Annotated in this window: 56 protein-coding genes and 2 pseudogenes (1 of these 58 running past the window's edge); 14 read left to right on the top strand and 44 right to left on the bottom strand. The window is 64.5% G+C overall.

From position 1 onward, the window contains the following. Positions 1 to 1158 carry the start of a TonB-dependent receptor domain-containing protein gene (locus A3E77_RS17205; RefSeq protein WP_293648154.1) on the bottom strand. It extends 2094 nt beyond the left edge of the window, so only the first 1158 of its 3252 coding nucleotides appear in the window; its start codon is at positions 1156 to 1158; its stop codon lies off the left edge, out of view. 292 nt (positions 1159 to 1450) lie between these two features. Here A3E77_RS17205 and A3E77_RS17200 point away from each other — a divergent pair, with 292 nt between their 5' ends. Both A3E77_RS17200 and A3E77_RS17195 read left to right on the top strand, forming a co-directional pair. Continuing rightward, the gene (locus A3E77_RS17200) at positions 1451 to 1993 is read left to right on the top strand and encodes an RNA polymerase sigma factor (RefSeq protein ID WP_293648152.1); all 543 of its coding nucleotides are present in this window, start codon (positions 1451 to 1453) and stop codon (positions 1991 to 1993) included. After that, a complete protein-coding gene (locus A3E77_RS17195; RefSeq protein WP_293648150.1) occupies positions 1990 to 2985 on the top strand; it encodes a FecR family protein in 996 nt (331 codons plus the stop codon). Before A3E77_RS17200 ends, A3E77_RS17195 begins: the two co-directional genes overlap by 4 nt. Before the next feature lie 14 nt (positions 2986 to 2999). On the opposite strand, the gene A3E77_RS17190 is transcribed toward A3E77_RS17195, so the two are convergent. Beyond that, a complete protein-coding gene (locus tag A3E77_RS17190; protein WP_293648148.1) occupies positions 3000 to 3632 on the bottom strand; it encodes a TetR/AcrR family transcriptional regulator in 633 nt (210 codons plus the stop codon). Positions 3633 to 3806: 174 nt separating this feature from the next. Between A3E77_RS17190 and A3E77_RS17185 the strand changes: the two genes are divergently transcribed. Together A3E77_RS17185 and A3E77_RS17180 are read left to right on the top strand one after the other, a co-directional pair. Next, positions 3807 to 4664 (top strand): metal-dependent hydrolase, encoded by an 858-nt coding sequence (locus A3E77_RS17185; RefSeq protein ID WP_293648145.1) that lies wholly within the window; start codon positions 3807 to 3809, stop codon positions 4662 to 4664. Then, positions 4661 to 5083, top strand: coding sequence for a DUF2147 domain-containing protein (locus A3E77_RS17180; protein ID WP_293648142.1), 423 nt, complete (start codon positions 4661 to 4663; stop codon positions 5081 to 5083). The genes A3E77_RS17185 and A3E77_RS17180 overlap by 4 nt, the downstream gene beginning before the upstream one ends. A 16-nt stretch (positions 5084 to 5099) precedes the next feature. Here the strand turns inward: A3E77_RS17180 and A3E77_RS17175 are convergent. Further along, positions 5100 to 5320: pseudogene (locus A3E77_RS17175) on the bottom strand (IS5/IS1182 family transposase); the annotation flags it as partial. A 132-nt stretch (positions 5321 to 5452) separates the two neighbouring features. On the opposite strand from A3E77_RS17175, the gene A3E77_RS17170 reads away from it, so the two are divergent. Continuing rightward, entirely contained in the window at positions 5453 to 5713 is a 261-nt protein-coding gene (locus A3E77_RS17170; RefSeq protein ID WP_293648139.1) for a hypothetical protein, read from the top strand. A 152-nt stretch (positions 5714 to 5865) separates the two neighbouring features. On the opposite strand, the gene A3E77_RS17165 is transcribed toward A3E77_RS17170, so the two are convergent. Further along, entirely contained in the window at positions 5866 to 6564 is a 699-nt protein-coding gene (locus A3E77_RS17165; RefSeq protein WP_293648136.1) for a pirin family protein, read from the bottom strand. Between the two features lie 112 nt (positions 6565 to 6676). On the opposite strand from A3E77_RS17165, the gene A3E77_RS17160 reads away from it, so the two are divergent. Further along, positions 6677 to 7606: a LysR family transcriptional regulator gene (locus tag A3E77_RS17160; protein WP_293648134.1), complete on the top strand. Its 930-nt coding sequence runs from the start codon at positions 6677 to 6679 to the stop codon at positions 7604 to 7606. On the opposite strand, the gene A3E77_RS17155 is transcribed toward A3E77_RS17160, so the two are convergent. From A3E77_RS17155 to rtcR, 8 genes are all read right to left on the bottom strand, one after another. After that, positions 7603 to 8961 (bottom strand): alginate export family protein, encoded by a 1359-nt coding sequence (locus A3E77_RS17155; protein ID WP_293648131.1) that lies wholly within the window; start codon positions 8959 to 8961, stop codon positions 7603 to 7605. The two genes, A3E77_RS17160 and A3E77_RS17155, sit on opposite strands and share 4 nt — an antisense overlap. Then, positions 8961 to 10499 (bottom strand): MFS transporter, encoded by a 1539-nt coding sequence (locus tag A3E77_RS17150; protein ID WP_293648128.1) that lies wholly within the window; start codon positions 10497 to 10499, stop codon positions 8961 to 8963. Before A3E77_RS17150 ends, A3E77_RS17155 begins: the two co-directional genes overlap by 1 nt. A 57-nt stretch (positions 10500 to 10556) precedes the next feature. Beyond that, positions 10557 to 12488, bottom strand: coding sequence for an amidohydrolase (locus A3E77_RS17145; protein ID WP_293648125.1), 1932 nt, complete (start codon positions 12486 to 12488; stop codon positions 10557 to 10559). Next, entirely contained in the window at positions 12485 to 12733 is a 249-nt protein-coding gene (locus tag A3E77_RS17140; RefSeq protein WP_293648122.1) for a DUF1427 family protein, read from the bottom strand. Before A3E77_RS17140 ends, A3E77_RS17145 begins: the two co-directional genes overlap by 4 nt. A 24-nt stretch (positions 12734 to 12757) precedes the next feature. Further along, the gene (locus tag A3E77_RS17135) at positions 12758 to 13594 is read right to left on the bottom strand and encodes an alpha/beta fold hydrolase (RefSeq protein ID WP_293648118.1); all 837 of its coding nucleotides are present in this window, start codon (positions 13592 to 13594) and stop codon (positions 12758 to 12760) included. 74 nt (positions 13595 to 13668) lie between these two features. After that, positions 13669 to 14328: a hydrolase gene (locus tag A3E77_RS17130; RefSeq protein WP_293648115.1), complete on the bottom strand. Its 660-nt coding sequence runs from the start codon at positions 14326 to 14328 to the stop codon at positions 13669 to 13671. A gap of 435 nt (positions 14329 to 14763) precedes the next feature. Further along, a complete protein-coding gene (locus A3E77_RS17125) occupies positions 14764 to 15024 on the bottom strand; it encodes a hypothetical protein (RefSeq protein WP_293648112.1) in 261 nt (86 codons plus the stop codon). 219 nt (positions 15025 to 15243) lie between these two features. Next, on the bottom strand, positions 15244 to 16833 hold the full coding sequence (gene rtcR / locus A3E77_RS17120) for an RNA repair transcriptional activator RtcR (protein ID WP_293648109.1): 1590 nt from the start codon (positions 16831 to 16833) through the stop codon (positions 15244 to 15246). Positions 16834 to 17151: 318 nt separating this feature from the next. Between rtcR and A3E77_RS17115 the strand changes: the two genes are divergently transcribed. Further along, positions 17152 to 18378 carry an RtcB family protein gene (locus A3E77_RS17115; RefSeq protein WP_293648106.1) on the top strand — a complete coding sequence of 409 codons (1227 nt, stop codon included), beginning with the start codon at positions 17152 to 17154 and terminating at the stop codon, positions 18376 to 18378. After that, complete coding sequence (gene rtcA / locus A3E77_RS17110) at positions 18375 to 19448, top strand: RNA 3'-terminal phosphate cyclase (RefSeq protein ID WP_293648103.1); 1074 nt, start codon at positions 18375 to 18377, stop codon at positions 19446 to 19448. Before A3E77_RS17115 ends, rtcA begins: the two co-directional genes overlap by 4 nt. Before the next feature lie 66 nt (positions 19449 to 19514). On the opposite strand, the gene A3E77_RS17105 is transcribed toward rtcA, so the two are convergent. The 19 genes from A3E77_RS17105 to A3E77_RS17015 form a co-directional block, all read right to left on the bottom strand. After that, the gene (locus A3E77_RS17105) at positions 19515 to 20402 is read right to left on the bottom strand and encodes an SDR family NAD(P)-dependent oxidoreductase (protein WP_293648101.1); all 888 of its coding nucleotides are present in this window, start codon (positions 20400 to 20402) and stop codon (positions 19515 to 19517) included. A gap of 74 nt (positions 20403 to 20476) precedes the next feature. Further along, complete coding sequence (locus tag A3E77_RS17100; RefSeq protein WP_293648098.1) at positions 20477 to 21157, bottom strand: TetR/AcrR family transcriptional regulator; 681 nt, start codon at positions 21155 to 21157, stop codon at positions 20477 to 20479. A gap of 58 nt (positions 21158 to 21215) precedes the next feature. After that, entirely contained in the window at positions 21216 to 22802 is a 1587-nt protein-coding gene (locus tag A3E77_RS17095; RefSeq protein WP_293648096.1) for an AMP-binding protein, read from the bottom strand. Beyond that, positions 22799 to 24427: a carboxylesterase/lipase family protein gene (locus A3E77_RS17090; RefSeq protein WP_293648093.1), complete on the bottom strand. Its 1629-nt coding sequence runs from the start codon at positions 24425 to 24427 to the stop codon at positions 22799 to 22801. The genes A3E77_RS17095 and A3E77_RS17090 overlap by 4 nt, the downstream gene beginning before the upstream one ends. Continuing rightward, positions 24424 to 25659: a spinster family MFS transporter gene (locus tag A3E77_RS17085; protein ID WP_293648356.1), complete on the bottom strand. Its 1236-nt coding sequence runs from the start codon at positions 25657 to 25659 to the stop codon at positions 24424 to 24426. The genes A3E77_RS17090 and A3E77_RS17085 overlap by 4 nt, the downstream gene beginning before the upstream one ends. A gap of 81 nt (positions 25660 to 25740) precedes the next feature. Further along, a complete protein-coding gene (locus A3E77_RS17080; RefSeq protein ID WP_293648091.1) occupies positions 25741 to 28026 on the bottom strand; it encodes a TonB-dependent receptor in 2286 nt (761 codons plus the stop codon). A gap of 898 nt (positions 28027 to 28924) precedes the next feature. After that, on the bottom strand, positions 28925 to 29158 hold the full coding sequence (locus A3E77_RS17075) for a helix-turn-helix domain-containing protein (RefSeq protein WP_051035681.1): 234 nt from the start codon (positions 29156 to 29158) through the stop codon (positions 28925 to 28927). A 4-nt stretch (positions 29159 to 29162) separates the two neighbouring features. After that, on the bottom strand, positions 29163 to 29375 hold the full coding sequence (locus tag A3E77_RS17070) for a DUF2274 domain-containing protein (protein ID WP_017499928.1): 213 nt from the start codon (positions 29373 to 29375) through the stop codon (positions 29163 to 29165). Beyond that, positions 29368 to 30606: a TraB/TrbI/VirB10 family type IV secretion system protein gene (locus A3E77_RS17065; protein ID WP_017499929.1), complete on the bottom strand. Its 1239-nt coding sequence runs from the start codon at positions 30604 to 30606 to the stop codon at positions 29368 to 29370. Before A3E77_RS17065 ends, A3E77_RS17070 begins: the two co-directional genes overlap by 8 nt. Next, positions 30603 to 31454, bottom strand: coding sequence for a P-type conjugative transfer protein TrbG (trbG, locus tag A3E77_RS17060; protein WP_006635655.1), 852 nt, complete (start codon positions 31452 to 31454; stop codon positions 30603 to 30605). The genes A3E77_RS17065 and trbG overlap by 4 nt, the downstream gene beginning before the upstream one ends. Then, positions 31451 to 32293 carry a conjugal transfer protein TrbF gene (trbF, locus tag A3E77_RS17055; RefSeq protein ID WP_026108910.1) on the bottom strand — a complete coding sequence of 281 codons (843 nt, stop codon included), beginning with the start codon at positions 32291 to 32293 and terminating at the stop codon, positions 31451 to 31453. Before trbF ends, trbG begins: the two co-directional genes overlap by 4 nt. A 3-nt stretch (positions 32294 to 32296) precedes the next feature. Further along, a complete protein-coding gene (gene trbL / locus A3E77_RS17050) occupies positions 32297 to 33604 on the bottom strand; it encodes a P-type conjugative transfer protein TrbL (RefSeq protein ID WP_017499931.1) in 1308 nt (435 codons plus the stop codon). Positions 33605 to 33739: 135 nt separating this feature from the next. Beyond that, a complete protein-coding gene (trbJ, locus tag A3E77_RS17045) occupies positions 33740 to 34477 on the bottom strand; it encodes a P-type conjugative transfer protein TrbJ (protein WP_136176538.1) in 738 nt (245 codons plus the stop codon). Between the two features lie 21 nt (positions 34478 to 34498). Then, positions 34499 to 36967: a conjugal transfer protein TrbE gene (gene trbE / locus A3E77_RS17040; protein WP_017499933.1), complete on the bottom strand. Its 2469-nt coding sequence runs from the start codon at positions 36965 to 36967 to the stop codon at positions 34499 to 34501. Next, on the bottom strand, positions 36961 to 37191 hold the full coding sequence (locus A3E77_RS17035; RefSeq protein ID WP_051035683.1) for a VirB3 family type IV secretion system protein: 231 nt from the start codon (positions 37189 to 37191) through the stop codon (positions 36961 to 36963). Before A3E77_RS17035 ends, trbE begins: the two co-directional genes overlap by 7 nt. A gap of 50 nt (positions 37192 to 37241) precedes the next feature. Beyond that, the gene (locus tag A3E77_RS17030) at positions 37242 to 37595 is read right to left on the bottom strand and encodes a TrbC/VirB2 family type IV secretion system protein (protein ID WP_017499935.1); all 354 of its coding nucleotides are present in this window, start codon (positions 37593 to 37595) and stop codon (positions 37242 to 37244) included. Next, positions 37592 to 38614 (bottom strand): P-type conjugative transfer ATPase TrbB, encoded by a 1023-nt coding sequence (gene trbB / locus A3E77_RS17025; protein ID WP_293648089.1) that lies wholly within the window; start codon positions 38612 to 38614, stop codon positions 37592 to 37594. Before trbB ends, A3E77_RS17030 begins: the two co-directional genes overlap by 4 nt. Further along, entirely contained in the window at positions 38611 to 39036 is a 426-nt protein-coding gene (locus tag A3E77_RS17020; RefSeq protein WP_017499937.1) for a hypothetical protein, read from the bottom strand. The genes trbB and A3E77_RS17020 overlap by 4 nt, the downstream gene beginning before the upstream one ends. A gap of 2 nt (positions 39037 to 39038) precedes the next feature. Beyond that, entirely contained in the window at positions 39039 to 41066 is a 2028-nt protein-coding gene (locus tag A3E77_RS17015; RefSeq protein WP_038292469.1) for a conjugal transfer protein TraG, read from the bottom strand. Positions 41067 to 41408: 342 nt separating this feature from the next. Between A3E77_RS17015 and A3E77_RS17010 the strand changes: the two genes are divergently transcribed. From A3E77_RS17010 to A3E77_RS16990, 5 genes are all read left to right on the top strand, one after another. Further along, the gene (locus A3E77_RS17010) at positions 41409 to 41747 is read left to right on the top strand and encodes a hypothetical protein (protein WP_017499939.1); all 339 of its coding nucleotides are present in this window, start codon (positions 41409 to 41411) and stop codon (positions 41745 to 41747) included. Next, complete coding sequence (locus tag A3E77_RS17005; protein ID WP_017499940.1) at positions 41744 to 42118, top strand: helix-turn-helix domain-containing protein; 375 nt, start codon at positions 41744 to 41746, stop codon at positions 42116 to 42118. The genes A3E77_RS17010 and A3E77_RS17005 overlap by 4 nt, the downstream gene beginning before the upstream one ends. 3 nt (positions 42119 to 42121) lie before the next feature. Further along, the gene (locus A3E77_RS17000) at positions 42122 to 43132 is read left to right on the top strand and encodes an ImmA/IrrE family metallo-endopeptidase (protein WP_017499941.1); all 1011 of its coding nucleotides are present in this window, start codon (positions 42122 to 42124) and stop codon (positions 43130 to 43132) included. A gap of 6 nt (positions 43133 to 43138) precedes the next feature. Next, a complete protein-coding gene (locus A3E77_RS16995) occupies positions 43139 to 43819 on the top strand; it encodes a C1 family peptidase (protein ID WP_017499942.1) in 681 nt (226 codons plus the stop codon). Positions 43820 to 43940: 121 nt separating this feature from the next. After that, positions 43941 to 44570 carry a thymidylate synthase family protein gene (locus A3E77_RS16990; RefSeq protein WP_293648087.1) on the top strand — a complete coding sequence of 210 codons (630 nt, stop codon included), beginning with the start codon at positions 43941 to 43943 and terminating at the stop codon, positions 44568 to 44570. Here the strand turns inward: A3E77_RS16990 and A3E77_RS16985 are convergent. The 6 genes from A3E77_RS16985 to A3E77_RS16960 all read right to left on the bottom strand — a co-directional run bounded on the left by A3E77_RS16985 (position 44537) and on the right by A3E77_RS16960 (position 49790). Further along, positions 44537 to 45241, bottom strand: a complete 705-nt coding sequence (locus A3E77_RS16985; protein WP_017499944.1) for a uracil-DNA glycosylase — start codon at positions 45239 to 45241, stop codon at positions 44537 to 44539. The two genes, A3E77_RS16990 and A3E77_RS16985, sit on opposite strands and share 34 nt — an antisense overlap. Then, complete coding sequence (locus tag A3E77_RS16980; RefSeq protein WP_017499945.1) at positions 45238 to 46416, bottom strand: nucleoside triphosphate pyrophosphohydrolase family protein; 1179 nt, start codon at positions 46414 to 46416, stop codon at positions 45238 to 45240. Before A3E77_RS16980 ends, A3E77_RS16985 begins: the two co-directional genes overlap by 4 nt. Next, positions 46413 to 46613, bottom strand: a complete 201-nt coding sequence (locus A3E77_RS16975; protein WP_017499946.1) for a hypothetical protein — start codon at positions 46611 to 46613, stop codon at positions 46413 to 46415. The genes A3E77_RS16980 and A3E77_RS16975 overlap by 4 nt, the downstream gene beginning before the upstream one ends. Positions 46614 to 46664: 51 nt before the next feature. Beyond that, positions 46665 to 48629 (bottom strand): relaxase/mobilization nuclease RlxS, encoded by a 1965-nt coding sequence (rlxS, locus tag A3E77_RS16970; protein ID WP_017499947.1) that lies wholly within the window; start codon positions 48627 to 48629, stop codon positions 46665 to 46667. Between the two features lie 346 nt (positions 48630 to 48975). Further along, a complete protein-coding gene (locus A3E77_RS16965) occupies positions 48976 to 49137 on the bottom strand; it encodes a hypothetical protein (protein WP_168196079.1) in 162 nt (53 codons plus the stop codon). 332 nt (positions 49138 to 49469) lie between these two features. Continuing rightward, entirely contained in the window at positions 49470 to 49790 is a 321-nt protein-coding gene (locus A3E77_RS16960; protein ID WP_017499949.1) for a DUF736 domain-containing protein, read from the bottom strand. A gap of 360 nt (positions 49791 to 50150) precedes the next feature. Here A3E77_RS16960 and A3E77_RS16955 point away from each other — a divergent pair, with 360 nt between their 5' ends. Continuing rightward, positions 50151 to 50378: a hypothetical protein gene (locus A3E77_RS16955; RefSeq protein WP_017499950.1), complete on the top strand. Its 228-nt coding sequence runs from the start codon at positions 50151 to 50153 to the stop codon at positions 50376 to 50378. Between the two features lie 53 nt (positions 50379 to 50431). On the opposite strand, the gene A3E77_RS16950 is transcribed toward A3E77_RS16955, so the two are convergent. The 7 genes and pseudogenes from A3E77_RS16950 to A3E77_RS16920 all read right to left on the bottom strand — a co-directional run. After that, a complete protein-coding gene (locus A3E77_RS16950; RefSeq protein ID WP_017499951.1) occupies positions 50432 to 50935 on the bottom strand; it encodes a hypothetical protein in 504 nt (167 codons plus the stop codon). Continuing rightward, complete coding sequence (locus A3E77_RS16945) at positions 50928 to 51395, bottom strand: hypothetical protein (protein ID WP_017499952.1); 468 nt, start codon at positions 51393 to 51395, stop codon at positions 50928 to 50930. Before A3E77_RS16945 ends, A3E77_RS16950 begins: the two co-directional genes overlap by 8 nt. 110 nt (positions 51396 to 51505) lie before the next feature. After that, complete coding sequence (locus A3E77_RS16940; protein WP_017499953.1) at positions 51506 to 53317, bottom strand: ParB/RepB/Spo0J family partition protein; 1812 nt, start codon at positions 53315 to 53317, stop codon at positions 51506 to 51508. Positions 53318 to 53402: 85 nt separating this feature from the next. After that, positions 53403 to 53837: a DUF2958 domain-containing protein gene (locus tag A3E77_RS16935; RefSeq protein ID WP_017499954.1), complete on the bottom strand. Its 435-nt coding sequence runs from the start codon at positions 53835 to 53837 to the stop codon at positions 53403 to 53405. Continuing rightward, entirely contained in the window at positions 53834 to 54805 is a 972-nt protein-coding gene (locus A3E77_RS16930) for an ArdC family protein (RefSeq protein WP_017499955.1), read from the bottom strand. The genes A3E77_RS16935 and A3E77_RS16930 overlap by 4 nt, the downstream gene beginning before the upstream one ends. A gap of 515 nt (positions 54806 to 55320) precedes the next feature. After that, positions 55321 to 55764, bottom strand: a complete 444-nt coding sequence (locus tag A3E77_RS16925) for a hypothetical protein (RefSeq protein ID WP_136175471.1) — start codon at positions 55762 to 55764, stop codon at positions 55321 to 55323. Positions 55765 to 55830: 66 nt separating this feature from the next. Next, positions 55831 to 56388: pseudogene (locus tag A3E77_RS16920) on the bottom strand (lytic transglycosylase domain-containing protein); the annotation flags it as partial. Positions 56389 to 56447: the final 59 nt, after the last annotated feature.

Below are 56447 nucleotides of genomic sequence, written 5' to 3'. Positions count from 1 at the left end.
AGCCGCATCGTCATACAGCGAGGCCGATTGGCATCCCTGGCTGAACCGCGCCTGCAGGAATTCGGGGACGGCGACGTCGCCCACCTGCGTCACGCCCGGATCGCGGGTGCATAATTGTTTGCCCGTGCGCGATCGGTTGTCGTCCTCCTCGAAATGCTGCCAGATGGCGTTGACCTTGAATCGGTCACTGGGTTCCCACTGGATCGAGGCGCGCGTCGACCAGAGGTCGCGACCGTTCACCCGCTGCTGGGTAAAGCTGTTATAATCAAATCCGTCGCGCTTCGTCATCGCGCCGGCAACGCGCACCGCCAATGTGCTGGTGATCGGGACATTGAGCATGCCCGACAGCCGCCGCGTCTCGAAGCTGCCGACCTCGCCCTTGATTTCACCCTCGAAGCGGTCGCTCGGCAGCGCCGGGATCACGTTGACCACCCCCGCGGTCGCGTTGCGGCCATAAAGCGTTCCCTGCGGACCGCGCAGCACCTCGACCCGTTCAAGGTCGAAAAACTCCGCCTCGAACAGGCGGTTGCGGATCAGCGGCGTGTTGTTGAAGCTGACCGCGACCGCCGGGTCGTTTGACGCTGAAATCGCCTTTGTGCCGATCCCGCGGATCGTGAAGTCATAGCCGCTGAAATTGCTTTTCGTGAAATTGACGTTGGGAACACCGCGCACCAGTTCGGCGCCGCCTTCGATCTTCTTTTCGTCGAGCGCGCGCGGCGTAAAGGCCGACATGGCGATCGGGACGTCATTGATTTTTTCTTCGCGCTTCTGCGCCGTCACGACGATTTCGGTGTCGTCCACCGTTTCCGCGCTGGCGGTCGGCGGGTTGGAGTTTCCCACGGGTTGCAGGACGAAAATATTGCCCTCGCGGCGATAGCTCAGTCCCGTCCCGCGCAAAAGCGTTCGCAGCGCGGTCTCCGGGTCGGAACGCAGGGCGAAACCCGCGCTCTGCTTGCCATGGACGATCAGCCCGTCGGCCATGATCGTCATTCCGCTTTGCAGTCCAAAATCGCGCAGCGCGCGGGCCAGCGACTGCGGCGGGATCTGATATTTAACGTTGGCATCGCGCGCCAGCGCCGGCGCGGTCGCAAGGGCCAGGCTGCCGATCGCGACGCCCCCCAGAAAAAGCTTACGCAAATCGGATGCCCAAAGGCGCATGTCCCCTCTCCCTGTCCATCTATTCGCCGGGGTTATCCCCGTTTCTCGACGCCCTGACCGAGCGCAACCTTGTAGACGCGTCGCATCTGGAATCAGGGGGATAGGATATAAATTTTTACCGATGTTAATGTTAATTTGCTGCACGTGCGAAATATTTGTCGTCCGCCGGGCTTTGCCGTCCCCCCTGCCGGCTGTTTCGCGCGTCTGCCAGTGGAGCCTCATTCATAAAGCGAGGACGCGACGGGTTCGGGGATGCTGCCACGATGAAACCAGTATTTTGGAGTCAATGGTCATGCCCGCGCTTTCGGGATATGTCGTGACGATGCCGCAGCCGCACCAGGACCGCGATCTGGAAACATGGATGACGGCCTATGGCCCGGCGCTGCGCCGCTTCTTTCGACGCCGCGTTCAGGAAGCCGACGTCGACGATCTGGTGCAGGACGTATTCCTGCGGTTGCAAACCGCGCATTTCGGTGCCCCGATCGACAATGTCGAACGTTACCTGTTTGCGACCGCGCGCAACGTGCTGATCAGCCGGTATCGCAAACTGGCCTCGCGAACGGCGATGCTGGAGGATGAATGGAAGGACGGCATCGACGTCGCCGACCAGCTGTCGCCCGAACGCATCGCGATCGGCCAACAGGAATATCGGCGCGTCATCAACGCGATCCTCGGCTTGCCGCCGCGGGTGCGCGAGGCGTTTGAACTGCACCGTTTTGAAAATCTGACCTATCAGGCGATCGCACACCGCATGGGAATATCCAAGGAATCCGTAAAAGAACTCATGCACCGTGCACTGGTCCGGCTTGCCGAGCAGATGGAGGACGGCCGATGACCGCCGCCCCTTCCGGCCGTGACACGCTCCGTGCGGAAGCCGCGCAGTGGTTCAACCTGCGACTGTCGGGCGACATGACCGTCGAGGATGATCGTGGCTTTCGCGAATGGCTTGGACGGTCCGATGCCCATCGCGAGGCGTATAACCAGATCGACTGGGCGTGGATCGTCGCCGGCACGGCGGCGGGGGACCCCGCGCTGGCCGCGCGTCCCGCACCCGACGAACCGGTGACGGCACCCCCCGCGCCGCGCGGAAGGCTGCTGGCGCTGGCGGCATCGCTGTTGCTGATGGTAGCCGTCGGCTGGGCGGTCGCGCCGAGCGTGTGGCCCGGCTCCGGCATCGAGCGGCAGCAACAGGCGTTCCAGACGCGGACCGGCCAGCGGACGAGCGTGACGCTGTCCGACGGGTCGACGGTGACGCTCGATTCCGAAACAACGATGCGATTTCGTGATACGCCCGACGAACGGCTCGTCGAGTTGGTCGGCGGACGCGCGTTTTTCCGCGTCGCGCGCGATCCGGCACGCCCGTTCATCGTCAGCGCCGGCGGCAAACGGGTGCGCGCGGTCGGCACCGCCTTTGAAGTCCGCATGGAAAACGGCACTGTCGCCGTCATCCTGACCGAAGGGAAAGTCCGCGTCGATGAAGGCACCACGGGTTCGGGCAACAGCACCGACATGGAGCCCGGCCGTCAGCTGGTGATCGGCGCCGATCGCAATTGGACATTGACCCGCGTCGATGTCCACAAGGAGACCAGCTGGACCGAAGGCCGGCTGATCTTCATGCACGATCCGCTGTCGCGCGCCATCGACGACATGAATCGCTATTCGACAAAGAAGCTGGTTTTTGAAGGACAACGCGTTCCGGACCGCGAGATCGTCGGAGTGTTCCAGGCCGGCGACGTCGATGGCTTCGTCAAGGCGCTCGAACTCAACGGCATCGCCCGCCCCGTTTCGACGACGAGCGAAGAGATTGTGTTGGCCGCCAATCCCTAGAGTCTGACCCTAGCCTAGTCCGATCCCGGCGGCGGGACGAGTCCCGACGGCACCAGGAAAAGCGGCAGGATGTGGGCTACAAGGTCGCGCATCGCGTCGTCGCCCTGGTCGAGCATCGCGCGCAGATGCGGCCCGATGACTGCATCCCCAAATGCGCAAACCGCCATCATCATCACCACCGCGCGCACGCGTTCGGGTGCCGCCTCCAGTTGCGATCGGGCGACCAAGGCATCGACAAGTTCGCGCACCGCCTTGCGCACCGGATCAAGCTGGCCGACGTCGCCCGACAGGACGATCCACGCCGCGAGTTGCCCCGCCCCGCCCTTGCCGAACGCATCGAACACCCGGTCAGCCACCGTCCGCGGCGCCGCCGTATCGGTGCGCAACAGGTCAACCACATCGTCGAGCGCCGTCGTCAGATCGGCGATCATCGACCCCATCAGGCTCGATTGCAGCGCCGCCGCCGATCCAAAATGGTGGAGGACATTGGCGTGCGACATGCCGATTTCCTCGCCAATATTGGCGAGCGTCACCGCTCCGGGGCCGCGATCCAGTAACAGCCGCCGGGCCGCGGCGAGTCCCTCCTCGCGAACCTCGGCGCCCGATCGGTTGCGACGCTTTTCGCGCGGGCGCGCTGGCTTGTACATTCGGCTCATCCTTTTGCCCCCACCGGCCGGTCCAGCGGCGGGTCTTAGCGCATCGCGCGCGATTGTCACAACCTTGCCCCGGTGACGCCCAAAAGAGCCGCATTCCCGGCATTGTGTTTCAAGGCATCTTCATTTATATACATTGATGTCAATGTTGATTCGTGGAGACCTCTTATGCCTTCGCCGACGCAAACCCCCGACAATCTCAAGATCGAAAAGCGCGACCTGAAATTCGGTCGAGAGGCCCCCCCGCCGCGTTGGTGGCATGGCGGCGACCCCGGACGCACAGCCTTTTTCAACGCTCTCTCCTCGACCTTTCCCGTCGGCGAAAAATTCTTCATGACTGCGGTGCGCCATTATCGGAGCGGCACGTCTGAACCCTTGCGCAGCCAGATCGATGATTTTCTCTATCAGGAATCGATGCATTCGCGCGAGCATGTGGTGTTCAACCGCCAGGCCGAGGATGTCGGGTTCGACATTGCGCCGCTGGAGGACCGCGCCCGCCGAACGATCGCCTGGGTAAAACGCCGCCCCCCGCTTCAGCAGCTAGCCGCGACCTGCGCGCTCGAACATTTCACCGCGACATTGGCGCACGACGCGCTCGCCAACCCGCATCATCTGGGCGGGGCCAGCGAGGAAGCAGGCCGCCTGTGGCGATGGCATGCGATCGAGGAAATCGAGCATAAGGCCGTGGCGTTCGACACCTATCTTCACGCCGCCCGCAACCTGTCGCCTTTCCGCCGCTGGCTGAAACGCAGCGTCGTGATGTGCGTGACGACGATCCGTTTCCATTATGTGATCTTTCGCAACACCGCCGACCTGTTGCGCCAGGACGGGCGCAACAACGTCCGGACGTGGCGCGCGCTGCTCGGCTATCTTTACGGACGCGACGGGCTGATGCGCCATCTGCTTTTCGGGGTGTTCGCCTATATGCGGCCGGGGTTTCACCCATGGCATCTCGACGACCGCGGATTGCTCGCCCAAGCACTGGCACTGTTGAACGCAGGCGAAACGAAGGAGCAGGCGGCATGACGCGCACAGCTTTTCTTCTGGTTGCCGCGCTGGCGACAACGATCTCGACCCCCGCAGCCGCGTCCGGGATCGCAGGCATCTGGTCGACCGGGAGCGAAGGCGGCCGCGTCGAAATCTATCGCTGCGGCGCTGCATTTTGCGGCAAGATCGTCGATGCGCGGCGGCTGCGCGGTAATCCTGACTTGCGCGACGTCCGCAATTCGGATCCCAAGTTGCGCCAGCGCCGGATCAAGGGACTGGTGGTCCTGAACGGCTTCAAGGGAGGCCCTCGATCATGGGAGGGCGGTCCGGTCTATGACCCGGAATCCGGCGACGGCGCGCCGCGCGGCCGATTGAAGCTGCTTCCCGACGGCAAGCTGGAACTCAAAGGGTGCGTGGCGTTTTTCTGCCGAACCAAGATCTGGTCGAAGATCGGCTAGGGTCAGGACTCATTGATCAGGTCCAGAAGATGACGGTTGCGGCGAGAGCCACGGCAGAGAAGAAGGCCTTCCGTAACGCGTCGCGACGAGTCTCCAGTACTTCAGGCGGCCGAACATGATCTCGATGCGGTTGTGGCGTTTGTAGCGGCGCTTGTCATATTTGACGGTCTTGATCCGTATTTTCCGGCCCGGGATGCAGGGCGTGATGCCCTTTTCCTGCAAGGCGTCGCGGAACCAGACGGATCGCCTCCCGGCGGAAGCACGCGTGCCCCTGCGCGCCTCATGATATTGGGCACCGAAGAGCCCGATGATGCCGCGTCGGTCGAACCCGACGTTTCCAAGGTTGTGACGATCGCTCCCGGTCAAACGTTGAATGTCTCAATCCCGGTAAACGATGCTAGAAACTTTGGTCTGAGCTTCACGGCGGCTGGCACGGTGTCAGCAACGCTGATCGATGATAAAGGCACGGTGGTGGGCACCAACCTGACCGACAAGCCCGAAGCAAGCCATATCGTCCGATCGATCTTCGTCGATCGGGCCATCACAAAGGGCATTTGGACCGTGCGGCTCCAAAGCAAGGATCGCGCTGACCGCGAGATCATCCTATCGACCTGGTCGAACGCCAACTAGTGGAGCGTGGCTAAGGCTGGCCGATTGGAAACCGTTTTCCTGAAGGAAACAGGCAGAAGCAGCCAGACGCGGCGTTCCCCGACGCAAATCGAAAACTACACTAAGCGATGACGTGATGGAGCGCCGCCGGTCGGGCGGCGCTCCGGTCCGTGTCAGGCCGCGTCGACGAGGACGATTTCGCTGTCCTCGATCGCGGTCACCCGCAGCACGTCGATGTCGCTGATCGCGGCGCCGTCGCGGGCGTTCACCCGGACGTCGTCGATCTGCACCGCACCCTTGGCCGGGACGAGATAGGCCTTGCGGTCCTTGCCCAGCGGATATTCGGCGGTTTCGCCTGCGCGCAGCGTTGCGCCAACCACACGGGCATCGGTACGGATCGGCAGCGCGTCATTGTCATTGTCGTAACCCGAGGCCAGCGTCACGAACTTGCCCGACCGCTCGCCCTTGGGAAAGGGCTTCGCGCCCCATTGCGGCGCCTCGCCGTCACGGGTCGGAATGATCCAGATCTGGAAAATCTTGGTCGTGACGTCCTCCAGATTATATTCCGAATGGCGGATGCCGGTGCCCGCGCTCATCACCTGCACGTCGCCCGCCTCGGTGCGGCCCTTGTTGCCGAGATTATCCTGATGGGTGATCGCGCCTTCCCGAACATAGGTGATGATTTCCATGTCGCGGTGCGGATGCGGGGGAAAGCCGGTCTGCGGCTGGATCGTGTCGTCGTTCCACACGCGCAAATTGCCCCAGCTGGTACGGGCGGGATCGTGATAGCCCGCAAACGAGAAATGATGCTTGGCGTCGAGCCAGCCGTGGTTGGCGCCGCCGAGGGTATCGAAAGGACGAAGTTCGATCATGACAATTCTCCGTGGCGACCCGGGATCGGGCGCCGTTGGGGAGGATTTAGAGATTGCGACCCCGTGGTTTCAGTGGGATAAAATGCACCGAAACGTTCGAGGAAATGGAAAAGTGAGTAATCCGGGTACGCCGACGCTGGACCAGCTTCGGATTTTTCTCGCCATCGTCGATACCGGCAGTTTCGCCGCGGCGGGGCGCCAGCTCAATCGCGCCGTGTCGGTGATCAGCTATGGCATTTCCAATCTCGAAGCCCAGCTCGGGCTGACGCTCTTTATACGCGAAGGGACGCGCAAGCCCCAGCTCACCGTCGCAGGCCGCGCGCTTTTGTCAGAGGCACGCGCGATCTCGGTCGGCATCGACGGGCTGCGCGCCAAGGTGAAGGGCATGCTCGACGGGCTGGAGGCCGAAGTCGATCTTGCGGTCGACGTGATGTTGCCGTCGGAACGGCTGGGCAAGGTGCTGCGCGCCTTCGCCGCCGAATATCCCACGGTGCAGCTTCGGCTGCATGTCGAGGCGTTGGGCGCGATCACCGCGATGGTGCTCGACCGCAAAGCGATCCTTGGAATATCGGGACCGCTCGCGGCCGGGGTCGAGGGGGTCGAATGCGTCGCGACGGGATCGATCGCGATGGTGCCGGTCGCTGCGCCCGACCATCCGCTCGGCCGGATGGACCGCATTCCGCCAGGGGCCGGGCGCGATTATACGCAGCTCGTCCTCACCGACCGTTCGCGCTTTACCGAGGGACGCGACTATTCGGTGATGAGCCCCAAGACGTGGCGGCTTGCCGACCTCGGCGCCAAACATGCGTTGCTGCGCGAAGGGATCGGCTGGGGCAATATGCCGCTGCCGATGATCGAGCCCGACCTTGTCGCGGGGACGCTGGTGCAGCTCGCAATGCCCGACCATCCGGGCGGCACCTATCGTTTTGCCGGCGTTTGGCGCCGTGACACGCCGCCGGGGCCGGCGGCGTCTTGGCTGCTCGAACAATTTGTCGCGCTCGGCGAGAATGACGCCGAGCTGGCCGGCATGATCGATCTTTAAAGCTTCAACATCGCTTCGGCGCCCACCATATGGATCGTGCGCGCTGGCCCAGTGTCACGAATGAAGGCGCCGGGACGGAATGCCGAAAGAGAAGCGGCGAACGACAGCCATGCGCCCGCCTGCCAGTCCGCCGAAATCTCGACCTGGTCGCCGATGTGGCGCGCCGCGCTGCCGCTTGCGGGACGGATCAGCCCGCCGGGAAGGTCGTAAATGCCGTCACCACGGCTTTCGCGCCAGAAGCGCGCGGCAGCCAGTTCGACCGTCACGCCCCTGCCGAGATTGAAATCGACGCTGGGATGGACGTTGACGATGTTACGAGGGCCGATTGGCGACAGTTCGCCGAAATATTTGCCCTTGGGAAAAAGGGCGTTGAAGGTGCCGAGCCGATGGTCGGCGGGATCGTCGTCGCCGCTCGCGATATTGGCGCGCAGCCGCAGCCGCGGTTCGAGCGGCGCGCCGGAAAAGCGCCAGCCGGTCTCGGTCGCGAGCGACCAGGCGCGGACCGGAACGCCGGCGAAATCGCCGCGCTGGAGCATCGCTTCCCAATTCCAGCCAAGATTGCCGCGCTGGCCGAAGACACGGAGGCCGAAGGTGTCCCGTGTCTCGCGGCCAACACGACCGGCAAAGCGGGCCGCCTCATTCTCATAGCCGAGCCAATAAGCGTCAATGCCGAGGTCGCTGGCGGGTGCAACTGTCGCGTAGACGCCGTCCAGTTGCCGCTCCTTGGAGGTTTTGTCATCGAAATCGCCGCCTGCCACCGCGACGGGCCGCAAATGGAATGCGTCTATACGGATCGGCCCGTGATCGACGATCGCACGGACACCGTCGAACGCTTGCGGAATGTTCGGACCATAGCGGATTCCGACGAGCCGTTCCGAGCCCAGCGCAACGAGTTCGCGCCCGCCGCGCACCGTCAGCGTGCCGCTGTCGCCCAGCGGCAGTCGTATGTCGGCAAAGCCCTGGAGCAAGTCGATCCCGCTTTCGTCCGCCGGCCCCTCTCCCGCGCCGACGCCGCGCGCATAGCCTGCGATACCCTGCACAAAGACGCGCGCCGCGCCAGCGTGAAGGTCGGCGTGCGGCATGACGCGAAGCCAGAGATAAGCATCGTCGGGAGCAGGCGGATCGCCCCACAGATTGTCGTCGAACCCCTCGAACCGCCCCCGCGCCTCGCCGCCCAGCGTCAGATAGGCCGCGCCGTCATCGGTCAGCGGGAGATATTTCGCCGCGCGCCACCCCTCGCCCGGCGCATCCGAAAGAAGAGACCAGTCTTCGTCGTAACGGAGATTGGTCTGCTGCACCTCCTGCGCCCACGCCGCGAAAGGAAGCAGCGCGGCGAGGAGAGCGAACGCGCGCATCAGTGGCGCGTGACGAAGTGACGCACAATCGGCGCCGTGTCGCCGAGCTGGAAAGCGCGCATTGCCTCCTGCTGCACCCGGTCGGCATTGGTCACGCGGTCGTGCTGGCGCAGATGTTCGAGCCAGCTTTCGACAGTGAAGCTTTCGATCACCGTCCCCGGTTTGGCGGTATCCTCGTAAAGGCCCCAGTGGATCGCGCCGTCGCGGCGGCGGATACGCTGCATCGTCTGCATTTCGTTGAAAAATGCGGGCACCCGCGCCGGATCGATGCGATATTCGATCGTCACCAGCACCGGGCCGCTGTCATGCTCGACCGGCCCATCGACGATCGGCGTCGGCCAGTGGGCCGAGGGCGCGAGGTCGAGCGTGCTCGCCTTGTCGAACGGGAAGCGCCAGGCCAGCGCCAACCCGGCGACGGCCAGCAGCGCCGCCGCGACGAGCAGGGTTGAGGGCACTCCGATACGCGAGGCAACCGATCCCCAGAGCGCCGATCCCGCCGCCATCGAGCCTTGAAAGACAAGCAGGTAGATGGCGAGCGCGCGCGCCTTGACCCAGCCGGGCGAGGTCGCCTGCGCGCCGCCGTTGAGCGAGGCCATCATGGCGATCCACGCCAGACCGGCGACGAACAGCGCTGCCGACGCGGTCCAAAAGCCACTGACCAGCGCCAGGGCGGCCATCGCCGCGGCGAGCAGGACCGAAGCGGCCAAGGTGATGGCATTTGTGCCCATCCGCCCGCGCAGCTTCGGCATCAGCATTGCGCCGCCGATCGCGCCAAGGCCCATGAAGGTCAGCAGCCCGCCGTAACCGGCGGGGCCAAGCCCCAGGTCGCGCCGCGCAATGATCGGCAGCAGCGCCCACAGTCCGCTGGCAAAAACGAAGAAGCCGACCGAGCGGATCAGCACGACCTGCAATTCGGGCGCACGCATCGCATAGCGCAGCCCCGCGCGCATCGCGCCAATCATATGTTCGGCGGGCAGGTGGCGGCCGGGGGCCGCGCGGCGCCAGCGAAACAGGACGATGATCACCCCGACGACCGACAGGGCGTTGACCGCAAAGACCGCGGCGGGACCCGAAGCAGCGATGATGACGCCGCCCAGCGCCGGGCCGATCGCACGGGCGATATTGACCCCGAGCGAGTTGAGCGCGACCGCCTGTTGCAGCGCCTGCTTATCGACCAGTTCGGGAACGATCGCCTGGAAGGCGGGCGCCGAAAAGGCGGCCCCCACCGCGATCAGCGCCGTGAAGACCAGCAGCACCCAGGCGGTGGTCAAGCCCGACAGCGTGATGGCGGCGAGCCCGGCTGCCCCGACCAGCCCGAACAGCTGCGCGCCGATCAGCAGGCGGCGGCGATCGACGATGTCGGCGAGCGCCCCGGCGGGCAGCGCGAGCGCGAACATCGGAAAGGTCGTCGCGGCCTGCACCAGCGCGACCATCAGCGGGTCGGGCGACAGCGAGGTCATCAGCCAGCCCGCCCCGACATCGTGCATCCAGGTGCCGATGTTCGACACGATCGTGGCGATCCACAGTGCGCGGAACATCGGGCTGGCGAGCGGGCCCTCGCTTGTCCCCGCTGAGGATGCGACGGACTTCATTGCTCAGACCGCCCAGCAGCCACAGCCGAAAGCGCCCCAGAAGCTCTGGACATCGGCGGCGGGGACATTGGCGCCGAGTGCGGCGGCATGGTCGTGGCCGTGGACGTTGCAGGCGCTGGCGCAGCCACAGGCGGCCGCCATCTTCTGCGCGCCTTCGGGGCGCCGATAATGGCCGCCGAAGGTGGCAACGGGCGACCAGTCGGGCATCGGCTTGGGCAGCGCGGGGGCGATGGACCCATAGTCGCCCTCGCCATGCACGACCTTGCCCCCGAGGATGGTCAGCACCGCGCGCAGGTGGACGATCTCGCTTTCGACGACGCCGAAATAATCGTCCGACAGCAACGCCAGATCGGCCAGCTGGCCGGCCTTGATCTGCCCCTTCTTGCCGACCTCGTTCGAGAACCATGTGCTCTTTTCGGTCCACAGGCGCAGCGCGGTTTCGCGGTCGAGGCGGTTGCGGACGGGATAGAGCGTCGTGCCGCCGAGCGTCCTGCCCGTGACGAGCCAGGACAGCGAGACCCAGGGATTGTAGCTCGCGACACGCGTCGCGTCGGTACCGGCACCAACGGGCAGGCCGGCTTCCATCATCCGCTTGATCGGCGGGGTCGCCTCGGCTGCCTTGGCGCCATAGCGTTCAACGAAATATTCGCCCTGGAACATCATACGGTGCTGGACCGCGATGCCACCGCCCAATGCGGCGATCCGGTCGATATTGCGCTCACTGATCGTCTCGGCATGGTCGAAAAACCAGTTGAGGCCCGAGAGCGGTATGTCCCTGTCGACCTTCTCGAACACGTCGAGCGCGCGGCTGATCGTCTGGTCATAGGTGGCGTGCAGCCGCCACGGCCATTTGCGTTCCGCGAGCAGGCGCACGACAGGTTCAAGATCGGCTTCCATGCTCGGCGGCATGTCGGGACGCTCGACGCGGAAATCCTCGAAATCGGCGGCCGAATAGACGAGCATCTCGCCCGCGCCATTGTGACGATAGCTGTCGTCGCCATCGCCGGGCTTGACCTGCGTCGACCAGGTCGCGAAGTCCTTCAGCTCCTCCTTGGGCTTTTGCGTGAACAGATTATACGCGATGCGCAGCGTCAGCTCGCCGTCCTTGTGGAGCTTTTCGATGATCTGATAATCGTCGGGATAATTTTGGAAGCCGCCGCCGGCGTCGATGACGCTGGTTACGCCGAGCGAATTGAGTTCGCGCATGAAATGCTTCGTCGAATTGACCTGATAGTCTTCGGGCAGCTTCGGTCCCTTGGCGAGCGTCGCATAGAGAATCACGGCGTTGGGCTGCGCGAGCAGCAGGCCGGTCGGATTGCCCGCGGCATCGCGGACGATCTCGCCGCCGGGCGGGTTCGGCGTGTCCTTGGTATAGCCCACCGCGCGCAGCGCGGCGGCATTGAGCAGCGCGCGGTCGTAGAGGTGGAGAATGAACACCGGCGTTTCAGGCGCAGCAGCGTTGATTTCGTCCAAAGTCGGCAGGCGCTTTTCGGCAAACTGATGCTCGGTAAAGCCGCCGACGACGCGCACCCATTGCGGCGGCGGCGTGTTCTGCGCCTGTTCCTTGAGCATCGCCATCGCGTCGGCCAAGCTCGGCACGCCGTCCCAGCGCAGCTCCATATTATAGTTGAGCCCGCCGCGGATGACGTGAATGTGGCTGTCGATCAACCCGGGGATCAGGCGCCGACCCTTCGCGTCGACGATGGTGGCATCGGGCCCCGCGGCGGCGCGGACCGCCTGCTCGCTGCCGACGCTCAGGAATTTGCCGTCGCGGATCGCGACCGCCTGCGCTTCGGGATTGGCCTTGTCGAGCGTGGTCACCTTGGCGTTGACGATGACGAGGTCAGGCTGGGTCATGGCAAAGCTCTCCGAAGCGGTAAGAAGGGCTGTGGTGGCGGCGCCGGCGAGCGCCTGGCGGCGGCTGATCGGGTTCATGCGTCGCGCTCCTTATGGACGGAGCGAGTGCCGAGCACCTGGCTGGCACAATCTTCGCGGACAAAGCGGACGAGTTCCGGGCGATCGGCGATACGCTTGACGATCGGTACCAGCTGTTCGCCGAGAAGAATGCCTGCCAGTCCGACGAGCGCGACAATCGGCGGGGCGGGAGAACGGACCCCGAGCAGGCTGTAGACGACGCCAACCAGCAGTCCGGCGCCCAGCGACACAAGGTAGATTTTCATTGATCCGTCCTCCCGGATGAGCCTTCACGCTTTGACGAAGGCGAGCAGGTCGGGATTGATGACATCGGCGTTGACCGTCAGCATGCCGTGCGAAAAGCCCTCATAAATCTTCAACGTCGCATCGGGCAGCAGTTCAGCCTGGAGCAGCGCAGCGTTTTTGAAGGGCACGATCTGGTCATCGTCGCCTTGCAGAACGAGTGTCGGCACGGTGATCGCCTTCAGGTCGCCCGTCTGATCGGTTTCGGAAAAGGCCTTGATCCCGTCATAATGCGCCTTGGCGCTGCCGGTCATGCCTTGACGCCACCAATTATCGATGACGGCATTGTCGACCTTCGCATCGGGGCGGTTGAAGCCATAGAAGGGGCCTGCCGCGACATCGCGGAAGAAGCCGGCGCGATTGGCCGCGAGCGCGGCGCGGAAACCGTCGAACACCTCGATCGGCAGACCGCCGGGATAGGCCTCAGTCTTCAGCATGATCGGCGGCACCGAAGCCACCAGCACCGCCTTCGCCACGCGGCCCTGCGGAATGCCGTGGCGGGCGACATAGGCTGCGACTTCACCGCCGCCGGTCGAATGGCCGATGTGGACCGCGCCGCGCAGGTCGAGATGTTCGGCAACCGCTGCGGCATCGGCGGCATAATGCGCCATATCGTGACCGTCGCTGACCTGTGACGAGCGACCATGACCGCGGCGGTCATGCGCAACCACGCGATAGCCGTTCGCGAGGAAGAAGAGCATCTGTGCGTCCCAATCGTCGGACGACAGCGGCCAGCCGTGGTGGAAAACGATCGGCTGGGCATCCTTCGGACCCCAATCCTTGTAAAAGATTTCGACGCCGTCTGTGGTGGTGACATAGCTCATGAGATTATCCTTCGGCACGATAGAGAGGAAGTATCGGGAGTGGCCGGACCCAATGGATCCGGCCATAGGCTAGTTTAGTGACCGCCTTCGGACGCACCGAACATCGACTTGGCATAGATGATGCCAAGGCCATAAGCGCCGCCCCATTTTGCCGCGATGCCGGTGGTCAGACCATAGGTCTCGGCGCGCGCCCAATCGCGTTGCAGTTCGAGCAGATATTGCAGCGAGGTGATCGGCTTGGCGCCAGCCTGCACCATTCGCTCAACGGCACGTTCATGGGCTTCTTCCGAAATGTCGCCGCTGGCGTCGGTGATGACATACGTCTCGAAACCCTGTTCGATCGCCGACAGCACGGGGCCGACAATGCAGACCGAGGTCCAGAGGCCGGCGAAGACGAGGCGGTCCTTGCCAATGCGGTTGACCTCGTCGATCACGCCCGCATCTTCCCAGCTGTTCATGCTGGTCCGGTCGAGCATCGCCTGACCGTCATAGGCGTCGGTAATTTCGCTGAACATCGGGCCCGAAAAGCTCTTTTCGGCAACCGTCGTCAGGATCGTCGGAACCTTGAAACCCGCCGCACCGTTTGAAATAAGCGCGGCGTTGTTGCGCAGCAGCTCGGGCGCAATCGATTTTGTCGCGAAGGCCATCTGCGACTGGAAATCGATGAGGACGAGCGCGTGGTTGCTCGGATCCAGCAAGGCTTTGGCGGGGGTCGGGGTGGCTTTGATCGACATGGCAGGCGCTCCTGTTTGAAAAATCCGGGTCCCGATCCGTTCGGGGTGAGACAGGTTTACGCCGGGCGATTTGTGCGAAACAGGCTGATAAAATTATTCACCTTGTTCGAAAAAGCTGAAAAGCTTTGCGGGCGTTCGATGCCGCCAGCCGTTGCTGCGAAGATAGCCCGCGCCATTTCAGTCGCTGGTCAACATCCATAGCCGATGTCTTCATTGTCTGGGCAAGGTGCAGCGAGGAGAATATCATGTGATGCGTCATCTAGTGAACCTGGAGACCGTCACACCTACAAGGGCACGTACGCCGTTCACGCGCTCATTCTAGGGTGCGCAATCACCGGGATCGCCGCGTTCTGACATCCTGTAGTGTGTCCGGTTGCAGTCAGGCAGTTTCCGCGCAGGAAATGTCAGAAGCGGACATGCGTCGTCGCCGAGCTGCTACGACGGATCGGTCGGCGGAAAGCGCAATGTAGCCGCGATATGTGCTTCGGCCGTGGTTGCTTCAGCAATGAGCAGGCGCAGTGCTTTTGCGGTGTCCTCCAAAAGCCCTTCACCAAGAGGCCGCTCGCCGTTGATGAAACGGCGGATGGCCCGCTCGTCTATGCCAAGGCGCCGCGAGAATGCAGTGGTGCCGCCAAACAGTTGGACGCAATAAGCAAAATGCTCGCGTCGCTCGTCCACTGAAAATGACGCAGCCATTGTTTTCCCTCTTCGTTCGCCGCCAGCGGCCATAGGCTATCTGTCGGTTGAGGCGCAATCGACCAATTTCTGGTATTGGAAGTTCCGCTAGGCCGCGCGCCGCCGAGGTTGGCCGGTTGCAACCAGCCGGCTTGCGGTCGAGTATTCGGATAGCTGACATTCCCAGGCGCATCGGGGAGATGTCGTGCTGATCACATTTTCGGGCGGCGCTCCACGCATCTATTTGCCCGTAACGCTGATCCAATCGAGATCGAAGCGTGCAAGATATTTGCGCAATCGGTCGGCGTCATTTGTCGATGTGCGCAGCTCCCGGGAGGCGGCGAACAATTGCCGCCCCGCTGCGGAAAGGCTACCACAGCTACGGCAGATACCAACGACATAGGCAAGCTGGACCCGGTCGAACGGATCGGTTTGGGCTAGCTGATCGGGCGACAATAGAGCCTCGAGCCCATCCCCCACACTCTTATCGCCCGCCCAAAGCGAACGAAGCCGGGACGTTTCCAGCGCGACGGTGTCAAGGTCGATACGCCCTGTCTGGCTCAGCGTTCCCATGCGTGTAACACTGGCGGCGAGGTCACGAAAATTGCCGCGCCAGCGTGATCCGGGATCTTCGGCGAAGCGCAGATAGCGATCGCGCGCTTCTTTGTTGAAGGTCACTCGCATCCCCTCGCGTTCGGCAAACCGCTCGAGCTCATAGTCGAGGTTGGGGGCGATATCCTCTCGGCGCTCGGCCAGGCCAGGGAGGCTGAAGGTCCAGAGGTTGAGGCGCGCAAACAGATCTTCGCGAAACCGCCCTGCGGCCACCTCATCAACGAGGTCGCGATTGGTGCCGGCGATGAGCTGGAAGGCACTGGCGGCCTCCTTGTCGGAGCCGACCGGCAGGAAGAGCCCGTCTTCGATCGCCCGCAGGATCATTGCCTGCTCATCGAGGCCAAGCTCGCCGATTTCATCGAGAAAGAGCACGCCTTTGTCGGCTGTCTTGAGCAGGCCAGGACGATCCTGGATCGCGCCGGTGAAAGCGCCCTTGCGATGCCCGAACAGCGCCGACATCGCGCTGTCGCCCTTCAGGGTCGCACAGTTGACTTCGACGAAGGCGCCGCCGATCTGGTGCCGCAGTTTCTTGAGCTCGTAGATCTTGCGCGCGAGCTGGCTTTTACCCGCGCCAGTTGGACCCATGAGGAGGATCGGTGCACGGCTGCGCACTGCGACTTGCTCGATCTCGTCGATCATGCGGTTGAAGGCGGCGTTGCGGGTCTCGATGCCGTTTTTGAGGAAGCTCGCGCTTTCAGCGCTCGCCTCGGCAAAGCGCGTTGCGATGCTGTCGTAACGCGAGAGGTCAAGATCGATGGCGCCCCACGTTCCGACCGGCTGCGGCACACCCCGTTGCGGCTGGGTCTGGAGCAGCCTGCCGGGCAAGTAGCGCGCCTCGGTCAGTAGAAAAAGGCAGATCTGAGCAACGTGTGTCCCGGTCGTAATGTGGATCAGATAATCCTGATTGTCGGGATCGAATGGAAAGCTGCGCGCGAAGTCGAGGAGCTTTCCATAAACCTCCTCAAAGTCCCAGGGATCATCAAAGTCGAGAAGGTGCGGCGCCACTTCGGTTTCGGGCGACACGTCACGGATATCATCGGAAACATAATCGGCAAGGCGGCGGTGATGGGTGCCGTGCACCAGGACAAAGCGATCAACCCGCAAATCTTCCTGCATGCAGATGCTGACCGTCGGCCGCCATTTGTTCCAACGGGAAGGACCGAACTTGGCAGCGTCGAGTGTCGAGCCAAGGAAGCCGATGACGGTGAGTGGTTTCATAATTCGACTTTATACAGAAATATAAATTACGATACAATTATCTCTTACCCTGACGAAGGCGTGGCGGCGATGCCCGAATTCACAGTCCAAGATATCGTTATATAACAATGGAATGTAGCGAATATTCGCTTGGCGATGCCACTTGGCATGGCTTCTGCAATCATATGGGCGTCGGGGTTCACGTCTCCCGACAGGACGAAGCGATGGGGTGGCCGGAATAGGCCGGCCGCCCCAGAACGCCTCAGGGGACGTGAGGAATGTTCGGCAAGACTCGCCTCAACGCGTGGCTTGCCGCAAAGAGAAAGCAGGAGGTCAGCCATGACCCAGACGACCTACGAAGTACTGAATGTCGAGGGCGGACGCCCGGTCAAGATGTGGACTCGCGGTGTGCCCGTCGAGGACATGGCGCGCGCGCAGCTGCGCAAGGCGGCGCAGATGCCATTCGTGTTCAAACATGTCGCGGCAATGCCCGACGTCCATGTCGGCATTGGTGCGACGGTCGGATCGGTCATCCCGACTAAAGGAGCGGTGATCCCGGCGGCGGTAGGCGTCGACATCGGCTGCGGCATGATGGCAGCACGCACCACGCTGATCGCGCACGACCTGCCCGACAATCTGGAGGGCATCCGCAGCGCGATCGAGGCGGCGGTGCCACACGGTCGGTCGGTTGGACGCGGTCGGCGTGACCATGGTTCATGGGGCGATCCCCCGCAGGCCATCGTCGACGCCTGGGCGACGCTCGCCGAGCGCTTCGGCCATATCGTCGCCAAGCATCCGCGGCTGAAGAACACGAACAACCTCACGCATCTGGGGACGCTCGGAACGGGTAACCATTTCATCGAGCTGTGCCTCGATACCGAGGCGCGGGTGTGGGTGATGCTGCATTCGGGTTCGCGCGGCGTCGGCAATGCGATCGGCACCTACTTCATCGAACTGGCGAAGAAGGACATGCGCAAGTGGTTCATCAACCTGCCCGATGAAGATCTCGCCTACTTCCCCGAAGGGACCGACCATTTCGACGAATATGTCGAAGCGGTGGGCTGGGCGCAGGACTTTGCGGCGCTGAACCGGCGCATGATGATGGCGAACGTCATCGCTGCGCTCCGGCAGCAGATCGCGAAGCCCTTTGAAGCCGAAGCCGAGGCGGTGAACTGCCATCACAATTATGTGACGCGCGAGGGCCACTTCGGCGAGAATGTGCTTGTCACCCGCAAGGGAGCGGTGCGTGCGGCGAAGGGGACAATGGGGATCATCCCAGGTTCGATGGGCGCGAAATCGTTCATCGTGCGCGGGCTCGGAAACCCGGAGTCATTCGACAGCTGCAGCCATGGCGCAGGCCGCGTCATGAGCCGTACCGCGGCGAAGAAGCTCGTCACCCTCGACGAGCATATCGCCGACACCGCGGGCGTCGAATGCCGCAAGGACGAAGGCGTCATCGACGAGACGCCCAGGGCTTACAAGCCGATCGAGGCAGTGATGGCGGCGCAGGCCGACCTCGTCGAGATCGTCCATACGCTGAAGCAGGTGGTGTGCGTGAAGGGGTGACCCTTCACGCCGCCATCGGCCACTTTCAAAAAGAAAAGAAAATGATCACGATTGACGGCTCAGAAGGCGAAGGCGGCGGTCAGGTTCTGCGCTATGCATGCGCGCTGTCGCTGCTGACAGGTGAGCCTTTCACGATCGACAATATCCGCGGCGGGCGAGAAAAGCCGGGGCTCATGCGTCAGCATGTGACCGCGATCGAAGCCGCATGCGTAATCGGTAACGCAGAGTGCTCCGGTCTTGCCGTAGGTTCGACCAGCATCAGCTTTCGGCCCGGCCCCGTCACGCCTGGCGACTATCATTTTGCCGTCGGCACGGCCGGCAGCACGGGGCTCGTGCTTCAAACGGTCCTTGTGCCGCTGATGCTCGGAAGCGCGCCCTCGCGGCTTGTGATCGAGGGAGGCACCCATGCCCTGGCAGCTCCCCCGTTCGACTTTATCGAGCGGACGCTGCTCCCGGTCATCAACCGCATGGGGCCGACCATCACGGCAAAGCTGGTTCGGCACGGCTTTTTTCCGCGTGGGGGCGGCCGTATCGAAATCGAAATCGACCCCGCGCCGCTGCGCGCGATCGAGTGTATTGACCGCGGTACAGCCGGACCGGTGCAGGTGACCGCGATTGTTGCGGGTATCCCCTTTGACGTTGCGGATCGGGAGCTGAAAGCGGCACAGAAGGTCCTGACGGATTGGCCCGCGGAAGCTTTCGTGACACGGCAGCTTCCCGCCGATCAGGGCCCGGGCAATGCGCTCTTGCTCGAGGCGAGCTTCGAGCATGTGACGGAACTGATGTCGGCATTTGGCAAGATTGGCGTCCCAGCCGAACGTCTAGCTAAGACGGCGGCCAGGCGAATGGCGGGCTATCTCGCGTCCGATGCCTTTGCGGGCCCCTATTTGCAGGACCAGCTCTTGCTCCCATTGGCTGTTGCTCGCGGCGGGGCGTTCACAACGGTCAAGATCAGCGATCACACCCGGACAGCCGCCAGCCTTATCGAAAGATTTGCCGGAACTCGCTTCAGGCTTTTGGAGCGTGACGAAGGTGCTAATCTCGTGGAGGTTGCCGTTGGCATAGGCTAGCAGGATCTGGTCAATTGCGGTCGATCTGGTTTGCGGCAAGCAACAAGCGTTCGCAGACCATTTATTTCAGGGAACCACGCCGGCGCTAACCACCTCCCGCTCGGCCTGCATAAAGCCATAGGCCGGAACGATCGCCTCTTCCCGCGCCACCACGCTCGGCCATTGATCGGTCAAGCGCGCTCCGGCGTCGACATCGGATCCGATGAATGCACCACGCGACAGCATGATTTCGGCGCTAGCGAAATGACCCGCCCCCGCACACAGGATCGCGCGTGTCGGCGCAGCATCGCCGACCAAAGCCAAAAGTCCGGGACTGACATATGCCGGATCGAGCGCCGCAAGGCTCTGTTCCGACAAAACCCCCTGCGTCATCTGCGTCGCGGCGGTCGGCGCAAGGCTGTTGACGCGGATGCCATATTTCTCGCCCTCGATCGCCAGCGTCTGCATCAACCCGACAAGCGCCATCTTGGCGGCGCCATAGTTGGCCTGCCCGAAATTGCCCCAAAGGCCCGACGATGAGGTTGTCATGACGATGCGGCCATATTGCTGCGCGCGCATGACGTCCCACACCGCCTTGCAGCAGATCGCGGCACCCATCAGGTGGACATCGACGACCAGACGGAAATCTTCAAGGCTCATCTTGGCGAAGCTCTTGTCGCGCAGGATGCCCGCGTTGTTGACGAGGATGTCGATGCGTCCCCATGCGTCGAGCGTATCGCGAACCATCGCGTCGACTGCGGCCTCGTCGGTCACAGAGGCCGCGATCGCCAGTGCCTCGCCGCCATTCGCGACGATTTCCGAAGCGACCTGCTCGGCCGCAGCCAGCGCGAGGTCGTTCACGACGACGCGGGCGCCCTGTTTTGCGAGGTAGAGCGCATGAGCGCGGCCTAATCCGCCGCCGGCGCCGGTGACGATCGCGACGCGGTCCTGCAGCGGCAAAATTTCATGTTCCATATTAATCTCCATTCACTCACTAGTGAGTTAATATTTTGAACGAGCGCAATCCGGAGGCGTCATTCGCCCGTCGCCTACGCCTTCTTGTTACAGATTTGCCGGAAGCCCGCCGCCATGAACGAGGCCATCCGGGCCTTGATCGCTTCAAAGTCTTCAGACTTGCAGACGCCGCCGGAGAGCTTGTCGATGCGCCCGGTGCGCGCGAGCGTGACCATCAGCGCGCCGGTCACGAAATGATAGCCCCAGAAGATATCCTCTTCGGCGCAATCGGGCATCGCCTTCTTCAAAAGATCGATCAGGCGGAGCACCACCGGGTCGAAATGGCTGTCCATCAGCTCGGCACCCCATTCAGGGGTATTGGCGACCTGCGCACCGAGCGCGCCGTAATTTTTCCAGCCATCGCCGCCGTGGATATAAAGATCGAGGTCGGTGTCGAGGAAGGCGTGGAGCGCCCCCTCAATCGTCGGTTTGCCGCCGCTCGCGCGATCATATTCGTCGAGCGCCTGCATCCGCTTGGTGCTCGTCACCACGGCGCGGCGCGCGAAGACCGCATCGAACAGCTTTTTCTTGTCCTCGAAATAATAGTTGAGCAGCGTGTGGTGCACACCGACGCGCTTTGCGACATCCTTCAGCGTCACCCCGTGCAGGCCATGGCGCGAAAACAGCAGTTCGGCCTCGTCGAGGATCTGCTCCATCGTTTCGGCGCGCTGTTCGGCCTTGGTCGATCGCCGACGCGTTTTCGCCTGTTCTGCCACTCTTCCGACTTCCAATATCTCTTCCGTTGCCGCCCCTGCCGCAACGTCCCCGTGCCGATCAACCCGCGCCATAGTCATTCCGCAAGCGAATCTTATCGATTTTTCCGGTCGGCGCCAGCGGCATGGCGGAAAGGCGCACGACGGCATCGGGAATCCACCAAGGCGCAACGCGGCCCGCAAGCGGCGCGAGCAGGTCAGCATCGCTGATTTCTATGCCCGAGGCGAGTTCGACGAGCAGCACCGGCCGCTCGCCCCATTTGGGATCTTCGCGGCCGATCACTGCGGCAAGCGACACCTGCGGCAGCGCGCCGACCACGGCCTCGATCTCGGCGGGGTTGATCCACTCACCGCCCGATTTGATCAGATCCTTGGCACGGCCGGTGATCGACAGATTGCCGCGCGCATCGATCCGCGCGAGATCGCCGGTCGCGAACCAGCCATCATCGTCGGTCGCAGACTCCGCTTGCCCGAAATAGCGTTCGACCACCGCCGCCCCGCGAACGCGAAGATGCCCCTCAACCCCGCGCTGTTCGGGAAGCGCCGCTCCGGCGGCATCGGTGAGCAACAGGTCGACGCCGACCGCCGGTCGTCCCGACACCGATGCGGTGCGCAGCGGATCGTCCGGCGGTGCGATCGTGCCGAGCGGCGACAATTCGGTCATGCCCCAGCTCGTCTGGACGGTGACGCCAAGGCGTCGCTCGATGCGCGCCATCAACGCGGGCGCCATCGGCGCGCCGCCGACGATAATGCGTTTGAGCGAAGGCAGTTCGCCGCCCGTCGCCTCGATATGTTCGACGACGCCGAGCCACACCGTCGGAACCCCGACCCCGACCGTGACGCCCTCAGCCGCGATCAGCCGCGCGAGGCTGGCGCCGTCGGCCTGCCGACCAGGGAGCACCAGCTTGCCGCCGACCGCGGGCAACGCAAAAGGCAAGCCCCAGGCGTTGGCGTGAAACATGGGCACGACCGCGAGCACTGCATCGCGGTGGGTGAAGGCCATCACGTCGGCCTGCAACGCACGCAGCGTGTGCAGGAAGCTTGCGCGGTGCGTGTAGGTGACGCCCTTCGGCGCCCCCGTCGTTCCCGACGTGAAGCAGAGGCCGGCGGGCGAGTTTTCGTCGAAGCCGCCCCATAAGATCCCGCCTGGGGCGTCGGCGATCAGGGCTCCGAGTTCGTGAAGCGGCGGCGCGGCGGCGGACCAATCCCCGGCCGACCCGTCGATCACCCACACCTGCCCGATCGCCGGCGCGAGATCCACGATCGACCGCGCGAGCGGCAACAGGTCGGCGCTGACGATCAGCAACTTCGCCCCCGATTGCACCGCCATCGCGGCGAGTTGCGGGGCGGTCAGGCGCGGATTGAGCGTATGGCAGACCGCGCCGATCCCCATCGTCGCATACCAGGTCTCGACATGCGCCTGGCTGTTCCATGCGAGCGTCGCGATGCAGTCGCCCTCGCCCACCCCGAAGCCAGCGAGCAGCGACGAAATCGCAAGGCTGCGGGCGCGGAGCGGGGCATAGCCGATCCGGCCGATGCTCCCGTCCTCGCGCGCGGTGACGACCTCGGCCTCGCCATGCCAGCGGGCGGCATGGTCGAGGAATTTGTCGAGGGTCAGCGGGTAATCCTGCATCATACCGTGGATCATGGACAATTTGCGTCCTTCGCGAGGACGGGCGAGACGATGCCGGTGTTCCAGTTCCACGGCTGGTTACCCGCCGCTCGGCGACGGCAGACCGCAGCTTCGTGCAGCGCGTACATGGCCGGCATCAGCCGTGTGCCGGCGCGTGGGATATCGGCGAAGGCCATGAAAGCGGCGTCCTTGCCATAGGGGCGCCAGGCCGCCTGCCCCGGCGCCTCGGGTTTTCCCGTTTTGGCGAAAGAGACCCAGTAATCGCCCATCGCAGTCGCGAAACGGCGCTCGGCTACCGTGTCGGGGATCTTGGGCCAATAGGGCGGTGTATCGCCAGCGGTGCCAAACACGAACGGAATTTCGGCAGCGTGGAAGCCGTGCAGCCCATATTCGCTCGCCGTCGGATAGCCGTGGTCGAAGAGGTAAAGATAGGCAGGCTGGCCTAGCGCGGTCTGCTTGATCGCGAGCCGTTCGGACGTCCAGCCATAGAGCGCATCGCGCGGCGTCGCGAGGATCGTTTCGGCGAGGTTCGTCGCGGGATAGAGCTTGAGCCAGGCATCGGCGAGGTCGCCATAGCGTTCCCGTATTGCGGCTTCATAAGCCGCGGCATTGGCGGGAACCGGCGGCGCCAGCATGCGCAGCGAGCGGATTTCGCCGATGTTGAACCCGGCGATCACCGGCACCGGCGCCTGCTCGCCGCGGTCGAAGATATCGACGAGCTGGTCAGGCAAAATCTTGCCGTCGACGGTGCCCCATGGAAAGTAACCTGCCTTGGCTGCGCCATCGGTCAGCGCGACCGGATCGACCTTGCGGAGCGCGGCGATGTCGGCGGCGCCGAGCGCGGCGGCGACCCTTTCGCCCGTCGCTTCCGCAGCGGGCTCGCCGTGGCGAACCTCCTTCAGCGACGGGGTCGAGATCATATAGGCGCTCTGCGCGATCGCCTTGTGGAACAGGCCGCGCGCCTTGGGCGACGCCATCAGATACAGAACGCTGAGCGCCCCCGCCGACTCGCCCGCGATGGTGACATTGGCCGCGTCGCCGCCAAATGCGCCTATATTGGCCTTCACCCACTCGAGCGCAGCGATCTGGTCGAGCAGCCCGTAATTGCCCGACACGCCGTCGGGCGATTCCGCGCTGAGTCCAGGGTGCGCCATATAGCCAAGTACGCCGAGGCGGTAATTGATCGACACGACGATCGCGCCGCGCGCCGCGAGCTTGGCGCCGTCATACATGCCCTCATGGCTGTAGCCGGTCGCGAGCGCGCCGCCGTGTATCCACACGATGACCGGCGCATCCTTGATCTGTTCGGGCGCCCATATGTTGAGCGTGAGGCAATCCTCGGAAATCTTCGCGGGCGGGTTGGCATAGATATGCACCGCGTTCGGGCGCGGCTGGATACAGGCGGCACCGAAGCTCTGCGCCTTGCGCACGCCCTGCCATGTTGGCAGCGGCTGCGGGGCTTTCCAGCGCAGCGGCCCGACCGGCGGCTGCGCGAAAGGAATGCCCTTGAACGCGCGGACCTTGCCGACGGTCTTGCCCTCGACGGTGCCCGCGGGCGCCTCCACCACCGGGCTTGCAGCGACCGCGGGCGCCGCCATCAACAGTCCGGCCGCCGATAATGCGCGATATAGTTTCTTCATGCCTGTGGCTCCTCCCGATTATCCTCTCGGCGCAGCCGCCGCGCGAGCCAGAGGAAAAGACCGATCGCGATCAGATAAAAGGGCGTCAGCGTGTAGAGTGCGGTTTGCAGCCCGTGGAGGTCGCCCTGCGCCTTGAACCAGTCGCTGGCAAAGCCGACCCATGTCGGCCCCAGCCCCAAACCGATGAAGTTCATGATGAGCAGCAGCAGCGCGCCCGCCAGCACGCGTTGGTTCGGTTTCACTTCCTCCTGCACCAGCGCGACCGAGGCCGAGAGGTAGAAATAGTTGAAGATCATCACGACAGTGAGCAGCGCGAGCGCGAGCGGCCACCCCGGCGCCCACACGAAGGCGATGTAAAAGGGCATCGCGACCACCAGCGAAAGCGCCGGCGCAATCGCATAGCCGGCGCGCGACTTGCGCACCATCCGGTCGATGACGCGGCCCGATATGACCATCCCGCCGCCCATGCCGATCAGCAGCACCAGCGCATACCAGATCGCGACGTCGCCCAGTTCCATGCCCTTTTCGCGCATCAGGAACAGCACCGCGAAATTGCCGAGGCCATAGGTAACGAACTGCGTCGCGCCGCTGCCCAGCGCGGCGAGCATCAGGATCGGATGCGACAGGAACATGCGCACCGTCGGCCAGAAAGCCGCCTTGTCGTCGGAGTTCGCAGAAGGCGCCGCATCGGTCGCGCCACGGGTCGGCTCGCGCACCGTCAGCCAGACCGCCAATGCGGTCACGATCCCGATCACGCCCACCGCGATAAAGGGGATGCGCCAGCCGAACCGCTCGGCGATCGCGGCGCCGAACGCGACCCCGGCCGCCGCGCCGATCGCCGGACCGAGGTTGAAGATGCCGAGCGCCGCAGCGCGCTTGCCGGGCGGATAGGTGTCGGTGATGATCGCATAGGAGGGCGGCACGCCCCCCGCCTCGCCGAACCCGACGACCATGCGCGCAACCACCAGCTGCGTATAATTGGCCGCCATGCCGCACGCCACGGTCGCGCCGCTCCAGATCGCGCAGGCGGCCGACAGCACGCCGACGCGGCTGGTCCGGTCGGCGAACCAGCCGACCGGGATCGCGATGAAGCAATAGAACATCGCGAAATAAAGCCCGCTGATTAGCCCGAGCTGGCCGTCGCTGATCTGGAGCGCATCCTGGATCGGCTTGGCGAGGATCGACAGCAGCTGCCGGTCGAGGAAGTTCAGCACATAGACGAAGCAGAGCATCCCCAGCACGAACGTCGGATTGCCCCCCGACCGAGTGGACGCTCCGGCCGGGGGGAGGGAGGCTTCTGCGCCCGCCATCGCTTAGAGCCCGTAGCCGAGGCGAATGCCGAAGGTCCGCGGGCGCATCGTGCCGAAGCGGCTGACGAGGAAGGCTTCGGGGTGGATGTAGGTGATCGAATGATCGTCGAAGAGATTTTCGACATAGAGCTGCGCCGAGATATCACCCTTTTTCAGCCCGAAGCTGAGGTTCACGTTGCTGTAGGCGTCCGTCTTTCCAAAGGTCGAAAGCGGGACATTCGGCAAGCCCGGCGTGTTCGGGAAGCTGCTGTTATACGACCCGATATGCTGCGCATTGACCGCCAGCATCGCATCGACGTCGGTCGCGAGCTTGAAGCTGTACGACATATAGGCCGAACCCTGGATGCGCGGGGCCGACAGGCGGTGGCCGAGCACGGCACCCGAGATCGCCGCCTCTTCGGGCGACAATTTGGTGATCTTCGCGTCATTATAGGCGCCGTTGAATCCGATCGCCCAGCCCGTCGCGGGAACCACCCCGACCTCGAACTCGAAACCCTTGCTGCGCGCGGCACCAATATTGGTCGCGAATTGCACCGAGTCCGACACGCGGTTCGCCTGCGCCTGGATATTGTTCCAATCGATCTGGTAGAAAGCGACGTTCATGCTGACACGCCCGCCGAGCCAGCGGCCCTTTGCGCCGATCTCATAGCTTTTGAGATCGTCTGAGCTGGCGCCGAACGGAATAGTCAGATCGTTCGGGTCGACAAGGCTCGGCCGACCGGCGAAGGCATTGACGATCGGGGCGCGGAACCCTGTCGAGAAGGTCGCGTAGGTGGTGAGCGAGTCGCTCGGTTTGAAGGTCGCGCTCGCCTTCCACGACGGTTTCGACCCCTTCGCCTTGACGCCTTCGACGGCGGCATAGGGGGTGAAGGTGTCAAAATTCACCGGAAGGCCAAGCAGCGCATAGTCATAATAGTTGAAGCCGAACGCCGTCGCGAGATAGCCGCCCGCTTCGGTGAAGCCCTGCGCCGAGGTTTCGCCGTAACGCATGCCGCCGGTCAGCCAGAATTTGTCCGAGAAACGATAGGTCAGCTCACCGAAACCCGCGAGTTCCTTGCTCAGCGAGTGGGTATATTGCTTCTGGAAATATTTGTCCGGAAGTCCCGTGATACCCCTTGCCGCGAGAAATGCCGGGTTCGATCGGTAGAAATAATCGACGTCGCGGCGGCGATCGAGATAGAAGCCGCCGACGACGAACTGGAACGGCCCATCGAGCGTCGACGCGAGGCGCGTTTCCTGGACAAACACCTTGTCATAGCCATCGGCGTCGAGCCCGAAGGCGATCGGCGCGCCGGGGAATGAGCCGGGCGCGAAGGTGCCGGCGAGGTCGACATAGAAACGCTGCTCGAAATCCGAATAGGTCGACGAACTGGTGAGCTTGGCAAAGTCGAACTCATAATCGATCGTCGCGTTGGCAATCAGCTGCTTGCCGGTAAACCGATCGGGCTCGTCCGAGATGCGCTTGTTGCGCCCCAGCGACGGGCTGGTCAGTGAGCTGTCCTTGGGATTGCTATATTCATAGCTGCAGAGCAGCTTGATCGACAGGCGGTCGGTCGGACGCCAGAGCAAGGTCGCGCGGCCACCGTAATCGATCAGCGTGTTGGAATTTTTGACCCCCGTCCCGACATTGTCGAGATAGCCCTCTTCATCGCGATAGAAGCCGACGACGCGCAGCGCGAGCTTGTCGTCGACCAGCGGCACATTGACCATCGCATTATAACGCTGGCGGATCGAATCCGAGCCGGTCAGCCCGAGGTCGACCAACGCCGACACATCGAAATCATTGAGGTCGGGGCTTTTTTGCAGGATGCGCATCGCGCCCGACAGCGAACCCGATCCGAACAGCGTCCCCTGGGGCCCGCGCAGGAATTCGACGCGCTCGACGTCGAACAAATTCGGGTCGACCACGGTGGTGTTGCCAATCGTCGAGACGGGAAGTTCGTCGATATAGATTGCGACCGAACTTTGCAGATTGGCGTTATAGCCGTTGGTCGCGATGCCGCGCGCGGTAAAATTGTTGAAGTTGGCAGTCGGCTTGTTGAGCACGACGCCCGGCGTCTCGCGCCCGATGCCTTCATAACCGACGATGCCCTTTTCGGTCAGCTCTTCCTGCGAAAAAGCGGAAATACTGATCGGCACATCCTGAATACGTTCGGCGCGGCGCGTCGCGGTGACGATGATGTCGTTGCCCTCGGGCGCCTCGCCAGCCTGCGCGACAGGTTCGGCGGCCTCCTGTGCGGCGGCACCCGCCGGGATTGCGAAAAGTGCGCCCGCGCATACGGACGCCAACAATTGAACCCTCATCTTGCCCTCTCCCATTCATCGCCGCTCGATCGTCGGCATGCCGCATTCATGGCAGCGGTTCGATGACGAGTCAATATTCACTCGCACGAGTGTGAATGAAATATACTGCCTTCTTGCCGTTGGCTACCGTGCGCAAATATGGCCGCATCTTGTATGGCTGCTCGGCTATTGGCCGAAAGCTGACGTCCCGGAACCGTGCATATGGCTCCGGTCTGCGCTGCCGACGTTTAAGACAACGACGGGGATTGGGCGCAGACAAGACAGCCCTTGCCATACCCGAACGCCATCCCCGCCTCGCGCGGCCCCCTTGCTGGTCGGCGCTGCCCATTCACGCGCCTCATCGATTGAGAAGGTAGGGAGACCCCAAGGACCAATTCGGCGGTTTTCCTGATGCCGGCAACGACGCCCTTGAAACGCCACTGCTTCCCGTCGGGGCCGGGGACGATGATGGAAAGGCCGGGGACCTCCCGGTCGGCCAGGGAACCGCTCTTCAGCCTATCGATATGGGCGGGGGTCAGAATTACACTTTTGGCCATGGTAACCTCGAGGGGATCGAGGCCATGAAACACTCGCGAAAATTCTCGCGAAACCTGTGTTCAAACGGGTCCAAATCTGACGTGAGTTGTCCAAATAACTCAATTCTGGACAGGCAATTGCCATCATTGGAACGACCTCGACGATTGGCATAAAACTGCCGGAAATGCGAGGTTTGAAGGGGTTTGCGATGGTAGCGGAGGAGGGATTCACACGAAAAACATAAGATACTGATTTATAACAACGTTCTTGATCGTCGTGCCGATAATTCCGCTCAATCCACCCCCAATTTTACCCCTTCGCGACAGGCCGTGCCGAAATATCGACAGGCCGACATGCGCGATCCCTGCTACGCCCGAGAACGCGGCTGTTTACAGTGTGATCGCAGAAAGGACCGCAGACTATCGACAAACACCACGGTTGCACGGCCGACCTTGGCTGCCTCGATGTCGCCGGAAGCGATGAGCTGGTAGATCTTGGATTTGCTGAGCCCCGTCATCCGTACTGCGTCGGGAATGCGAACGCTTATCGGCCCAATCGGGGGCGCGTCGTCGCCATTCGTTGCAGGCTGCCGGGCCGACATCGGACTATTTCTTACGTGCCCGGCTGAACGAGCGGTCGCTCGCCAGGAAGCCGCTAAGCATGAATGGAATGAGGTCCGGTACGGACTCGCGTCGGCCGTAGGCCGCCTCATAGGCCTCGGCGTAGTCGTTCAGCGCTTCGATGAGATCCGGCATGACGTTGATCGTGATCTTAGCCGGCGTCCGATCGGGCAGCCTTGGCAGCTTCAAATCAGCCATGACGGCCTCCCCAGGGTCCGGGCAATATGATGTCTTTGTGCACGACCACCCGTAGCGGCCAGCCGGGACGCACGCGCAAGGTCGGCTGGATATTGAGATTGCGCGTGACGAGCTGATCGCCGGCGCGCGCGCCGCTCTGCTGCGCTGACTCGCGGATCGCCCGGACAAGGTCGCTTTCGGTGCTGCCGAAGCTCAATTCAGTGCCGACGCCCAGCAGTGTCGACAGGGCGACGCCCTTCAGAAGTTGCCAAGTATGCCGGTCGATCCGGTCGGACAGACCCGCATAGCCCTGCGTATCGGTCGCCGGCACATTGTCGATACGAATCGACGAGCCGTCGGGCAGGATAATCCGCTGCCAGACGACCAGCGCACGGCTCTGCCCAAACGCTACAACGCTGTCGTAGCTGCCGATCAGCCGCGATCCTTGCGGAATGAGCAGACCGCGCCCGGTCACACTGTCATAGACGTTCTCCGTGATCTGCGCGGTGACGAGCCCGGGAAGATCCGAGTTGAGCCCGGTTATGAGGCTCGCGGCAATGATGCTGCCGGCCTGCAAGGTCCAAGGCGATACGGACTGCGCCAGCGCGTGCGGATTGATGTCGTCGTCGCGATTGGCGTGGCCGACCAATTCGTTCTTGCGCCCCTGGGCGTTAGGATCTCGGTCAGGGTCGAGGAGCGGCTTGGCAGTCTCGGCCGATGCTGGCGGAACACTTGCATCGGTAGTCACCGGTGCAGGGGCGGCGGCGCGACCGCCGCCCGCCAATTGCAGCATGACGCCAGACTCGCGTGCGGCCTTCTGCTCAGCGGCGATGCGCTGGCGCTCGGCTTCGGCTTCCTGCGCGGCCCGGCTCACCGCATCGGCAGCGGGGTCAGGGGGAACCATCCCGCCAAGCTGCCGCTGGCGCTCGAGGATCGGCCGCCCGAGATCACCGGGAAGCGGTAGCCCGAGCTTCGGCACGTCGCCATAGCTCGTCGGCGCGCCCGCGAGCGCATCAGGCGGCGCCTTCGCGCCAACCAGCTTTTCATCGCTTCGTGCGATCAGGCTCAGGGTCGCGGGCTTGAGCGCCAGCCAGGCGACGCCGATGATCGCGGTCGAGCCGGCGGCAGCGATGGCGACGATCGCACCGCGGCGAAAACGGGTGACGCGGCCCGGCGCCGCGCGCAGAACGAGCGTTTCGGGGTCGGCTTTGGGCGCCGCGATCGGCGCGGAAGAAGCGGTTGGATCGGTCACGCGCCCCTCCCGGCCTTGCGCTGCCGGCTCTTCGGCTGGGCGGCGGTGATACGGACAATCTGCTGTTTCTTGCCGCCAAGGCGCAGCTCGGCGACACCGAACAGGCGGTCGACCACATAATAGCGGCCGGCGACGCGATAGTTGACGAGCTGGGCCTCGCCATCCTCGCCAATCACGAACAGCGGGGGCGCCTCACCCACGGCGATCGCAGGCGAGAACTCGATGTAGGTCTGCCGCCCATCGTCGAACGCGCGCAGCGGCCGCCAGGCCGGCTTGTCGCCCGAGATCGCATAGTTGAAGTTGAGGCTTTCGACCGAGAGGCCCGACGCGATCGGCGTCGCCGCCACGGCTGCATCGCGCTGACGCCGGAGCGCGATCAGCTCGTCATGTGGATAGGTCCAGGAGATCGCCGCCATCGCGGTCGCGGGCGTGCTTTCGAGCTGGAGATGGTAGGTCCGGCGATCGGTAGCAATGACAAGGTTTGTGCGTAGGCCCGCCGAAAACGGCTTGACGAGGATGTGCACGCGCTTGCTTTCGCCGATGCCGCTGGTGGTATCGCCGACAGTCCAGCGCACGGTGTCGCCGGCGGCGACGGACACAATCGTTTCGCCCGGCTGCAAGGCAATGTCGGTGATGCGCTCGGGCGCGGCATAGAGCCGGTAGAGCACGCCTTCCGCCCAGGGATAGACCTGGACGGCATATATATATCCCGCGCTCGACGGCTCGCGCAGTGCCGCCCGGTTGGCGGCAGTGACGCGCGCGGTGGGTGACGCGGGTTCGCGGCTCTGCGCAGCGACGCCCATGGCAAGCGCCATCGCGCTCGCCGCCAGGATGAGGGCACGGATCATTGGTCGGTCCTTTCGGGGGATGGTGCGGCTGCGGGTTGAGCAAGGGTCGGATCGAGCGGCGAGCCCAGCGGAATGTCGGTGGGCGGCGCGACCGGGAGTGATTGTGCGGGATCGGGCACGGCCGATGGTTGCGGCGAAGGCGGCCGGTCCTGAGGCGTTTCCAGTTCGCGGCTCCAGTCGATCGCGTCAACATAGAGACCGAGCGGGTTTTTTCGGAGCACATCGGCCAAGCGCGGCGGCTTGATCTTCACCGTGAGCATCGCCGTCCAGCGTGACGTGCTGGCGAGGCTTCCCCGCTCATATTGCTGCTCGGTCCATTTGACCTGGAAGCTCGTATCCGACGCGCGGACGACGCTCGTCACCTGCACCGAAACCGTCTTGCGCCCGACATCGGCGAACGGATTGGAGGTGCGGGCATATTCGCCGAGGAACAGTGACGCACGTTCGGTCGCGAAATCATAGGCTGATAGCCAGTTTTCACGCATCAATACCGGATCGAGCGAGCGCGCTCGAACGCCGGTGATGAACCGGCCGAGGAACCATGCGATCTGCGGATCGGTCGGCCGATAGTCCTTGGCGGCAGGCGCGACGGCCTGTGCTTGCCCGAGTGCATCGACCTCGACCACATAGGGCACGACGCGGCTTTGCATCGATTGCCAGACCAGCGCGCCCGACAGACCAGTGGTCAGGAACAGGCCGCCGAAGGCCATCAGCCGCCAGTTCTTCGCCTGTGCGCGAGCCGAGCCGATACGCTCATCCCAAAGCTGGCCCGCTCGTTGGTAGGGTGTCTCGGGTTCGGGCGTTCGCCCATAGCGCTGCAATGCGCGTCGAAATTTCATCGCTCAGTCCCTTTCCTTGATGTCTGGAGTGGCGCCAGCGCCGCCGCGGTCGCCGCCCTGGATTGCGTGGATCGCCATCTGGCGGCGGTGGCGAGCATTCTGGCTGGCATGAAGCTTCTGCGCCCAGGCGGGTGTTCCTTCAGCTGCGCCTATCGGCGCGGCTGCGGGGGCGGCGCCGCCGGCACGGGTGCTTCCTGCTTCCCATGCGGCGCGCTGCCCACGATCGGCGGCAGCGCTAACGCCGAGACCGCCGCTCATCCGGTTGGCAGCCGCGCCGCGCATGGCGGTCGCAACGCCGCCGAGGCCCGCGCCGACGCTGGTCGAGCCCGAGGTTTCCTGCCCGAGCTTGTAGGCAGTGGATGCGGCAGACCCCATCGATGTACCGGCGCGGATCGCGCCGAGACCGGCCCCCGCGAGACCGCGTGCCGCGCCGACGGCGCCAGCGCCTGCCATCGCAAGACCTCCGCCGGCAAGCACGGTAGTGGCGATCACCGATCCGGCGCCGAGCTGCGGCGCGCCGGCGACGAGGCCGGATGCGATTCCCGGGCCGAAGATGGAGAGGCCAAAGATCGCGAGGCTCGCGAGCATCAGCGACACGGCCTGTTCGATCGACACCTCGTCGCCGGTGATCGCACTGGTGAAGTCGGCGAAATAGTTAGAGCCGATGCCGACGATGACCGCGAGCACCATGACCTTGATGCCCGAACTGACGACGTTCCCGAGCACCCGTTCGGCGAGGAACGACGTGCGGTTCCACAGCGCAAAGGGCACGAGCACGAAGCCGGCGAGCGAAGTAAGCTTGAATTCGAGGATTGTGATGAAAAGCTGGATCGCGAGGATGAAAAAGGCGGCGATGACGACGACCCAGGCGATCACCAGCACGGCGATCTCGATGAAATTGTCGAAGAAGGCGATCGGGCCAACCAACTCCTTCGCCTGCTCGAGGAGCGGCCATGCTGCCTCGAAGCCGGTCCCGGCCAGCTTGCCGGGTCGCAATAAATCGTCAGCCGTAATCGCGCTGCCCCCTGCGGTGAGGCCGAGGCCGGCGAAGCTGCGAAAGATGATATCGGACAGTGTCGAGAAGCTGTTGAGGATCAGGGCGAAGACGCCGACATAGAGGATCTTTTTGAGGAACTTGGCGATGACGTCGTCTTCGCCGCCGAGCGCCCAGAACAGCCCGGCGAGCGTGATGTCGATGCCGATCAGGATCGTGGTCAGGAAACCGACGTCACCGCCCAACAGGCCGAACCCGCTGTCGATGTAGGAGGCGAAGGCCTCCATGAACTGATCGATGACATTCAGGTCATCCATATGGGCGGGTTCCTGCTTGAAGTTGAAAGGTGTCGCGGGGACCGGCGGCCATGAGAGGGGCAAGCCCTACGGCCCCCGCGACGAGACAGGTTCGGACCGGGGGGAGCTGGGGGCGCGGTCCTCGCCTGCCTCAGCTCATTGGCGTGGCGTGTAAGCCTTGCCGTCGCCGAGGAAGCGGCGCGTCGACTCGCGTGCCTCGCGCGCGATCTGGCCCCGCTGCGCCTGCTCGACCGATTCCGCCCGGAACTGCGCCGCCATCATTTGCTGAAGCTGGAGCTGCTGCTTGGCGGTGAGCGCGAGAAGCTGGTTCGTGGCCTGCTGCGCCTGAAGCGAGCCTTCCGCGCCCTGGCTGCGCGCGACGATGTCGGCGAGCGCCTGCGTGTCGCTCCGTACGTTGTCGACGATGCGGTTCTGGACCCCCATCGTCTGGCGAAACGCGGACATCGCGGTATCGAGTTGATCGCGTGCGCGAGCCACACGCTGATCGCGGCGGAACACCTGATCGAACTCCTGCGGGTAGAGCTGGCGGAAGCGCTCGTCGAGCTGATCGATGCGGAAGTCGACGCCCTGCGCCTGGCCCATGAGCTGGTCGATCTGCTGGAGGCGCTGGCGAAGCTCCTGAAGTTGCGGGAAATCGATCCGGGACAGGTTCTTGCCCTGGTTGATCAGCATCTGCGCTTCGTTCTGGAGACTCTGGATCTGGTTGTTGATCTGGGCAAGCGTGCGCGCGGCGGTGAGCAGGTTTTGCGAATAGTTCGATGGATCGAACACACTGAGCTGGGCCGCGACGGGCGTCGAGGTCAACGCGATGCCGATACCGAGCGAGCCGACGGCGCCGAGCGCGAGAGCGGAGAGGCACGCATATTTGCGGATAGGGATACGGGGCACGGGAAATTACTCCTTGTCTTCTGGGGGGCGGGCGGCAGGGTGACGCCCAAGCAGGTCGGCCGCCCAATCGAGGCCGGCTTGGGAGAGAAAGGTCGCGGCGAAGTCGGCCTGGCCCTTTTCGGCCAGCACCGCGTCTATGCGCTTCTGGCTGTCGGGATCGGACGCGCCGCACAACGCCAGCGCGATCGGGCCTAGCCCAAGCTCGAACAGCCGGTTGCCGCGCGCTGATTGCAGATAATATTGCCGCTTGGGCGTCGCGCGGCTGACCAGTTCGATCTGGCGCGCGTTGAGACCGAAGCGGACGTAGACCGTCTGGCCCTGCGGCTCGATCGCCCGATCATTGGGCAGCAAGATGCGCTGCGGACAGCTTTCGATGATGGCCGGCGCGATCGTGCTGTCGGCGATATCGGCTAGGCTCTGTGTCGCGAACACGACGCTGACGTTCTTCTTGCGCAGCACCTTCAGCCACTCACGGATGCGCGCGGCGAACAGCGGGTGGTCGAGGAACACCCAGGCTTCATCCAGTACGAGAAGCGTCGGCCGCCCGGTGAAGCGCTCCTCGAGACGATGGAACAGGTAGGTCAGCACGGGCGCAACGACGCCCGCCTGCCCCATCAGCGCTTCAGTCTCGAAGCACTGCACGTCGGCGATCGCTAGATCGTCTTCGGCGGCGTCGAGCAGGCGGCCGAACGATCCTTCGAGCGTATAGGGCGCGAGCGCCGATCGCAGCGGTGCCGATTGCAGCAGCAGCGACAGGCCGGTGAGCGTGCGTTCCTCGATCGGGGCGGTCGCGAGATTGGTGAGCGCCGACCAGACGGCCTCCTTGATCTCGGGTGTGACCAGTACTTTCTCATGGGCGAGCAGCGCGCCGATCCATTCGGTCGCCCAGGCGCGTGCGTTGGAGCGATCGATGTGGCGCAGCGGCTGGAAGGCGATCGTTCGCCCGCCCACGTCATCGGCATGACCGCTCTCACCGCCAAGCCCGAGCGCGTGATGCGCGCCGCCCATCGCCAGCACGGCCGCGCGCGCCGAAAATCCCTTGTCGAAGACATAGACCTGGGAGTCTGGATATCGCCGGAACTGAAGCGCGAGCATTGCGAGCAGCACCGACTTTCCGGCCCCGGTGGGTCCGACGATCAGCATATGACCGACGTCGCCGACATGCGTGCTGAGACGGAACGGCGTCGAGCCGCTGGTTTCCGCATAAAGCAGCGGCGGACCGTCGAGGTGCGGATTACGCGCCGGTCCTGCCCATACCGAGGACAGCGGCATGAGATGCGCGAGATTCAGGGTGTGGACGATCGGTTGCCGGACGTTCGCATAGACATGGCCCGGCAGGCTCGACAGCCACGCCTCGACCACATTCATGCCCTCGCGGATGCAGGTGAAGCCGAGCCCGTTGACGATGCGCTCGACCGCGCGGACCTTTTCCTCGACGCGGGCGCGGTCGATATCGGCAACGGTGATCGTCGTCGTCAGATAGCCGAACGCGACATGATCGCCGCCGAGCGCCTGCAAGGCGAGGTCGGCATCGACCACCTTGTTGTCGGCATCGCTGTCGAGAAGCTGGACCGGCTGGTTGTAGATGACTTCGCGCAGCAGCGCGGTGATCGACTTGCGCTTGTTGAACCACTGCCGCCGCAGGCGAGTGAGCGCTTTGGTTGCGTCGGTCTTGTCGAGCGCAATGAAGCGCGTCACCCAGCGATAGCCAAAATCCTCATGGTTGAGTCCGTCGAGGATGCCGGGACGGCTCGCGTTCGGAAATCCGAGGATGGTGAGCGTCCGCAGATGCTCGTCGCCGAGCATCGGTTCGAGCCCGCCGGTCAGCGGCGTGTCGGCGAGCAGCCCGTCCAGATAGATGGGCGTTTCGGGCACGGCGACGACATGGCGGCGCGCGGAGATCGCACCGTGGAGAAAGGTCAGCATTTCGCTGTCGCCGAGCGCGCGCACCTCGGGCATGAAGCCTCTGAACAGGTCAAGCGCACGATCCGTCTCGGCGATGAAGCCGGCAAGCGCTTGTCGCCAGTCGCGGCCCTTCGCGTCGTCGCTGCGCTCGATCAGCGCTCGGCCCGCCGTGTCCGCCTGATCGGGCGGAGGCAGGAGGGTGAGCGTCAGATAATAGCGGCTCTCGAAATGCGCGCCCGCGCTTTCGAACGCCGCGCGCCGTTCCTCATCGACCAGCCACGACGCCGCATCGGGAAAGCTGCTGTCGGGATAACCCAGCGCTTCGCGCCGCTCGGCCTCGAAATGGAGTGCCCAGCCCGAGCCGAAGCGCTTCAGGACATTGTTCGCCCGCGCGCAGGCGGCGACAAGCTCGGCTTCGGTGGCGGATTCTAGATCGGGGCCGCGGAACCTGAGGACGCGCAAAAAGCTGCCGTCCTTGTTGAGCACCACGCCGGGCGCGACAAGCGCCGCCCATGGAAGATGATCGGCGAGCCGGTCGGCCTTCTGACGGTATTCGCGCAGATTCAGCATGACAGATGCCCCTTCTGGCGAAGGTGGCGGACAAGGACCGGGGCGAAGTCGGGATCGCGCTTGGCGGCGAACACCGCGAGAGTGTGCCCGAACGCCCACATGGCCAGCCCGGCGATCCACTGCTGGAGACCGAGTCCGAGCGCGGCCGCGATCGTACCATTGACGATCGCGATCGCTCGCGGCGCCCCGCCAAGCAGGATCGGCTCGGCAAGCGCGCGGTGCATCGGCGCCTCGAACCCCTCGATATGGCTGGCGCCATAGGAATTTGGCGCGTTCACGAGATGAGCGCCCCGCCGCCGAAGCTGAAGAAGCTGAGGAAGAAGCTCGACGCCGCAAACGCGATCGACAGGCCGAAGATGATCTGGATGAGGCGCCGGAACCCGCCTGCCGTCTCGCCGAACGCGAGCGTCAAACCGGTGACGATGATGATGATCACCGCGACGATCTTGGCGACAGGACCCTGGACCGATTCGAGGACCTGCTGAAGCGGTTCCTCCCACGGCATGCCCGAGCCGGCGGCCTGCGCGGTGGCGGCGAGCGCAAGCCCGAGGCCGATGGCGGCGCCGGTGAGGAAGATGCTCCGACGATCGGGAATACGGGCAGGAATACGGGACAAGCGCATGGTCATTCTCCTTGGGGTTCGAGGGCGTGGTCGGGAGTAAGGTCGAGGACGGCGTAGCCGCCGTCGGGATCGAGGCCGGCGACGCGCGCGATCGTGTCGACGCGGCGCGCGAGGCCGCGCCCGGCGATGAACACGATCATGTCGATGGCGTCGGCGATCAGCCGGCGCGGAACGGTGACGACGCTTTCCTGCACGAGCTGCTCGAGCCGGTAGAGCGCCGACACTGCCGAATTGGCGTGGACGGTTGCGATGCCGCCCGGATGCCCGGTGTTCCAGGCTTTGAGCATGTCGAGCGCTTCGCGCCCGCGCACCTCGCCAACGACGATGCGATCGGGGCGGAGCCGCAATGTCGAGCGGACAAGATCAGCCATCGTGACGCCGCCGGCTCCGGCAGTGCCAATCGTACGCGTGCGCAGCCCCACCACGTCGGGCGCGGCGCATTGCAACTCACGCGTGTCTTCAATGATGATGACGCGTTCATCGAGGTGCGCCATCTCGGCGAGCAGCGCGTTGGCAAGCGTCGTCTTGCCCGAACTGGTGCCACCCGCGACCAGGATGTTCTTGCGCTCGACCACGGCCATCGACAGCAGTCGCGCCGTGTCGGCGAGCATGATGCCGTCCCGCACATAGTCGAGCAAAGTGTAGATGCGCGCCGCGGGCTTGCGGATCGAGAAGCACGGCGCGAGGCTGACCGGCGGCAGGATACCCTCGAACCGCTCGCCCGCGCCTTCGCCGTGCGGTGGCAGCTCGGCTGACACGATCGGCGCATTGCCATGAACCTCTGTCCGTGCGTGGCTGGCAACCAGGCGGATGATCCGCTCGACCTGCGCGGGCTCATATTTGGTGCCGGTATCGATCCGGCCTTCGCCGAGTCGATCAAGGCGCAACACGCCGTCCGGGTTCACCATGATCTCGATGACCACCGGATCGGCCAGCGCTGCGGCGATGGTCGGCCCCATCGCGGTGCGCAGCATCGCGCGCCGACGCCCTGCGGAATTATCGGAGCCGAAAAGCGTGTCGCTCATCGCCCACCTCCATTGTCTTTCGCGGAGGCAGCAAGCGTGCGCTGGCCGCTGGCGAGCGCTTCGCCGACGCGGGCAATGAACGCCTCGAAGCGGTCTCGGCCGATCGCACGCGCCGCTTCGTCGGCTTCGGCCAAAGGGGCCTGCACCATCAGTTCATAGCGGATGAACAGCGCCAGGCTCTCGAGCAGCACATGCCCGTCACGCTCGACACGCCCCAGCGCGAGCGACATGCGATCGAGCCGCTGGCTGAACTTGTTCTCCAGCTCGCTCGCCGCCTGCCGGTTGAGCCAGGCGGTGAGCGCGTCGGTGAGGATCGCCGATTTGGACGCGCCGGGCTGGCTCGCCAGCGCCTCGAAGCGGTGGCTCAGATCTTCGGGCAGGAAGAGCTGGTAGCGGACGCGGTTGGGTTTGATCGCGGCCATTGTCAGAAGTCCGGCAGCATGTCGGCGCTGCGACCCTGATTGATCGCGTGAGCGCGGATCAGCGTGCCGGTGGCGCCGGCGCGGTCCATCGCGTGCTTGTCGGCGATCGTGTCGGTGTCGTCGCTGTCCAGGCCGAGCAGGTCGAGCTGCTTTGGCGGCTCGGGTTTTTTGGCGGGTTCTTCGCCGAGGCCGGGGTGGCGCTGCTGTTGCAAGCCGCCGTCCTCATCCGCCTTCGCATCGTCATCGGGCTTGCCGAGCCGGGTATCGGGCGCGCGGACCAGTCCGCTCCAGTCGTTGGGGCGTGCCTGCGGCCGGTCGGGATAGTCTCCGGGCGCGGGCTGCGGCGGCGGTGCGATCCGCTCGCGGAAATTGCGGTCCTCGTAATAGCGCAGCTTCCTCGCGCGGATCGGGGCCATGCCGGAGACAAGGACAAGCTCATCCTTGGGCGGGAGCTGCATCACCTCGCCGGTGGTCAGGAGTGGCCGGGCGGTCTCCTGCCGGCTGACCATGACGTGCGCCAGCCAGGGCGCGAGCCGGTGGCCGGCATAGTTGCGCATCGCGCGCTGTTCGGTGGCGATGCCGAGCGCGTCCGAAATCCGCCGCGCCGTGCGCTCGTCGTTGGTCGCAAACGCGACGCGGACATGGCAGTTGTCGAGGATCGAGTTGTGCTCGCCATAAGCCTTCTCGATCTGGTTCAAGGACTGCGCGATCAGGAAGGCGCGCACTCCATAGCCCGCGAGAAAGGCAAGACTGGTCTCGAAGAAGTCGAGCCGCCCCAATGCCGGGAACTCGTCGAGCATCATCAGGAGCTTGTGCTTGCCCGCCCTGGCGGGATCGGCATCGAGCTTTTCGGTGAGGCGGCGGCCGATCTGGTTGAGCACCAACCGCACCAGCGGCTTGGTGCGGCTGATGTCCGATGGCGGGATGACAAGGTAGAGCGAGACCGGATGGCCGGCCTCGACGAGATCGGCGATCCGCCAGTCGCAGCGCGATGTCACCGCGGCGACGGTCGGGTCGCGATAGAGCCCGAGAAACGACATTGCGGTGGAGAGGACGCCGCTGCGCTCGTTCTCGCTCTTGTTGAGCACCTCGCGCGCCGCCGAGGCGACGACGGGATGGATCTGCGGCGCATCCTTCGTGCCGAGGTGATTGGTGGTCATCATCCGCCGGAGCGTGGCGGTGAACGGCCGCTGCGGGTCCGACAGGAATGTGGCTACCCGTGCGAGCGTCTTTTCTTCCTCCGCATAAAGGACGTGGAGGATCGCGCCGACCAGGAGCGAATGGGAGGTTTTCTCCCAGTGGTTGCGCCGTTCGAGCGCGCCTTCGGGATCGACCAGGATGTCGGCGATGTTCTGGACGTCGCGGACCTCATGCTCGCCGCGCCGGACCTCCAGCAGCGGGTTGTATTTGGCGGAAGCGGGATCGGTCGGATTGAACAGCAGGACGTGGGAGAAGCGCGCGCGCCAGCCGGCGGTGAGCTGCCAGTTCTCGCCCTTGATGTCGTGAACCACGGCGCTGCCGGTCCAGCCAAGCAGTGTCGGTATGACCAGCCCGACGCCCTTGCCCGAACGGGTTGGCGCGAACGCCATGATATGTTCGGGGCCGTCATGCCGGAGATAGCGGCCGCGCGAGCGGCCCAGGAATACGCCGGCATCACCGTAAAGGCCGGCCCGCTCGATCTCGTTCGGCCTGGCCCAGCGCGCCGAACCATAGGTGGTGACGTGACGCGACTGCCGCGCGCGCCAGAGCGAGCCTGCGATCGCCGCGCCGCAGCCGATGAAACCGCTCGCGCCGGCGAGCGCGCCGGCCTTGTCGAAAACATGCGGCGCATAGGCATCGTAGTGATACCACCAGGGGAAGAGCGCCCAGGGACGATAGACCGGCGTGCTTCCAGCCATGAACCAGGCCGGACCAAGTTCGGGCTGGTAGGCGAGCATCGCCGCCGCCCATTGGGTCGCCGCCCAGAGGCCCGCGATCACGATTGCGAACACGACAAGGATCTGGCCGATGAGCAATTTGGTCGGGGTCACGTTGAAGCTCCCGCCCATACCGCCGGATGCGGTCGGGGCGCGGCTTCAAGACTCGGCTATGGGCCGCCCGAAATGAACGGAGCCGCTGGGGGCTGGTGGGTGACCGAAGGAGATCACTCGTCGGCGACTGACTCAATATTCCAGCTCTGTTCTTTTGATCGAGCTATGACCCGAGTTGATGATTCTGCCCTGTCGTTGTCCCTCGAGGTGGCACTGACCACCACACCGCACCGCCGATGACCCGCTACACCCTGCAAAAATCCGAGCTGCAAATTCGGGCTTGCGTGTCGGATTATCAGACATTATATCGCATTTAATGTAGTGAAATCGTGCGAGGCATGCATGGCGACAATCGCTCCTCCGCAGCCCGCGGCAACCGCGTTTCCCAAAGCCGACGCCATTAGGGCGTTGGTCGACGAACTGCTGCAAGTGGCCAGGGCTGAGGCACAGGTGCGCGGAATTGCCCTGCCTCCGGAAAACCCGAAGATCATCCAGGCGCCCGTGCCACTCGACTCCTTGTCCGTGGTCGACACGCTTTGCGCGGTGGAGCAGGTCCTCGACATCGAGCTTCGCGACAGCATCGTCCGCACCGGCGGCTACAATTCGATCGAGAAGGCGATTGACGACCTCCTCCCTAAGATCGAACGCGTCTGGGTTAAGAAGAAAGGGTCGAAGCCATGACCAATCTCGCACTCCGCCAGGAAGGCGACGAGCAGGAGCGGCGGCGCTTGGGCGACCGTCTGCGCGAAGCACGGAAATATCTCGGCCTCAAGCAGGAAGAAGTTGCTGCCTATCTCAAGATTCCCCGGACCGCGCTTACCGATATCGAGAATGGCCAGCGCCGCGTTGAAGCGATCGAACTGACGCGGCTTGCCCGTCTTTACCGCCAGTCGGTGGCCTATTTTACCGGCGAAGACGAGGCCTCCGCGAGCCTTCCCGCCGATGTCGCCCATCTGGCGCGACGCGTTGCGGCCTTGTCGACTGAGGACCGGGCCGAGCTGAGCCGGTTTGCCGAATATCTCCGCTCGCGGTCTGGCGGCGAACGGAGCTGATCGATGGCGTCGGATTATGCGAGCGCGGTTCGCGCTGGTACGATGGCAGCGGGCCGCCTGCATCGCGAACTCGATACGCGCGCACTGATCGAGACCCAAGGCGGCAGCGTCGATGTCTTCGGCGCGATCCATGCCGTGGGTCTACCCTTGCTGCTTCGTCCTCTGAAAGGCCTGCTCGGCGCCTATCTCAGCGCACCTGCTCCTGGCGTTCTCGTCACGACGGAACGACCGATGAGCATCCAGCGCTTCACGGCCGCGCACGAACTCGGGCATTTTTCGATGCGACACGAGCCGAGCCTCGACGATGAGAGCATCCTGCGCCGGATGCCGATGTCGCCCGAACCGGGAAACAACTTCGAGGAAACCGAAGCCGACGCCTTTGCGATCGCCTTCATGATGCCGAAATGGCTGGTGCTCGCGCACAGCGCGCGACAAGGATGGCAGATCGATCATTTCCGGCGCCCCAATGTCGTCTATCAGCTCTCGCTGCGGATCGGCGCCAGCTATGAGGCGACGTGCCGCACCCTGGTTCGCTACAATCTGATTTCGCCATCGGTGATGACCGACCTGCTCCGGACGCAGCCGCGCAGCCTGAAGGTCGATCTCCTCAAGGACTATCGGCCCGACAACTATCGCGGCGACGTCTGGCTGCTGACCGAGCGCGATGCCGGCTCGCGGATCGATGGCAGTCGCAATGATCTTTTCGTGCTGCAGCTCGAAGAACATAGCGGCGGTGGGTATCTCTGGGATCTCGACCAACTGATCGCCAGCGGCTTCGCCGTCGTTCGAGACGAGCGTGAGGCAATCGACGGCGATGGCATCGGTGGTCCCGTTGTCCGCCGTGTCACCGCGGCGCCCGATGCGCCGCGGCGCGGCCGCATGTCGCTCGACGAGCGGCGGCCGTGGCAGCCTGCGCCGGCCCTCACCAGCCTGACGCTCGATTTCGACCTCACCGGCCCGGAACAGACGGGCCTGTCGCGCGCCGAACGGCGGCACCTGCTCGAGGCCGCCTGACGCCCCATGATCGATATCGTCCGTGACCTTCGGCCGCTGTTCGGGCCTGCGCGCGATCAAGGCGCGCGGCCGACATGCCTCGCATTCGCCGCGAGCGACACCCACGCCGGGCTTCGCGACGGCTGGGCACCGCTGTCGTGTGAATTCGCCTTTTATGCCGCGCAGAAACGGGCGGGCAGACCGCCGACGAGCGGCGCACTGCTATCCACAATGCTGGACGCGCTACGGCTCGATGGCCAACCCGACGAGAAAGGCTGGCCGTATCTGGCAGCGGTTCCAGCCGATCATCGACTGTGGACGCCGCCGGCGACCGTTGGCCCGCTCTATGGCCGCAACGGACAGAGGGATGGAACCGACCTGTCATCCATCCTTGCCGCGCTGGATCGTGACACGCCGGTGCTCATGCTGACGATGCTGTCACGGTCTTTCTTCCAGCCGCGCGGTGATGGCGTCGTCGATCCGGCGAACGACGAACTCCCCGAGCCAGCGCAACGGCACGCGGTCGTCGCGGTCGGGCATGGAACCGTGGACGGCACCCCGGCCATTCTCATCCGCAACAGCTGGGGACCAGGTTGGGGCTTGGAAGGCCACGCCTGGCTTACTGAGCGCTTTCTAGCGCCGCGCCTTTTCGCCACGGCAAATTTGACGGAGGAAGTCGATGTATCTTCCCATACCGCCGCAGCCTGACTGCGTTGCTGGCTGGCGCGAGGCGGTCCGGCTCGTCGACCTCGCCACCGGACACCAGGCGCAGAATGTCGTCATCTCCGTGGCCGAGCCGACTGCGCGCGCAACACTCGCCGATCCCGTCGTGGCGGAAGTCGATGCCTTCCTTTCGGGCCATGGCAAGAAGCCCATCGAGACGGTCGCCAACACGATTTTTCCGGCAGCGCTGTACAGGCGCTACGGCGCGCCGCAATTCTTCGACCGGTTTCGCGACAACGTGCTGCCGAAGGTCCGGAGGTCGGGCGCTTGGTCGGGCTATTATTTCGAACGGATGATGGAATTGCCCCGCGCCGACGGCCAGCCAATCAATCAAATCTGGGGCATCGTCGAGCGCCTGCGCAACCCGAACGTCCGAGCGCTCAACAAATTCGAACTGCTGATCTTCGACCCCGCCCGCGACGTGAATGACTCGCCCTACGGCGGTCAGTGCCTGAGCTTTGCCAGTCTCAAGCTGATCGGCAAGGGCGACGATCGTCGCCTCGGCATGACCGCGCTCTACCGCAATCACTACTATATCGAAAAACTGCTCGGCAATCTGATCGGCCTCGGCCGTCTGCTCGAATTCATCGCCAAGGAAGGCGGGGTCGCGCTGGGTCCGCTCACGATCGTCTCGACCAACGCCACGGTCGACACCGCCAACTGGAACCGCGGCGATCTTAAGCAACTCTTTGAACGCTGCGATCAGGCGAGCGCACATCTCCGTGCTGCGGCGTGAGGCGCGCCCAACGGCAGTTCTAGCGGCTCATCGTTGTCATCCGCGACACCGTACAGGCTGAACATGCCCTCGATGAACTCGCGCTGCCCGCCGTAGCTCGGATGGCGGACCGCGGTGGTCGGAATGTCGAGACCGTCCAGCGCCAGGTGAGCGTCGCGCCCGATCGCGACGATCTGGCGGGGCCGGATCATTGACACGAGGGCTTGCAATATCGGCCAGGTCGCCTCGCGCTCGCTTCGCGTGTGGCATCGGTTCGACATCGGATCATCCGCTTCATGGGGATGGAACGGGAAAACGTTCCAGAGCATGACAGGCTGACCGATCCGCTCTAGCACACGCCAGACGATCGCCGCGGTGCGCTCCGCCACGGCGGGTCCCTGCGTCGCACGTTCAAATGCGATGCCGCCCATCAGCGTGCCGGCATGTCCGAGGTGAATTTCGTCGGTCAGCGGTACGCCCGTACGCCGCCCCCCGCGATAGCCGAGATCACGCGCGATCCAGATCGTTTCGACGCGATGATCAAGCGCCGCGGTGAGCAGCATTTCGAGATTGTCGCGGCGCCGGGCGGCGGCGTCGCTGCGGTCATGGACCGTGCAGCGATCGCGCCAGGGATTGAACACTGAGGGAAGTTCGGTCGCCGCCAGGGTGGACACAAAGGATTTCGGGGTCATGACGGCAATTCCTTGATACGCAGGCGGCGATTGGCGAAGTCGATCAGGACGCGGCCGCGCCGATGCTCCTGAAGGAAGCGGAAAGCCGTATAGCCCTGGAGGATCGCTTCCTCCCAAAGCCACAGCGGACAGCGTTCTGATTCGTAGCCGGCGACGAACTGGCGGACATGCTTCAGCATGTCCAGCGGAAGGCCACCGCGCTTCACGTTTTCAAAGTACCGGAGTTGCTGCGCTTGTCCGAAAATCCAGGAAGTTATGCCCTCTTCGATGAGAATCGCCCGAGCACCGTCTTCGGCGTCGTCGAGTTTCGGATCGCTCTTGCGCTTGAGACGGAGCAGCGCACGCAGCACTGGCGACCAGCCAAGCACCGCGACATAAGCGTAGTGAAAGACATCGTGGAAACGATAGTCGTCGGGTTCGAGCGCGTTGTCGGTGAGCCGGTCGCCGACATACACACCGCTTGAGCGTTGATACACGAATGTCTGCCCGCGAACGGTGCGTTCATAGACGTCGATCGCCATCCGCCGCGGCAATTGCTCTTCTGGGTCGAGCGCCGCATCGGTCGGCGCCGGATAGATGCGCTCGCGCGGCCAGCGATCGAAGATCTTGTGAAGATTCTTCACGGCGGCAGCCTCGATGGTAACACCGGATTCGTTTGCCGCCTGGATCAACCGGCGCATGACCGCGACCAGCCGGCCCGCGAGTGCTTCGCGGTCCTTCGCAAGACCGCCCGCCTGGAAATCGTTGATGAGCAGCCCAACGTCGCCTGCCAGCGCGAGCAGGCTATGCTCGAACTGCGGCATCGGTGCCTTGGCAAGCGGAATGTGCTGCGGCTGCAGCGCATGGAAACTGAGCGTTTCGTTGCCGCCCGTCTGCCATTGTCCGCCGTTTGTCGCCGCGGCGGCAGCGATGTCGCTGAGCGCCATGCGGCTGCGCCGTGCGATCGCCGCCAGATACCAAAGGACGTCACCAAGCTCTTCCGCGACGGCGTGAGCGTAACCCAGGTAGGAGGCATCGTCGCGCTGCTTTTTCTTGGCCTCACTGAGCAAGCTGCCGACTTCGCCGAAAAGGCCAAGCATCGAGAAGCCCAGTGCGCGGCCACCGCTGCGTTGATCAGTCCGCGCGGCCTGCTTCGCATAATCCGCAACAGTGAGAGCTTCGAAATCCTCGCTCATCGCCTGCCCTTCCGGCGATCCGATATCGCGTCTGCGGGGACGCTCACGCCATAGGCTTCAAGTGCCCGCAGTACGATCATCCGGATCGGCTCGCGGGAATCGAGCGACCGTTGACCGAGATCGCGTTTCGTAACGGCAGGAATCTGCACCTGAAGATGCTCGTCGCCGACATCGGTTTGCGCTGCGATATTTTTCATGAATCCATGAAAACATAATTTCATGAAAATAGAAAGCCCGAATCCTCCGGATCAGGAGACGCTCGGCCCGCTGCGCTGCCGCCCGAGTGTCCAGTTGATCCCGCCGTCGCGCATGATGCCCGAGACCGATTTACCGACATGGCGATCGAGAACAGAGCGCCACGGCACCAGCGTGAAATCGCGCGACCGTTCGATGAGCGCATGGCGACCACTCGTCATCTCGACTGCGCGCACGAGCCTGCCTTGAACAGCCTCCCCCTCTCTGGCCTCGGCGAACGGAACGCCTAACTTGTCGGAGAGCTGGCGGGCGACACGCAGCAATTCTCGCCGCTGGAGCGCGGCGAGCATCCCTCGCCGATAGACCGTCTGCCCATCCTGTTCGTCTGCAAGCTGTTCGGTGATCAGCCATTGCCGTCGCATCGCCTGCGCTGAACGAACCTCGTGCCCGAACCCAGCATCGCGCACTGGCACCGGCGCTTCGGCGACCAGCTCGCGATCGAGCCAGGTCGCGGCATCGGTTCCCGGTAATTTGTCGAGCGGGATCGCCGACAGGGTTTCAATGGCAACGGGGTGGTCGCGGAACTGCATGGCTTCGAACCTCTCGACCCTGGCGAGATGGTCCGGCGCGATGATCCAGCTTCCGTCGGGCTCGCGCTCGACGACGCCCGAGATTTTTCGCATCGCTTCAAGCCGCCGGACATGCGTTTCGGCGAAGCGTTCGCTGGCGGTCGGATCGTGCTTCAGATGGGCGTCGATCGAATAGCGCCCGCCGTTCGCCGCCGCGATCTCGTCGATCGTCCGATCGACGGCGCGAATGCCGCCCTCGCGTGGCGCGATCCGGACGATGGCATTTTCGGGGATCGTGTCGACCAGCTCGCCCTTGCCGATCTCGGCATAATGGGTGCGCCCGTCGATGCCGTCGACCAGCAGATAATGACGGTCTTCATGTTCGTCGGCGAGCCCGCGCATCACGACGCGGCCGATGATCGGCGTCGCCTCCTTCGCGACCGGGTCGTAGATGACGCGATCGACCGCAGCACGATCGAGCTTCCGCGCGGTCAGCTCGCGCTGCATGGTGCGGATGATGTCGCCGCGCTCGCCGATCTGGCGCAGTGTGTTCGCAAGGTCGGGCTCAAGCCGCCAGGTGCCGTTGCCGACATGCGAGGCGAGTCCCATGCGCCCGAGTTTCTGCAGGCGACCGACGCGAAGCGATTGCTGGAAGGGATCGCCATCGCTCGCGCTGACCAGCCGCGCGGTATCCATGTCGCGGATCAGCCGTCTGTCGATCGCGGTCAGCCGCTCGGCACCCGTATCGCTGCGAAGCCGCTCTTCGATTTCAAGGTCGGTGCGCGGCCCCAGGTCGAGGTTGACGATCTCGATCGCCCGCTGCCGGCTCCCGTGCGAGATATACTCGCGCGCGATCAGCAGATTCTCACCCCGATCGTTTACGCCGCGCACCACGATATGCGTGTGCGGATGGCCGGTATTGAAATGGTCGACCGCCACCCAATCGAGCTTTGTCCCAAGATCCTGCTCCATCTGCGTCATCAGCCGGCGCACGAACGGCTTCAAGTCGGGATACTGGTCGGCGTCCTCGGCCGACACGATGAACCGGAACTGGCGGCGGTCGCCGTCACACCGTTCGAGGAACGCCTTGCCATCGGCGACGTCGCTGTCGGGCGAGTAGAGCGCACCAGCCTCGCCCTCACGGGTCACGCCGTCGCGCTGAATATAGCGAAGGTGCGCCTTCGCACCGCCCATGCCTTTCCCGCCAAGGCCGACAGGCCGTATCTTGACGATCACGCGGCGCGACCGGAACGCGCCCAATCGGTCGCGCGATCTGAGCACCCGCGCAACACTCGCGCCGCGCCCGATCCGGCTGCCGTCGAAACGGCCGCGCCTGCCCGTTTTCATGCCGGCCCGCTTTGCCGCTTTCACGACGCGGCTCAGGTAGCGCTGCTCCTTGCCCCGGCCGCGCATCCGGCCCAGCTGCGGTTCGAACTCATCATCGCGCATAGCGGCGTCCTTCCATGCCGGAATGACGCTCCCCGCCGATAAGAATGGCGCGTCCTCGCCAGAGCGCAAGGAGTCTCGCGATTGGGATCGGAAAAGCCCAGAAAACCGCCACTCCTGGTAACCCTGTCTCGCACTCAAAGGGCGAGTCTCGCAAAAGCCTTCAAAAAACGATGTGCAGACAAACACTTACAAAATCGCGAGATTTTGCCTCTATCTTGCCATCGAGCCCGACTGCCACCTGCCGCCCCAGACGCCCGCTTTGCCTTCCCGCCTTCCCGATCAAAAAAGGGGAGCGGCGCCATGCGGCACCACTCCCGCGAACCTGCCCCTTCAACAGCGCATCGCCTTATTGCCAGCCTGCCTGTTCGGCCTGACGCAGCGCCCGATTGCACCGCTTCAGCCTCTTCTCAGCGGCCCTTAATTCGGCTTCGATCTGCCGCCGTTCTCCCGCGTCATCGCACCATGAAAGCTCCGCGCGAAGCTCCTCGATCTGTTGTTCAACCGACATCTCATCCTCCTGATACAAGCGAAAGATGAGCCATCGCCCGGCGGGGAGCGGGCGGGGTCAACCACCGCGCAGCGGCCGCGAAGCGGGCGACGGGGGAGCCGATTTTCTCGTCGCCGGAGTGGAGCGAAGCGGAACGCAGGTGGCGTGAAAATTGGGGGAACCGTCGATGGTTGAGGCGGTCCGTTCGCCGCCGGATACTCGGTGCTTGCTGAGCGGATTTCTTCCTCTCTGCAGGCCCGCAAGCGCGTTCCGGTGCAGGAAAAGGCCCACGCCGAGCCCTCAAGGCATGAGGAAAGCCCCGCGCCGGGTGACCGGCGCGGGGCCGATCCGGCTCAGTCGCCGGGGTTCCAGATAACGGCGAACGCGTCGTCGTCGTCCTGCCCGGCGGCGCGGCCGAGATTGGCGTAGAGGGTGCGGCCGCCAAGTTCGGGGGCCGACATGGCGAGGCGGACATATTCGCGCTGGCTCACCTCGCCGGTGCGGATCCAGCCGCCGCCCAGTTCGACGCCGTTCGACAGCACGCGGTAGTCGGGCTGGTCCCCGGTCTTACTGCGGTTGGGGATGATGGCGATCTCGGCATTGACCGAAAGCGTCTTCAAGGCGCCCCGGAACGAACCGTCGTTCTGGCGCTGGACATGACCGATTGAGGGCATTTCTCGTCTCCTTGCACATTCGCCCGACCCGATGCCGGGCGATGGGCGGACCGAAGGGACGGCCCTTGAGCGCGCTGCGAACCGCAGGCCGAAGCGAAGCGGAGGACCGGAAGCGCGGGGCTGATTTGGAGCGAAGCGGCCGCGAGGAGCGCCGCCAAAGCGGCGCGGGGAAATCAGTTCCGCGCGATGGTTTCGCGAGGCGCGCGGCCGTCCCAGGTCATGCGCCCAAGGAGCCGGCGACGGGTTGGTGAGACACGAAAGGACGAGATGCGCGCGCGGACAGGAAGCCCAGTCCGGCGTCTTTCCGGGAAGCCATGATTGCTTTCGCGGCCACGAGGCCGCGGCTATAGCCTCACGGCGATGAACGAAGGAACGACGATTGCGGGGCAGATCGAACGGCTGATCGTGCGGCTGGACGGCGCGGCGGTGTGCGATGCCTGCGTGACTGACCGGCTCAACCTGTCGGTTACCGCACAGGCCAATGTCGTCACCTGCGCGCTCGGCGGCACGCGCGGATTCGAGCGGCAGAAGGACGAATGCACGTTATGCGGAAGCGCCCGGACGGTGATCCGCCGCACCGCCCGGTAGGTCAGGCGGCAGGGGTTTTCGGCACGCGAGCGCGCAGTGCGGCGCGATTTGGGCTAGTTGCCGTCGCCCGCGAGCGCGCGCGACAGCGCCTCGTTGGTCGCGTCGATCTCGATGCGGTCTGCGAAAATCGCGCACCAGCCGCCACCGAACTCCCCGATGCGGGGCTTGGAACAGGTCATGGCCCATTCAAAGCCGATCGGCCCCTTGGCGAGCGTTTCGGGGCAACATCGCTGGATCACCACCGCGATGGCAGCGGCATCGAAATCGTCCATGCTGGCGAAACACACGATCCGCGCGGATGGATCGTCGGGGCAGGTTTCAGCGATGAAATCGGCTCCGATGGTGGGAAATTCGGGATCGTTGAACGCCTCGCGAAACCCGCTCCACCGCGCGTTCGCATCGTCCGGCGGAAAGGCTGCGAGCAGCGCCGCGCTCGGCGGATCGGGCGCGTCGTCATTCGCTAGCGCGTAGCCAGCGTTTGCGACTTCCTCGATCAGCGCGCACTCGGCGGCGGTGCAGCGAAAGGCGAAGCTGCCCTGAATCCAGATGTCAGCCATTGCTCGCCTCCTCCCGTTCGGGCGTGATGACAAGCGGGGGCACCGCGAAGTCGGCCGCATCGAAATGCGCGATGATCGCCGCATAGCTGCCCAATCGCTCGGCGGTGCAGCGCCCCATGAGGATATAGTCGTCCTCGTCGGCAGCGTAGCTTTGCGGTTCGCCGCTGCCGGTGAACACGGTGCGTTCCGCACCCCACTGGCAGGCATAGGCGCCCGACCAGCGCGCGAAGAAAAGCCCATGCGCGATGCAGAAGGCTTCGAGTCCCTCGAACCGCCCCCAGGCGACCTCGTGCGCCATGAGCGCCAAGGGCTCGCCCTCGGGCAGATCGCCGAGCGCGAAGGGTTCGCCGTCCCATTCGGTGGACAGCCCTTCGTTCGCGATGGCCTCGGCGAAGGCGGGAAGCTGGCTGGCGGGGAGCGTCCCGCCGATGGTGATGGATGCCGAAACACGGTCGGCCATGACAAGTCTCCTGTCTGAAATCCGCGCCGCGAGGGCCGCTTGCGGCCGAGCGGCGCGGCGATTTTATGGGGGACGGAACGGGCGGCGGGTGCGCCGCCGCCCGTCCAGTTTCATGCGGCTTCGCGCTCGGGCTGTTCCTGCGGCTCGGCCTTGGCAGGGGCCGGAAGCGCAATCACCGCGCCGGGGCCGGTCGGTTCCGGCTCGCGGTCGGGGCGCGCCGCGAGCACCTTGGCATGAGCCGCGACGGTGCCGACGCCGCCGCGCGCCGTATAGGTAGCGGGCGGGAACGCCATCCATTTCGGCACCCAACCCTCGACCTTGGGCCGCCCGTTCGCACCCTCCAGATGGTCGCGGACGATGCGCTTCAAGACCTTGCCCGGTTCCTTCGCATTGGCGGCGGCGACAGGTTCGCCCGCCACCTCGGCGACGATGCGGGTCAGCACCTCCTTGTCGCGGACACACTCGAAAAAGGCGTCGTCGGCCTGCCAGTAGCGGGCCATATCGACGCCGATCTCGCCGCCGACCGCCTCGATGGCGGCGCTGCCGCTGGCGAGCGTTTCGCCCATGACGATGACGATCACGTCCATTACGGCGCGGTCGGGCACGTCGAGCAAGCGCAGGAACACGCCGACCAGTCCGAAGTCGTCGCCGTTGCCGCCTGTGACGGTCGGTTCCTCGGGCGAGAAGCCGAGAAGGTCCAATACGGCGCGGCGCTTCGCGTCGAAGTCGGTTTCCGCGCGGCAAGTTTCGACGCTTTCGCGCACATCGTCGTTGCGCGCGGTCTGCGGCTCGGGCTTGACCGTCCACAGTGGCGACCCGACGATGACATGGGCGACCATCAAGCGCAGCGCGACCTTGGGATGACGGGTCAGCGAGGCGCGGACAGCGGCATGACGGTGCAGGTTGATATAGGTCTGCATCGTGCTCGTCACTTCGGGGCGCGGCACTTTGGGGCCGGTTTCGATTGCCTCGCCGCGTTCGAGCCGCTTGGCCTCCTTGCTCGTCACATAGCCTTCGTGGACCTCGACCTCGCCGCTTTCGCGCACATCTATATACACGCGCCCGCCCTTGCGCTTGGGTGCCTTGGCGAACTCATAGCGGTAGAAATATTCGCCGGGCGGGACGATCACCACGTCGAACCATCCGGCATCCAGATAGTCCTCCTTGCGCGCGTCGATTACGGCGTTCTGCGCGGTCCAGAACGCGTCGGCATCTGCAAAATAGCGGTCTTCGCCGAACAGATCGGCGACGATCGCAAGGCCGCTCGCATCGACGTCGAACAGGGCATGTTCGACCTTGATCGACTGCCCGCCGAACAGCCATGCCTTCAATTGCTGGCCGGTCGGGCAATAGGCGTCGTCATCGTCGTAGAGCGCCAGCCATGCCTTCTGCTGCTGCTTGCTCGCCAGCGTCAGATGCCGGACGGTCGCCGCGTTGATCTTCTCCTTGCGGTAAAGATCGCGGATGCGCGGAAGCAGGTTGCCGAGCGCTAGGATACGCTTCACGCCAAGCTCGGGAATGCCGAACGTCGCGGAGATATCCGCAATGTCGCGGCCCTCCTTGACCAGCCGTGCGAAGGTTTCCCATCGCGTCACCTCGTCGGGATCGAGCCGGGTGTTCTCGAGAAGCGATGCCTCGATGGCGTCGGCGTCGTCCCCGGCGTCGAGGATGGCGACGGGAAGCGGGCCGTGGTCGATGCCCTCGACAAGCGCGATGGCGTTCGCCGTCCAGCGCCGCCGCCCGGCGACGATTTCGTGGACGCCATTATCGTTGCCCGCCTGCGGGCGCACGATCAGCGGCACGATGACACCGCGCTTGCGGATCGAGGGCAGAATGTCGCCCACGTCCGGGGGCTTGGGTCCGTGCCGCATGTTCACCTTGGACGGAACCAGCTTGCTATGGTCGATAAAGTCGAGTTTCATTGGTCTGCTCCTTCTGGAGCGCCGGTCCCGTTTGTCTTGCTGGATGGGCGGGACCGGCACTCAATGCGGCGAAACGCGCCGCGCGTCATCCGGCCCCTCGATCATCAAGAGGCGGCGGAAGCTCGTTGCCGTTCCGGCTATCGGTGATGCGGCGAAGTTCGGCTTCGGCCAGAACGATTGCACCCATGCGCCGCGCGGTATCGGACCATAGCGAAAGCGGGGCCAGCGGCTCGAAATGCTCGTCGCGCTCGATGAACAGGCCGAAGGGCAAGCGGACGCCCGCAATCTCGGTAAGCGAGAACACGCCCATTTCCGGGCATCCGAACCCCAAGTCGGCGAGGCCGAACAGCGTGTCTCCATCGTCGTAAAGCTCGGTGGCGATCCACGTCGCCGCGCCGACCGGATTGAAGAATTTGACCACCGGGAACGGGTCGAACCGTTCGTCGCGCTGCTCGTGGAGGCGGCTGGCGCGCGCATTCGCGCGCAGCGCCGAAAGGATCGCATGGGGGAGCGTAATCATGCCGCTTCCCTCCCTTCGTCCTGCGTCTCGGCGTAGCGGGCAAGCAGCCAATCGGCGGCCTTGCTCGCCTGACTGGCCGCGCGAAAGATCGCGCGATTGTCCTCGCGCAGCACGTCGAGCCATGATGCCAGATAATCGGCGTGACGAACGGTCGGCACGATGCCGAGCGCGGCGCAAAGGAAGGCCGATCCCATCTCGGCGATCAATTCTTCGCGCGCATAGTCCTTGCTGCCGAACGCATTGCGCAGATTGCGATTGAGGCGCGACGGGTGGCCGCTGGCATGACAGAGTTCGTGCAGCGCCGTCCGGTAGAAATTGATCTGTTCGTGGAAGGCCGGTTGCGGGGGCACCTGCACATAGTCGGCGCTCGGGACATAGTAGGCCTTGTCCCCACCGATGCGGAAATCGACGCCCGATGCCGCAATGACCGCTTCGGCGATCGGCACGACTTGGCGTTCGGGAAGCGGTGCGGGGTCGGTGGCAAGGCCGGGGCGCAAGCCTTCGCACTGTGCGACGTTGAACACGGTGAAGCGTTTGAGGAACGGCACCGCGCGGGCTTCGCCGCCGGTCTGGCGCGCGCGTTCCTTCTCGGCTTCGGGGGTGAAGCGGTCGGCATAGACAACCCTTGTCCCGCGCTCGCCTTTCCTGACATTGCCGCCCGCCTCCAAGGCTTGGCGGAAGGTCAGCCACGATTGCGACGGATAGCCGTTCTCGATCACTGCTCCCCACAGGATCAGGACATTGACGCCGCTGTAATTGCGGCTGGTGAGCCCGTTGCGCGGGAGGCCGGGGGCGGCGGAGAAGCCTTGACCATTGGGGCGGCCCCAAGGCTGGACCCAAGGGAAGCGGCCCGCCTCAAGTTCGGAAACAATGCGGCCCGTCACCTCGTCGTAAAGATTGGCGCGCTCCGCCGGGGGCTGGCGTTTGCTGCCCTCTGCGCGCGCGCGTTGGCTGCCGGTCTGGTGCATGGCTATCCTCCAATGCCGCCCCAAAAACCCCAGGGCCTCCCCCGGAGCGGGGGTGGGCGGCGAATTGCGACCTGCCGGGCGCGGCCAGGAGGCGGTCCGCACCCGCAGGGCCGAAATGCAATGGAGGAGCCGGACCCGAGCGCAGTCGAAGGCCGGCTTGCGGGACGCCGGGCCGGGCCCAGAAGGGAGCGCCGCCCACCCGCGCGACGAGGGGAAGGCCCAACGAAAAATGCCGCCGCGCCGGTCAGGCGCGGCGACGACAGGCCGGAGCAAGGCTCCGGCATCCCGCCAGTCCGATCGTCACCTTTGGCCGGGACGCGCGAAGCGTGGCCCGGTGGAGCTTGGCGAACGGATGTGAGCCTAGCGGAATAGAGCGGCGGTCGCGCCGCAGGCGCGAGGCGCCTGAAAACCCGGATGCGTCAGGTCAGACCCTGCCGTCTTGAAGCACTCTCGTCGTGGTCGCCATGCGCGCGGTGACACGAGGAGCGAGCACTCGGCCCACTGGCCCCAACAGATCAACCGTGCAGCGGGGATCCGTTCGAACCGGTGCAAGCGGTCATCGCGGGCAACAGGCTCATCATGGCGGCACCGGCGATGATGATCGCGCCGACCGCCGCGGCGATGCCGGTCGCGGTCGGCCCCGCACCGCCGAGCTGCATCAGGCTGGAGACGACACTGCCGCCGGCGATCCCGGCGGGCACGGCGAAGAGAAGCGCGATCGCTCCGCGAAGCGGAACGGGCAACCGCGACGCGATGAGCATGCGTCCGATCAGCAAGACCGCGACGCCGACGACGAGGCCGAGAAGCAGACCGAGCAACGGCCCCAGTTCGCCACCCCCCGCCCACAGAAATGCGGCCGCACCGAGCCCGACCGGGAGTGCGAAGACGGCGAGCCGGAACATCGCCCAGGCGAAGAGGACGATGCCGGTGGCGGACAGGATCAGACCGAGCAACATCACGACCAACTCCATAGGCTCGGAACATAGCAGAAACACGATTCGGCATGAAGCCCCGATCGGCTCGCACTATGGGCGGTCTGGCGCGTTCTTCTCGGGCGACGTCGATCGCAGCGCGACGAACAGCGTGGCCGCACCGGCTTCGCTCCGGCCGGCAGGGGGCCGGTCGCCGATCGCGAAGAAGATGGCATTGACGGTACGCGGCGTTGCACTGGCGGCCGTGACAGCCGACCGGGAATTGACGGGCACTCCGGCGACGCTCGCGAGATAGGCGCGGGTCTCACCGGGCAGCGCGCGGCCGGTCCGCACGTGCTCGGCATAGCGTGCCGGTCCCGCGTTATAGGCTGCGAACAGTCCGGGATAACCGAAGCGGTCATACATCAGACGAAGATAGAGCGTCCCCGCCAATATGTTGTCGCGCGGGCTATGGGGATCACGTCCGAGCCCGAGCCGCGCGCGCATTTCGGACCAGGTGCCGGGCATGAGCTGCATCAGCCCCATCGCGCCGGCGTGGCTGGTGATCGGGCGACCGTCCAGCATCGTGCGTCCGCCGCTCTCGGCGCGCATGACGCGCTCGATCCATTCTACCGGCACGCCGAAACGCGCCGAGGCTGCCTCGGCTCTCGGCGCGCATGACGCGCTCGATCCATTCTACCGGCACGCCGAAACGCGCCGAGGCTGCCTCG

The sequence above is a fragment of the Sphingopyxis sp. RIFCSPHIGHO2_12_FULL_65_19 genome, from assembly GCF_001830555.1.
Taxonomy (GTDB): domain Bacteria; phylum Pseudomonadota; class Alphaproteobacteria; order Sphingomonadales; family Sphingomonadaceae; genus Sphingopyxis.
Note: the sequence above shows the minus strand (reverse complement) of the source record. Positions and strands in the feature narration are given on the sequence as shown.

Bases quoted from the DNA above. Each gene is read 5' to 3' on its own strand.
- A3E77_RS17200 (WP_293648152.1), top strand. From the start codon at position 1,451: ATGCCCGCGCTTTCGGGATATGTCGTGACGATGCCGCAGCCGCACCAG.
- A3E77_RS17195 (WP_293648150.1), top strand. From the start codon at position 1,990: ATGACCGCCGCCCCTTCCGGCCGTGACACGCTCCGTGCGGAAGCCGCG.
- A3E77_RS17190 (WP_293648148.1), bottom strand. From the start codon at position 3,632: ATGTACAAGCCAGCGCGCCCGCGCGAAAAGCGTCGCAACCGATCGGGC.
- A3E77_RS17185 (WP_293648145.1), top strand. From the start codon at position 3,807: ATGCCTTCGCCGACGCAAACCCCCGACAATCTCAAGATCGAAAAGCGC.
- A3E77_RS17180 (WP_293648142.1), top strand. From the start codon at position 4,661: ATGACGCGCACAGCTTTTCTTCTGGTTGCCGCGCTGGCGACAACGATC.
- A3E77_RS17165 (WP_293648136.1), bottom strand. From the start codon at position 6,564: ATGATCGAACTTCGTCCTTTCGATACCCTCGGCGGCGCCAACCACGGC.
- A3E77_RS17155 (WP_293648131.1), bottom strand. From the start codon at position 8,961: ATGCGCGCGTTCGCTCTCCTCGCCGCGCTGCTTCCTTTCGCGGCGTGG.
- A3E77_RS17150 (WP_293648128.1), bottom strand. From the start codon at position 10,499: ATGTTCCGCGCACTGTGGATCGCCACGATCGTGTCGAACATCGGCACC.
- A3E77_RS17145 (WP_293648125.1), bottom strand. From the start codon at position 12,488: ATGAACCCGATCAGCCGCCGCCAGGCGCTCGCCGGCGCCGCCACCACA.
- A3E77_RS17140 (WP_293648122.1), bottom strand. From the start codon at position 12,733: ATGAAAATCTACCTTGTGTCGCTGGGCGCCGGACTGCTGGTTGGCGTC.
- A3E77_RS17135 (WP_293648118.1), bottom strand. From the start codon at position 13,594: ATGAGCTATGTCACCACCACAGACGGCGTCGAAATCTTTTACAAGGAT.
- A3E77_RS17130 (WP_293648115.1), bottom strand. From the start codon at position 14,328: ATGTCGATCAAAGCCACCCCGACCCCCGCCAAAGCCTTGCTGGATCCG.
- A3E77_RS17125 (WP_293648112.1), bottom strand. From the start codon at position 15,024: ATGGCTGCGTCATTTTCAGTGGACGAGCGACGCGAGCATTTTGCTTAT.
- rtcR (WP_293648109.1), bottom strand. From the start codon at position 16,833: ATGAAACCACTCACCGTCATCGGCTTCCTTGGCTCGACACTCGACGCT.
- A3E77_RS17115 (WP_293648106.1), top strand. From the start codon at position 17,152: ATGACCCAGACGACCTACGAAGTACTGAATGTCGAGGGCGGACGCCCG.
- A3E77_RS17105 (WP_293648101.1), bottom strand. From the start codon at position 20,402: ATGGAACATGAAATTTTGCCGCTGCAGGACCGCGTCGCGATCGTCACC.
- A3E77_RS17095 (WP_293648096.1), bottom strand. From the start codon at position 22,802: ATGATCCACGGTATGATGCAGGATTACCCGCTGACCCTCGACAAATTC.
- A3E77_RS17090 (WP_293648093.1), bottom strand. From the start codon at position 24,427: ATGAAGAAACTATATCGCGCATTATCGGCGGCCGGACTGTTGATGGCG.
- A3E77_RS17085 (WP_293648356.1), bottom strand. From the start codon at position 25,659: ATGCTCTGCTTCGTCTATGTGCTGAACTTCCTCGACCGGCAGCTGCTG.
- A3E77_RS17075 (WP_051035681.1), bottom strand. From the start codon at position 29,158: ATGTCGGCCCGGCAGCCTGCAACGAATGGCGACGACGCGCCCCCGATT.
- A3E77_RS17070 (WP_017499928.1), bottom strand. From the start codon at position 29,375: ATGGCTGATTTGAAGCTGCCAAGGCTGCCCGATCGGACGCCGGCTAAG.
- trbG (WP_006635655.1), bottom strand. From the start codon at position 31,454: ATGATCCGTGCCCTCATCCTGGCGGCGAGCGCGATGGCGCTTGCCATG.
- trbF (WP_026108910.1), bottom strand. From the start codon at position 32,293: ATGAAATTTCGACGCGCATTGCAGCGCTATGGGCGAACGCCCGAACCC.
- trbL (WP_017499931.1), bottom strand. From the start codon at position 33,604: ATGGATGACCTGAATGTCATCGATCAGTTCATGGAGGCCTTCGCCTCC.
- trbE (WP_017499933.1), bottom strand. From the start codon at position 36,967: ATGCTGAATCTGCGCGAATACCGTCAGAAGGCCGACCGGCTCGCCGAT.
- A3E77_RS17035 (WP_051035683.1), bottom strand. From the start codon at position 37,191: ATGCACCGCGCGCTTGCCGAGCCGATCCTGCTTGGCGGGGCGCCGCGA.
- A3E77_RS17030 (WP_017499935.1), bottom strand. From the start codon at position 37,595: ATGACCATGCGCTTGTCCCGTATTCCTGCCCGTATTCCCGATCGTCGG.
- trbB (WP_293648089.1), bottom strand. From the start codon at position 38,614: ATGAGCGACACGCTTTTCGGCTCCGATAATTCCGCAGGGCGTCGGCGC.
- A3E77_RS17020 (WP_017499937.1), bottom strand. From the start codon at position 39,036: ATGGCCGCGATCAAACCCAACCGCGTCCGCTACCAGCTCTTCCTGCCC.
- A3E77_RS17010 (WP_017499939.1), top strand. From the start codon at position 41,409: ATGGCGACAATCGCTCCTCCGCAGCCCGCGGCAACCGCGTTTCCCAAA.
- A3E77_RS17005 (WP_017499940.1), top strand. From the start codon at position 41,744: ATGACCAATCTCGCACTCCGCCAGGAAGGCGACGAGCAGGAGCGGCGG.
- A3E77_RS17000 (WP_017499941.1), top strand. From the start codon at position 42,122: ATGGCGTCGGATTATGCGAGCGCGGTTCGCGCTGGTACGATGGCAGCG.
- A3E77_RS16995 (WP_017499942.1), top strand. From the start codon at position 43,139: ATGATCGATATCGTCCGTGACCTTCGGCCGCTGTTCGGGCCTGCGCGC.
- A3E77_RS16985 (WP_017499944.1), bottom strand. From the start codon at position 45,241: ATGACCCCGAAATCCTTTGTGTCCACCCTGGCGGCGACCGAACTTCCC.
- A3E77_RS16980 (WP_017499945.1), bottom strand. From the start codon at position 46,416: ATGAGCGAGGATTTCGAAGCTCTCACTGTTGCGGATTATGCGAAGCAG.
- A3E77_RS16975 (WP_017499946.1), bottom strand. From the start codon at position 46,613: ATGAAAAATATCGCAGCGCAAACCGATGTCGGCGACGAGCATCTTCAG.
- rlxS (WP_017499947.1), bottom strand. From the start codon at position 48,629: ATGCGCGATGATGAGTTCGAACCGCAGCTGGGCCGGATGCGCGGCCGG.
- A3E77_RS16965 (WP_168196079.1), bottom strand. From the start codon at position 49,137: ATGTCGGTTGAACAACAGATCGAGGAGCTTCGCGCGGAGCTTTCATGG.
- A3E77_RS16960 (WP_017499949.1), bottom strand. From the start codon at position 49,790: ATGCCCTCAATCGGTCATGTCCAGCGCCAGAACGACGGTTCGTTCCGG.
- A3E77_RS16955 (WP_017499950.1), top strand. From the start codon at position 50,151: ATGAACGAAGGAACGACGATTGCGGGGCAGATCGAACGGCTGATCGTG.
- A3E77_RS16950 (WP_017499951.1), bottom strand. From the start codon at position 50,935: ATGGCTGACATCTGGATTCAGGGCAGCTTCGCCTTTCGCTGCACCGCC.
- A3E77_RS16945 (WP_017499952.1), bottom strand. From the start codon at position 51,395: ATGGCCGACCGTGTTTCGGCATCCATCACCATCGGCGGGACGCTCCCC.
- A3E77_RS16940 (WP_017499953.1), bottom strand. From the start codon at position 53,317: ATGAAACTCGACTTTATCGACCATAGCAAGCTGGTTCCGTCCAAGGTG.
- A3E77_RS16935 (WP_017499954.1), bottom strand. From the start codon at position 53,837: ATGATTACGCTCCCCCATGCGATCCTTTCGGCGCTGCGCGCGAATGCG.
- A3E77_RS16930 (WP_017499955.1), bottom strand. From the start codon at position 54,805: ATGCACCAGACCGGCAGCCAACGCGCGCGCGCAGAGGGCAGCAAACGC.